We start from the raw sequence: 57,671 nt of genomic DNA, 5'->3' as shown, positions 1-57,671 counted from the left end.
ATTTGATATCACCATTAGCAGCTAATAGAGAAAAGGAAATTTGGAACATAAAGAGAAGCGCGCACAAAAATTTAGCTACAAAACAGAAAATACTAAATACTGCGGGACTGTTTAACACGTTGTTTCTCCAAAATATGATTAAAAAAAGTTGTCGTCTCAAATTCGACTTCCAAATCGCACGCTGTTTAACAATTAGTTTACTTCACTCTTAGTTGATTGCATTCCATGAGGGGTTAGCAATGTTGCTATACCCTGAACTATCAATGCTCATACCGTTCATTAAATAAATATAGCTTTGGCCGCTTTGTCCTTGGCGCCAGAACAGGTCGGCCTTTCCATCGCCATTGAGATCGGAGATATCAGCGATTTGCCAGTGAGTATTGGCCACGCTATTTATCATCGCGCTGGTTTGGATCTGCCCGCCATTCATCAAGTACGCCCAGTTACGACCGTCTCGCTGATTACGCCAGATAATATCGTCGCTGCCATCACCGTTTAGGTCACCGGCTCCGGCGATAGTCCAATCGCTGCTGGCCACTTTATTGAGTACATATCGATTGGCAATGGTGGTGCCGTTCATTAACCAGATGTAATTATCACCGCGGGTTTTATGACGCCAAATCACATCGACTTTGTCATCACCGTTAACATCACCACTGGCGACAATCTCCCAGTTCAAGTCGCTAACTTTCAAATTGGCTTGAGACACTCTTGCGCTCATGCCATCCATTAAGTACATCCAGGTATCACCGCGCACCGCATGACGCCACAAAATGTCGTCTTTACCGTCACCGTCAAAGTCAGCCACTTCTGCCACTTTCCAGTTGCTGTCCACTACATAGTTGAGTTGGCCATGTTGTTTAATATTAAAGCCGTCCATTAAATAGATGTAGTTTCGGCCGGTATTGCCGTTGCGCCATAAGATGTCAGATTTACCGTCACCGTCGAAATCGCCACGACCAACAATTTGCCAAGCTTGGTCGGCAATCACATTGATACCGGCACTACGAACAATGGAACGGCCATTCATGGTCCACAGCCAGTTCTGGCCGGTAGATGAATTACGCCACAGAATGTCGGCATTGCCGTCACCGTTGGTGTCATGCTTGACGTTTACACTATCAATTGTTGAACGATTTGGATCCAGTGGATACGCATCATCGCCATCTAAAACACCGTCATTATCTGTATCTTTGAGCAGTGGGTTAGTACTAAATTGCACTTCTTCAAAATCGGTTAAACCATCGTTGTCAGAGTCAGAGTGATAACGGTCCGTACCATGAATTATCTCTTGTTCATCAATTAATCCATCACCATCAAAATCCCCGTCAATCGAGACCGCTATAACCTCGGTCGGTTCACTGCAGATATTTTGCTTGCAAGCGCGAGCATAAATAAACAGCCCCTCACTCTCAACATTAGGGATGATTTCGTCAGATTCGTTACTTTGTTTCCACATCGTCATATTATTGCGGTTTGAACCGGTAAAAATCTGAATCGATTCGGCGTCAACCAGTTGCCAAGTCAGGTTAATAGCGCGACTTTGTTCTAATACATTTGCCTTAAAACTTGCAATTCCTAAGTAAAACGCTGCGTTCGCTTGGCCGCTCACAGTTGGCGAGCACCGATCTTCATGACAGGTTTTACCCAATAATATATATTTGCCATTTTGCTCAATCTGTATATTTGTTGTTTGATGATTTACGTTTATCAACGAATCTGACCAGACAAGTTCCAACGTATTATTGCGACCAACTCGGTAAAGACTAGCCTTAACCGCAGGACCATTTGGATAAGCCGCATTTCTGTAAAAGACAGCTGACAAACTGGCTTCACTGCCGTATGAATCTAGGCGCGCGGTATCCAATGGGTGAGGTCTATCGGTATTAAACGGAGTACCTGTGATCCTGAGATTAGCAACGCCCGCGTCAAAGGCGTGAGAGCTGAACGTAAAGCCGGAAAAATCAGGATTAATGGTTAGAATGGAAGATACGTTTTCTGGTTCTAACGTCATTCCTTGAATTCTGACAGTTAACAAATCATTTTGATCAATTTCTCCGCTAACGTTCATCCAACGAGAATCAATATCTTCGATATTTATTTTAGTGAACTTTGTTAAATCTGCACCTACCACAACGTACACACTATTTGGGTCGATAAAAAGCGGCTGACCAGAGCAATTGGCCCCACCTTTATAGACACGAACTAAGTCAGTGTTAAATTTTGAAAATTCACCATAACTAACATATTGCTCAAATTTGATACCACTAGAAATAATTTTTCCACAGAAGAAGGGATCGTAGTTTTGTAGAAAAAAGTCAAAGCTAAATGTTACTCCATTGGCGATATGCACATTTTGTAATGTCGAAATCGTATTACCACTAATTTTAATTCCAGCCTGTCCATCAGCCACTAAATACTCACTATTGTCAAAAATGAGTTGGCTTATCGCTTGATCAATCACTTGTGTATTTTTTGCGGCGATTATTGCTGAAAGTGGTTGTGAAAAATCACTACAAATTTGGTTGTAACAGTTCCGCCCCCAAAAATAGCCTGTTTTAGGTTTATATTCGTTACCAATGACTTGAGATATAACGTGCAAAGCGTTTGTAGGTTGTGGACCTGAATAAGTTTGCAGCGGCATTTTTTCGCCATGCAACGACTCAGACCAATAAACTTCTCTGTCAGCACTACCAAATGTGCGATCCCATTCTACGGCTACACTATTAAAACTATTAAAATTTAAAAGTGTAAGCTGCGGCGCAGTGCGCGGCATTTCTTCAGGGATAAATAACCTTCCTAGTTTGTAAGCTGGATTTATCCTACATTCAGAACCAAAACAGAACTCTACCCAAAAGTAATAGTCTTTTTCTAACTCTGCGTCGTTGAATATCGTGCTGCCATATCCAGAAAACTGTTCATCTGTGTTAAATAAGCGTTTTTCACCGTCGATGGAATCAGAAACATAAAGATTTACCCGTGATATATTGTCAGCCTCAAAGTTGTAGGATTCTAACTGATAAGTAATATAGATTGCTTCTTCGAATGACTTAGATACTTCTGAGATAACAACCGGAAAAAACCTTCCTATTGGTTTAGTAGTATAGTGCGCTGAATCACTTTGATTTGAGCAGCCAATTAAATTACACGCTGTTAAATTATACTCATAACTTATACCTGGATTTACGTCATCATCTATGAATTCGTTGGTGTAAATCTTGGTGACACTCTCATAACCAGAAAAACCACCGCTTTTGCGCCACAGTTTGTAATAAGATGCATCACTTACGCGAGCAAAGGATATTTTTAATGCATTACTATGCAACTGGCTAATAGTGGGTTTTTCAATATTCACACTTGGAATACGTTCAAACGAAGATGTGCTGGTTAATATTGCATCACTGAAGTCACTGCATGCGTAATTGGTGCAAATACGTGCTTTAACATATTTGGTCTGGCCTTTATTTAAGCCATAAATGTAATTTGAAAAATCTGCGCTGTTATTGTCTGGTATTTTTACATATTCACCATTTAATGAATTCGCTACGTAAAACTCCGCTCCAGTTAAATTTGGTAAAGGATCAACATAAACGTATATCTGTTTGTCAAATCGATTAAGGTGGGTTTTAACGATTGGCGCATCAGGTTTAATTACTATTCCAATGTCATAATCAATACGACCTTTGGCAACATTGGATTGCAGCCCGGTTTTTTGATCGATTATAGGTTTAAGAAAATAATAATAGTCAGATCCCGGTGCAGCCGTGTAATCAACGAAGCGCGACGCATCTCCAGCAACTTTAGCTATCGGAATAAAAGCATAATCAAATAAAGAGTTGCCTTGTTTACGATACACTTCGATTTGGTCGGCATTGTTGATAGCGGTCCAATTGAGTTCTATTTTATCTCGATATACCTCAAAGGATGCGCTGAAATCGCTTATCGTTGAAACTTGCGAAGCATAACTCTCAATTCCACTAAATATGACATCATAAGAGCGTGTACAAAAATCATTTACACATCCCTCGATTTGATAGTAATAAACACGATCTGGCATGATATTGCTATCGACATAAGTGTACTGCGCACCAATCCCAATATCTTTAGTATCAATCAAGGATTCTTGACCAAACATCGCATCCCTGCGGTATAATTTTATCGATTCAAATTTGTCTAATCGATTTTCACCCACGCTCACTAAAGCAAAGTTAGCAAAGCCTTTGACTTTAACTTCTGGCGCTCCTTCGTTATAGCGATTGAGTGCGCGGATGGGATCTATGGCCAAAAACTTCCCTGTGTCACACACTTTCTTTTCATTACAGGCGGAAACCTTGACAACCAAACCACTTTTTTCGTTGTCAGATAAATTAAAAACGTAGGAATTAGACTGTGTTTCAGCGAATTTACTATATACAAAGGTATCAGGTGACTGCTTAAATAAACCAAAGGTTGTTAACGCATTAGGTTTATCCCAAACAAGTTTAACTTCACCCAATGTTTCATCAATGAAATAACGTAAATTACTAACTAAGCCCTCTTCTTTTGCAGATATCGATAAAGCAGTGCTCTCACCGCATTTACCTTTAAAACAAGCAGACGCTAATAATTGTGCTTCAAAACCGGTTGGGATGTGGATCTCTAAACTGGTTTCAGCAGTAGAATAGTGTTCATTGTTGTTGCCAGCTTTGACGAACAATTGATATTCATCAACGCCTTCAATTGCGTTCCATGACGCTCTATGGCCTGTTGGAATTAAATCTGAATCTGCGACGGATAATCCGGTTAATATAGGAGGGTTGGCTAATGCGACATTGTTAATGCTGGTTGCTTCCGAGCAATTGGATTCACTAACACAAGCAGCCACCATATAAGTAAACATATTACCCGCATGAAAATCATTTTCATCAATAGGCACTTCTCCCCTATCGACAATATTTGGTTGGTTTACATTGCCTACTTTATAAACCATATCGGGGGTTGCTTGATTAACGCGAAAAACAGAATAGCGAGGTGCATCACCTGACCAAGTTAACTCAACTCTGTCGAACAAACCTGTGGATGCAACAATGTCAGCGGGTTTTTGTGGAGTCTCTGTTGTGGTATTTAGTGTTGGTTGTGCCGCAGAGTTAAAGCAAAATAAACTGACAACTAATAAAAAAATCCATTTTTGCATCTTCAAAGTCATTCCCTAAAGGCTAGTGCCTGTACAAATAAAAAATTCCTCGAAGATACTATTCAATATTAAACTGAAATGCTATCACTTTTATTAGATTCCAATTGCTGTTTAGCAAACGATGCACTCTATGCGAATGCATCGCCATGCTATGGGCTTTAATTTGCATTAGATTACTGGATCACCTGCCACACCGGATTAACAGTGGTGCTATACCCTGGACTATCAATACTCATACCGTTCATTAAATAGATATAGCTTTGGCCGCTTTGTGCTTGTCGCCAGAACAGATCGGCCTTTCCATCGCCATTGAGATCGGAAATATCAGCGATTTGCCAGTTAGTATTGGCCACGCTATTTATCATCGCGCTGGTTTGGATCTGCCCGCCATTCATCAAGTACGCCCAGTTACGACCGTCTCGCTGATTACGCCAAATAATATCGTCAGTGCCATCACCGTTTAAGTCACCGGCGCCGGCGATAGTCCAATCACTGCTGGCTACTTTATTGAGTACATATCGATTTGTGATAGTTGTGCCGTTCATTAACCAGATGTAATTATCGCCGCGGGTTTTATGACGCCAAATCACATCAGCTTTGTCATCACCGTTAACATCACCACTGGCGACAATCTCCCAGTTTAAATCTGCCACTTTTAAGTTGGCTTGAGACACTCGCGCACTCATGCCATCCATTAAGTACATCCAGGTATCGCCGCTCACAGCATGGCGCCACAAAATGTCGTCTTTGCCGTCATCGTCAAAGTCAGCCACTTCTGCCACTTTCCAGTTGCTGTCCACTACATAGTTGAGTTGGCCATGTTGTTTAATATTAAAGCCGTCCATTAAATAGATGTAGTTTCGGCCGGTATTGCCGTTGCGCCACAAAATATCCGATTTACCGTCACCGTCGAAATCGCCACGACCCACAATTTGCCAAGCTTGGTCGGCAATCACATTGATACCGGCACTGCGAACAATGGAACGGCCATTCATAGTCCAAAGCCAGTTTTGCCCTGTTGAGGTGTTACGCCACAAGATGTCGGCATTGTCGTCACCGTTGGTGTCATGCTTGACGTTAAAACTATCAAATGTTGAACGATTTGGATCAAGCGGATACGCATCATCACCATCTAACACGCCGTCATTATCATCGTCGGTATCGGCATTATTGCCTATTCGATCAGAATCGGTATCCACACTCTCGGCAGGATCAAGCGGAAAGGCATCTTCACTATTGCTAACACCATCTTGATCGATATCATTTGAGCGCTCTTTGAGACTATCTAATAAACGAGCGTCAGATAATTTCGCTTTGCCTTGCGTTGCTTCCCAGAAGTTGTTTAGTCGTAAGTAATCGTCGTTTCCTTGACGTGTAAAGTTGTTGACCAAATGAGTATGGTTATGCCATTCCTCATCGGTTAGCACCTCTTTAGAAACCACCACAAAGAGTGCATTCAACGAGCGCTGGGTTGATCCTGATTGTGGGTTACGTTGACCATTACTTGCGACAATTTGATCCATCGTAACTGTATTGAATGAATCAAGCTCAAAAATACCATTTATTTGTGTTGCTATCGGCATCTGCGCCGGCTCCAATATATCGGGTACTTCGTTTTGCGAATTGAATCCCATTAAATACAGCTCTAATGGGCTATAGGGTATGGAGTTATCTCCAGGGCCTTGGCCAGAAAAGCCAACAAGTCCTTCTCGAGCGTCAGTAAGCCAATATTCATTGGCCTGAGGTAGTGAATGAGCGATATAAAAATCACTCCACCCACCTAACTGCCCGCCCGAACTTACATAACCCCAGTGATAGCGCTGACTATCCTCCCATCCAAGCCAATCTCGTTGGCGCATTGACTCTAATGGACTTGATAAATAATTACCCCATCGATGTCCCATTTCATGTAAAGATGGCCCAAAGATAAGGTCATCTTTAGTACTGAGCACAACAATACTTTCCAATTTACCTGCACTGCCATATTCTGCGGAGAAATCAAACACACCTTGACCAATACCGGTTACGTCATTTTGTACTGGCGTATGATAGCCATAAGGTGCAGGCCAGCCGATATATTCGTCTTCATTGAATATCAGGAACACAAACTCATAGTCGTCTTCTACTTGTGAATAGATCGCCTGAGTCAGTCGCTTTAATGCTTGTTTTTGCTCGAAAGAGCCTGAGCCAGCTAGCACCAGATCATAATCAGTTTCTCGCTGTGGAATCAAATTCACCAATGCTAACTGCTCATTGATGTAAAGCTTATCGTTGTTGTCTAATGTTGTCAGGTTAGTATCAGCAAAACTACGTTGCTGGTAGCCAGCATTATTTACCCCATCAACTTCAAAGGTCATTTGGTAAATTTTACCGCCGGATTGTTGTTCGAATGTTTTGGCATCCGTTATCAAATAAAGGGTATCTTTATCGCCTGCCAGTGCAAAGTGATGAAGGCTATCTGCAACGACATCCATTCTTGGTCCCTGATACCATTCACGGGTTTGCGTGTCATATACATAGGATTGCCAAGTTTCTGGGATCCAATTGGGGTGTCCTAGATTTCCTGCAAATATTAAAAGATGACCAACACTTGTCATTTGCGCATTATAAAACGCACTGGGCAGTAAAATTTCTCCCCAAGTTTTGGTTGTTAAATCGTAGGTATTTATGCTTTCGCTGGGCGTAGGCATGTCTATTCTTTGGCTAAAATAGACTGTACTGCCAATTCTTTGTGCATCAGAAAGAGATGGAAGATCAGGCGTTTCCCCGGCAACTGACCAAGTGTCCGATGCAATATCGTAAACTTGAATCTCTGTGCGCCAAGTGGCTTGCTCCTGAAGATTTGTAAATACGAAACCATCGTCATCGATACCAAAGATCGCTTTGTTCTCAGTATCGAAACCAAAGCCACCGAACACATACATTTTGCCATTGAATTCAACACTTTGGGCATGTGTGCGCGCTAAAGGGGCCGCTGTCAATCGTATAGTAGATTTGGTGACAGGATCGAACTCGATTAAATCATTTGCGGCAAAATTGATGTTATTTGAGCTACCACCATAGGAAAGTAGTCGACCTTGATAACTCACAATTGCATTGCCCTTAAAAGCAATATTTTTGCCTTGGGTGGGCGTTTCCTCAAATCCATCAGTACTAAAGCTTAGTACTGAATCACTAACAGAGCTGCCTCTATCAAACAGGTTACCCATGAACCAATGTAATCCGTTTTCGGTGATCATCGGCGCGGCTAGATTTGGCTCATACCAACCGCTAAATCTGGCAATACCGTCGTGCTCGGACAATAACTGCCATTGATTAATGCGGATTGGGCTGGCGTTTGCGGGCTCTAGATCCTCGCCATCATTAAAACCGTCTCCGTCAGTGTCTGGATTGGTAGGATCAGACCCTGCATTAAATTCATCTAAATTACTTAAGCCGTCATTATCTGAATCTAAACTCGCGTCACCGGCATCAAATGCGGATAAACCATAGGTATCCTCAAACGTATCCGGCATGCCATCGTTATCATCATCCGGATCTGCGTCATTGGCGATACCATCACTATCATTGTCATTATTAACACCCACTAACAAAATATAATGGTTTGGTTTATCAAACGATAAGGCAGAAATTACCGGTTCGAATTGATTAGTTAATTGAAAGCTCTCTGCAGCAATAGTGATTTGATTGCTCGCTTGAGTAAAATCAAACTCGTGATAAAAGCTACCGTCTTCATCAACTGATATTACAGTATCATTTAGAAAGACTCTACTGACAGGCAGGTCTGTATCAGTATTGTAAACCCGCCCTTGGATAGTAAAAACAGGCAGATAGGTTGCAGATATGGTAGTTGTTCGGCTTATTTCACCGGCACGAGCGGTAATTAACAGGTTAACCGACTGGCCATAGATGCTTTCTATAACTGGTGCAGTGAAAGTCACTTTATTATTGATTGTGTGACCTGAATATACAGGGACGGCGATTCCATTCTGTGCTCGCATCACCACATCAACATTTTCTAGGCCATAGTTAACACCTGCTTTGGTAACTTGATTGAGTGCAAAATCTAACGAAAAGGATTTTGAGGCCCGCATGGTAGTAGGCGAATTATTCAATGTGATTTCACTAAATATTACTTCGTCGGTATCGTTCGATTGGTAATTAAATAAACGACCATTTACCGTTATAGAATACTCATCGGCATAACCAATGTTGTCGCCACCGTAAGCCGTTATATGATAATTATCAGTTAAAGATTCACTGGGGAAGAAACATACCGTTTCAAATGCAGTGTCTGAACTGTGTTGCTTAAAGTAACCTTTATCTGCTTGCCACCAATAATAAGGGCTCACACGAACATCTGCAGCAAAGGTAGCGGCTGCAGTTAATTTTACAACGGTTGTGCTGACACCACATTCAGCTAATGCAGTAGCGCCACTAATGACGCTCTGCTCTATGTTAGTGATATCGATGCCGTCCAAATCAGACTCATAATATTCGGGCAAATAGGACTCACCAATTCGCTTTTGTAAATGCATAGCGCCATCAACACTATCGCGATCATAAAAGCCAATGCCCCCGTGCAAATAATTACCATCAAATGCGTGTTTTGCACGATTTAATATTAGCAAAGATTCTCTAATAGTGAGAGCTTGCGCTGGATGCAAGAAGTTGTCATTACCCACCACAAGACCATGTTTTACCGCAGTATTAAAGTAGGGTTTTGCCCAGCTTGCCCATACTGATTCAGTGTTAAAATCTGAAAAGTCCTGAATATAAGCAGTACCCTCGACAATTGGCAGATTTAACCCTTTGATAACCATTGAGATAAACTCTTGTCTTGATACCTTATCAAAAGGCCTGAAATTACTGTTTTCTTTAGTAATTACGGTTTGAGTACGGATCCCGTGGTAATAGGCTAATCGCAATAAAGAAGGCAGATACCATTCATCATTGGGTACATCAGCGAATGTATTAACAAGAGTTGAGGTGTCAATTTTAAAATCGACGACTGTATTAGATAAAAAAACATCTAATGCCGCAGTTGCTTCAGCACGAGATAAACCCGTATCTATATTGGCGGCACTAACAATGTTACTGAATAAAGGTTGATTAGCCGATATAAACGATATTAACGACTCAAGTCCTTCTTCATTTTCTGATTGCGTAATCGTTACGTGCCAATTGCTTGAACCGCTAATAATTTCCCCGCCAACCTGAGTTTTCAAATACACTCGTTGTGAGCCAGCCACTTCGGCGATACAACTAAAAATTGCTCGATTTGAACTAATTGAATTGACACTGCACAAACCTTGTGTACCTTCAATATTTGCCACCATGCTATCGGGTAAGTTAGTTCCATTGACGGTTAGTATGAACGCTTGGTTTATGACGGCACTTGCAGGGCTGAAAGAACTAACAAAAGCGCCTTCTTCACTATCGGTTATGATTATCTCCCAACTGCTCGAACCGCTGATAATGTCTCCGCCAGCTTGGGTTTTCACATAAACACGTTGCGAGCCTGCAACTTCAGCAACACAATTAAAAGACGTTTGACTTGAGCTGGTTGAATTTATGCTACATAAACTTTGTGACCCTTCGATATTTGCCACTATTGTGCCAGGTAAATTATTACCGTTAACCGTCAATGTGAACGACTGATTTTTGATTGCGTTTGCCGGACTAAATGAATTTACACTGGGGCCGACTTCGCCTTCGGTTATGGTCATTTCCCAAAGACTTGTGCCACTTATAATGTCCCCGCCAGCTTGGGTTTTGACATAAACACGCTGTGAGCCCGCAACTTCGGCGACACAATTAAAGGTAGCGCGACTAGAACTGGTTGAGTTGACACTGCATAGGCTTTGCGAGCCCTCTATGTTAGCAACAATGGAGTTCGGTAAGTTGTTACCGTTAACCGTTAGGGTAAATGTTTGGTTTTGGGTTGCACTGACTGGACTATAGGAGTTTGCACTTGGCACTGTATCGTTGATAACCATCTGCCAATTGTCTGAGCCACTGATAATGTCTCCGCCTGCTCGGGTTTTGACATAAACACGCTGGGAGCCTGCGACTTCGGCGACACAATTAAAGGTAGCGCGACTAGAACTGGTTGAGTTGACACTACATAAACTTTGAGACCCCTCAATATTGGCTGCAATGCTGCTGGGTAAATTATTGCCATTAACAGTTAAGGTGAACGCTTGGTTTTTGTTTGCGCTCACTGGACTATAGGAATTTGCACTTGGAACAGTATCATTGATGACCATCTGCCAACTGTGTGAACCACTAATGATCTCTCCGCCTGCTCGGGTTTTCACATAAACCCGTTGAGAGCCTGCGACTTCGGCTACACAATTAAAGGTAGCGCGACTTGCGCTAGTTGAGTTAACACTACATAAACTTTGCGATCCCTCAATATTGGCCGCAATGCTGTTGGGTAAATTACTGCCATTGACCGTTAGGGTGAACGCTTGGTTTTTATTCGCACTGACTGGACTGTATGAGTTAGCGCTAGGAGCGTTATCATTAATGACCATCTGCCAATTGTGTGAGCCAGTGATAATGTCTCCGCCGGCTCGGGTTTTCACATAAACCCGTTGTGAGCCAGCAACCTCAGCAACACAATAAAAAGTGGCTCGGTTTGAACTCGTTGAAATGGTATTACATAAACTTTGCGAGCCCTCTATATTGGCCACAATGCTATTGGGTAGATTGCTACCGTTTACGGTTAAGGTGAACCCTTGTTCTAGGTTTGCGCTAACGGGACTGTATGAATTGGCTTGCGGATTTAACTGTCTAACGTCAATCGTTTCATTGATAGAAAATGCAAAGTTTTGCGTGCCACTCTCATTTACGGTTTGCAATAACACATAAAAACTCCCTTGCTCGGCAGTAAATGAAACATTGCGGCTAGAGCGACCAATTAAATCGCTGCTAGTTGCAACGATATTCGACACATCGAAGTTTGATTTATATACCGAGAAGTGAGTTGTATAGTTCCATCTGCTGCCATTGGCGGTTGTCACTGTTACAATGACGTTACTACCCGACATACTCGCGGTAGCGTATATGGTGCCATCATCCGAATAAATCCGACCGCCGTTCACCTGAACTTTGTCACTATACAACCTGACATTGGCGTTAGTGACTTCATACTCCGCGGCAAAAACTGACAGTGAACAAACAATTAACAGTAAAGAGAAGGCGAATTTCATGTTTAACATCCTGTTTCTCATTTTTCAGTCCACCAAATAGGATACGAATTATTTTTTACAAAAATAGTCCTGGTCAGCCACACCATCGCGTTTGCGTCTAATACAAAACTATCCAATTGGTTGACATTTAAGTCCCGAGAGACAATTTTGTACCTTCTTAATTTGAGATAATGTTGAATATCGGTATAACCAATGAAATTATCATCAACCTGAAGTGAAAGAAGTTTAATGATTTCTCGCTTGGGTATCGTTTTTTCCCAATTAGCTTGAAAAGTCTCATCGTCTTCAACGCATATCTCAAAGTCTGGGATTTCTTCCCTTTGCATAAAGTTACAAGCTGCAGACATAGTCTCTATAAAGCGACCTTTATATGGGTAGAATGCTCGAATATACGGAAATAGGAATTCTTTATACGTCGTTAGCTGAATATTCACGTCGCTTTCAACAACACCCGATTTACTTAAGTATTGAAGATAGGGCGTGTAATAGTTAACTCTAGACTTCTCAATCTCTTCCCCGCTATTAACGACAAGACCGAAGTGAGAATAGGAAAAATGAAGATACAAAGAACGAGCTATTTCCATTTGCTCCATACGTAAATGTAAATATTCTTCACCTAATGAAGCTCGCGACATAGATGTACGATATATATTGGTTTTATCACCAAAGACCTTAATCGCTTCAAATGAAATATCTGCTAAGTCATGGGCAACGGATGTTCCCGTTATCCCTGTTACATTAGCAATGCTTTGCAGTAAATCAGCCATGGTAACCAATAACTGACTTTCTAAGAATGACAATGAATTTTGGATTGGATATTTTAAATAATCATCTTGCGGATAATAACTTTCAATGACGTTCAAAGAATCGATCATTTTCGAATAATTAATGATTTTTTGAACATCATTAATAATATGAGCAAGTTTGCTTGCATTTGAGCGTTTCATTACTGCTAATTCAGTTTCAAATAGCAGCATCGCTCTTTCTTTACTCTCTTGACTCATGTAATTTTCATTTGTGGCTTCCATAAAATCTAAAGCCAGTGGAACTAATTTAATATAACTCCCAACATGTTGAAGTTGTTCAATGGTTTCTTTAATTGATTTCACAGCTTTGGCATATTTTGCCGCTCTGAGAAAAGTGGCTTCAGACACTTTCCATGCCAATGGCACTGTAGATTTAACTTGAAATGCACTGGCTATAAAGTGCTCACCAAGCTCCGCGAATTGATAAGACGCAGAATGAAATGGATCTTTGTACTCTTCCTCAAACTCTGCAGCTTGATCGTTAAATATATCTACTTGCCGTTGCCAAATATCCCAGCTTTCAACCGAATTTTGTAATAACAAGCTATCGTCAATTTTGTTTAATGTTACCCGACCAAACTTTTCGTACTCAGATTCTAAAGTTGAAAACTTTATAAGCGTTAATAAGGTTTCTGAAAGTGTAAATTTGTTAACTCCCTTACCATAAGTCACTCCTTTCAATTCACTTAAAGCCGCGCTTAAATTTGGCTTATTTTCCAAAATCAAATCATCTAAGAACGTCCTTATCTGCCCAGCCTTGCGCTGCCGCTTTAGTTCCTCAAAGTATGAATTGAACTGCAAGAACGACGAGTTAATATTGCATAACCTGCTATCAATTTCGATACACAAATAGGATTGATTTGTGGCGATTTTTTTCTTTGCTGTATCGGTCAAATTTGCATTGACTGACCAACTAAGGAAAGAAATTAGTAGAAGGCAATGCAACTGTAGTCGCTTTATTAGTGAAATTTTGATGACAAGTGAATTCATGAACAATCCATATTACGTCTGGTTAATACAATGATTAACAATGATGGAACACAAGTTCAATTGAGCTGGAAATGGAGAGTGATATTAGCTTCCCTGCCTAACTGACGAACTAACATTTAGGACTCGAAGTTAGCAGTAATACGAGTATTTATCAATGTTTTGCGGTTTTTGATGGCACTTAGAAACTTCCCCGACTTAGATTGCTAATTCACTTTAGAGGTCAGTTTCGATTAAATCAGGGCCTAAGCCTCTGTTTAGAATAACGACAAAGTGCTAATTCTGTACTTTCCAGTTGGGATTTACCGTAGTGCTATACCCTGAACTACCAATACTAAAGCCATCCATTAGATATATATAGCTCTGAGCGGTTTGCCCTTGACGCCAAAATAGATCCACATCACCATCACCATCTAAATCACTGATGTCGGCTATTTGCCAATTGAGGTTGGAAACTGTGTTAATGAGCGAGCTGGATTGAATTTGACCACCATTCATAAAGTAGGCCCAGTTACGCCCATCGTTTTGATTGCGCCAGATAATATCGTCGGTGCCGTCACCGTTTAAGTCACCGGCTCCGGCGATTGTCCAATCACTGCTAGCCACGCGATTAAGCACATAACGATTGGCAATAGTCGTGCCGTTCATCAACCAGATGTAGTTATCGCCGCTGGTTTTATGACGCCAAACCACATCGGCTTTGTCATCACCGTTAACATCACCACTGGCGACAATCTCCCAGTTCAAATCGGCGACGCGTAAGTTGGCTTGAGATACTTTGACACTCATACCATCCATCAAGTACATCCAGGTATCACCGCGCACACCATGACGCCAAAAAATGTCGTCTTTGCCGTCACCGTCAAAATCAGCAACTTGTTTAACTCGCCAGTTACTGTCCACCACGTAATTCAGTTGGCCTTGTTGCTTAATGCTAAAACCGTCCATCAAATAAATGTAGTTGCGGCCGGTATTGCTGTTGCGCCATAAGATGTCAGATTTACCGTCACCGTCGAAATCGCCACGACCAACAATTTGCCACGCTTGATCGGCAATCACATTGATACCGGCACTGCGAACAATGGAACGGCCATTCATGGTCCACAGCCAGTTTCGGCCATCATCAGCATTGCGCCACAGTATGTCGGCATTGCCGTCACCGTTGGTGTCGTTCTGCACTGTGAAAGTCATGTCTCCAGAACGTGTAGGATCAAGTGGATACATATCAGCCACGTCGAGTATTCCGTCATCATCATCATCATTATCAGCATTGTTGCCGATGCCATCGCCGTCTGTATCAACTGATTCAGTCACATCTAAAGGAAAAGCATCTTCAGAATCTAAGACTTCATCACCGTCATCATCAATATCAAATATATTAAACTGGCGATCATTGTCAGTATCCAAATAATCACTATTGCCACTTGATTGCCAATTGCTCTCATTCCAGTTTGCTTCTCCCCAGAATAATTCTGAAGCCAAAGCGGATGATACAATCCCAATAAGCAGCAATGGGGCATAAATTTTATAAAAATTCATAATATTTCCAACACACTGTTTTTATAAAAGGTCTTATTCGGTTATAGACCAGGGCCTATTTTTTATATTCTCATTAGTTAATATAGAAACTAAGCAATCGATATGATTTCAATTTAACGAATCATTCAACGTATTCTAAATAACTCACTCATCATTATTAAAAGCCAGGTTATTTGTGTTTTTTTGAGAATCGTAAATAAAGGCTAATTGGGCCAGCTTTTTCTCCATAAGCTCCAATCCACTAACTAATTCTTGCGTTTTAGCCATTTCTTGTTGGAGAAGATTGTTTTGCGCTAATAATTCTGCCATTTGTTGTTTCATAACTCTGTTCTCAGCAACAACATCGTGTAACTCTTGCTGTTGTTTAACAAAGACTTTGGCAGATTCAGCAGGTCGTAACCCTACCGCTAAATTAATGGGACTAATTCCGGCTATATTGTTGCTTTCAGACCAAGCAACTCCAATAACCAATGGCAGATCAGTTATCGTAATTAATTCAGGGTTAACGGCGCGGCCAAGGCCATCGCCTTTTCCACTTGGTAGGATAAAATCACCTTTTTGCACGTAGCCGCGCACAAAAGCTGGTGTTTGCCCCATGAACGCTATCTTGTTATATCGGTCTCGAACGTCTTCATCTGGCATATTACCTAAAACAATAGGTTTCAAAGAAACTACCATTAGATGATCTGCGCCTTCTGTTTTTTTAGAAATTTTACCAGCGAATACACCGACTACTTCACCCGGACTCAGTTGCTCTTCTGGATCAATACGCTCCATCCATTCTGCGTAATCACCCGCTCCTGATTCGTAACTCACACCGGAGCCTGTAGCGACTAACATAGCCTGAGAAACCAATGCTTCAATTGGATTTGCAAGCTGTCTAAACACTTGCCCGGCCATTGGGCCGGCTTGCTCGACAAGCCGTTCGCCTAGTGAATTACCATTATTTCCCCCGTTGATATCAAAAAACTCAATAGGAGCTTTTTCGAAGCTAATTCCGCCAGGGTTAAGCTTAAAATCGTTAATAAAATTTTGAGGATCTAATGAGCCTAAATGAAGAGTCGGTAATGCGCCTTTTGAAAAGTTAATTAGATCTGGGAAATTTTGCAAAGATCCTGCATTAAATGTCGGTAAGGTTCCTCTATAAAGTTTTATCCAATTATTAATTGCACTATTTGAACCCAAGGTGCCAATATTAAAATTTGGTAAGCTACCTTGATCCAATTGGAAACCTAGGAAAGGAACATCAAGATCTCCCCAATCTATACTTAAATCTGGAAAGCCAAAATCAATCTCAAACAACCCTAAATCAATACAAACCTGAGTGGGATCAGAGCCTTCGTTGCCTTCACAGTTGCCATTTAAATGCCCTGATGAAAAGTTAAAACTGGGGGCGTCAAAACCATCGTGACGCAAACTGGGCGGGCGTCCACCAGTTAAGGTTGGCTGATTAAATGAGCCGAAGCTGAGCGAAGGCAAGCTACCATTAGTAAACCTAGGAGGCACGAAATTCCTAATCGTGAGACTAGGCAAATTTCCACCGCTTATATAAGGTTCCGAAAAATTACTTAAATCCAAATATGGCGGAGTAAATTTAATCCATTCTTCAGGATCATTAAATTTAATACCAACCCACTCATTTATTGGGAATTCTGTAGCTAGATCTGCCGCTTTTTGCAGATATGCCCCAAGATCCCAGACGGACTCTCCTTCAATACGCCCAACAATTATGTTAACTCCGTCTCTATTTGCACGGTAAAAAGTAGCAAAGTGGTCATTACGATTTATCGTATTTAAAACGTAGTCGTTTACATCTGGATCGTCAGTTAAATCATCTTGGCCATCACTATGAAGTATGACGGCTACCCCACCTGTGTTGACTCGGATAGAGTCATTCTCGTTAGTGGTTGAACGAGTGTTCTCAAATATCGCAACATGATGCTCAGGCAAATAGGGGTCTGCTTCATCACCATTCGCTGAATCTGCTATATTTGGTCCCTTTACATCAGCAGAAATTCGAAATGGTATTTGAAGGTTACCATTGTTTTGTTGAATCAATTCGTTGATGCTGTTTTGTAAAACAAAGAAGTTCTCATTGACTTCTGCGGCTATTGAAGGAGTTCCGGGGCTAAAAATGTGCGGAACCGTAACTGTTTCGGCTTGCACAAATGTTGGTATAAAAGTTAATAAAATGGTTGATGAGAGCAATGTAACTCGGCTATTTTTCATTTCGAGAAATCCTTATGACTGCCGTCAAGCTAACTTTATTATTAGTCCATTGAGGAAATTCACGTGCAGAGAAGGATGATGTACCGGTGATTGCTAAATGACACTAAATATGGATTATTTTTAATAGTTTAAGTGAGCACTGACTCTCTCCCAATCACTATCTATATTCCAGTTTTACAAGCTATTTAGGAAACTAACAGTTCATTCCTTTTCTACTGCTCAACATTTCACTATTTACTGATTTTAAAAGAAACAACTCACTCTTTATCCGCTTAATAGTCAATTTAATGTATTTATGATTTTCACTCTTAAATTGAAATTTAAAGTTAGACCACATCCATAATTTGGTCAAATTTAATACTAAAAAATAGATGCATTAACAATGACCTGGTTTTTTCAGTGTATTTAACACGCAAGATTGATGAGCAAGAAAATTTTATGAAATAAAATGTTTAAAAATTAGCCTAGTGACTAGCACTAAGTTAATTTAGTTTAATAGCAGTAAACTAATTAAAGGCCAATTGTGCTCACAGCTTCGGCATAGCCCTAGCTAACAATTAGCCAGCGCTAAGCGAATTGCAGATACCTAATGACACAAGGGTGATAAATAATTTCACATCTAACCAACTACCAGCCACACTGGGTTTACTGAGGTGTGAATTGCAATCAATTTTCACGACACCTCTTAGTAAGAAAAACTAAACTTGAAAACATTATGGAGTTTAAGAGGCGAAAATTATAACGGTGTGACATGTGTAATTCCTTTTACAACTTGATAAAGCGTTTTGTATTTTGAAGTAGAAAAAAAGTTAGCTTTTACCTTTTCCTGCCCTTAAAACATTAATGTTTTATATAGGATACTCTAAGACATTTAAAATTGCAGGTTGCTTTTAAATATCATCAATCATTTTTAAAGTAATTGGATCTAAAAGATTTGTCACGCAATTTAATTAAAAACTTGTTGAATTCTGCACTAGTAATTTTGTCAGTTGGCATCACGGTTAAAGCTCATCAACGGTATTGATTAAACGCCTATTAATAGCTAGAAAAACCTAAAGTAGCGGCTGCCACCACTCGGCATTTTCGAGATACCAATTAATTGTTTTATCAATTCCTGTTTCGAATGACTCTTGCGGTTTATACGCTAGCGCCTGCACAGTTTTTGTCGCATCAATTGCATAGCGGCGGTCGTGTCCTGCTCGATCGGTGACATGGGTAATAAGTTCAACTGACTTTCCTTGTTGAGCTTTGTCAGCGTTGGGATACTTTTTTATAAGTTCGCTGTTGTCTCTAAATGCCTGATCCATTTTTGCACAGATCAGCTTAACAATATCGATATTGGCCCATTCATTGTGTCCGCCAATGTTGTAATTTTCGCCCACTTCACCTTTATTCAATACCAACTCTATACCTCTGGCATGATCTTCAACGTATAGCCAATCACGAATTTGCATTCCGTCACCATATATTGGCAGCGGCTTATCGTTGAGAATATTGGTGATGATTAGCGGGATAAGTTTTTCAGGGAAATGATAAGGGCCATAATTATTCGAGCAATTACTGGTGGTTACCTCTAATCCATAAGTATGGTGATAGGCCCTGACTAGATGATCACTGGCAGCTTTACTTGCTGAGTAAGGCGAGTTGGGCGCATAAGGTGTATTTTCAGTAAATGCGGGATCGGTGGGTGCTAAAGTACCGTAAACCTCATCGGTACTGACATGGTGAAAACGATGTTCTAAGGGCACTTGTCCCTGAGCACGGGGTTGGTCAATCCAGCATTTTTTTGCCGCTTTTAATAGGCTATAAGTGCCAATAATATTGGTTTCAATAAAGGTATCCGGCCCAGTGATTGAGCGATCAACATGAGATTCAGCGGCAAAATGCACAATAGTGTTTATCTCATGTTCGGTCAGTAGCCTCTCAACGAGTGCAGTATTGCAAATATCACCCTGTACAAATGTAAAATTTGGCTTTGATTCTACTGATACCAAACTCTGACGATTTCCTGCATAGGTGAGCGCATCGAGAACAACAACGTTATCGAGCGGATGGTTTTCAAGCCAATATAAAACGAAGTTAGCACCGATAAAACCGGCACCACCAGTGACCAATAAAGAAGTTGGCTTAGTCATTAGTGGTTACTCCTATTTCGCGTTGCTGTGCTAGTTGTTGTATCACGTGTTCAAGTTCCACTTGCCAATGATTGCGTGTTAACCCTGTGAATGCCCTGTTCAGGGTTGATATATCTAACACACTGTACTTGGGGCGCTTGGCAGGTGTTGGATAAGCTGAGGTTGGAATAGGCTTTACGGGTATCTTTGACCTTAACAGCCCATATTGGTATCCGAAGTCCTGAATTGCCAAAGCAAAGTCATACCAAGTACAGCTTCCTTCATCAGTAAAATGATGTACGCCTGTGATCTGTTGTTCACTTGCCAATAAGCACGCATTGGCCAAAGCCATTGCCGATGTTGGAGAGCCTGTTTGATCTGCGACCACTGCCAACTCAGTTTTTTCCACCATTAACTTGAGCATGGTTTTGACAAAGTTATTGCCTGTTGCTGAGTACACCCAGCTGGTGCGGATGATACAACTTTTCTCGGGAATACGTTGTCGAATGACGTTTTCTCCAGCAGCTTTGCTGGCACCATAAGTACCCTTAGGCTCATGGGGATCATTGACTAGATAAGGTGAGTTTTTATCGCCGGAAAAAACGTAATCAGTGGATACGTGAACCAAATGTAGCCGTCTACTTGCAGCATAGCTCGCTAAGTTGGCCACCGCGGTTTTATTCAGCGAAAAAGCTTGTTCTGGCTCACTTTCAGCTTTATCAACCGCTGTGTAGGCTGCTGCATTAATGATCCCTTTTATATTGAAGGTATCTAGTACTGCCGTTAAATTGTTTTCATCAATGACATCGATATCATTGCGGCCTAAACAGATTACCTTTGGGTTGAGTCGTTTTAGGGCTTGTGCCAGTTGGCCGTTCTTTCCAATAACAATAATATTCATTTATCGAAGTACAACTAGGTAAAGCTTGGGGCCGAAGAAAAAGACACCCCAAGTTGGTCTTTTTCAGACAGTATTGGTTGTTGATTAGATAGCAAAGGCCAATCAATATTTAATGCAGGATCATCAAAGCGGACCGATACTTCTGACTCAGGATGGTAATAATCGGTACAACGATAGCAAAACTCGGCATAGTCAGAAGTAACATAAAAGCCATGGGCAAAGCCCGCAGGTACCCATAACTGCCGTTTATTTTCCGCGGACAAGGTAACTCCAAACCATTTCCCAAACGTGGCGGATGACTTGCGCATATCGACGGCTACATCATAAACCTCGCCTAATGTCACGCGCACCAATTTCCCTTGGGTCTGGACTAATTGATAATGTAATCCGCGCAAAATACCTTGTTTGGACTTACTGTGGTTGTCTTGCACAAAATCTTCATTGGCAACGTTCTGTTTAAACCAGTCGTCTCTATAAGTTTCCATAAAGAACCCACGCTCATCACCAAAAACGAGCGGTTCAATTATTTTCAAGTCGGGAATCGAAGTACTGACTACTTTCACAGTTAAGATTTCACTTTTTCTTTTAATATTTTATACAGATACATGCCATAACCGCTTTTTATCAATGGCCTAGCCAAATCTTCGAGTTGTTGGGCGTCAATGAAGCCTTTTCGATACGCTATTTCTTCAGGGCAACAGATCTTCAACCCCTGCCTTTTTTCAATCGCGGCAATGAAATTAGATGCATCTAACAAGCTATCAATAGTCCCTGTATCTAACCATGCTGACCCACGTCCCATTAACTCGACACTTAACTTCCCTTGCTGAAGATAAAGGTTGTTGAGATCGGTAATTTCAAGCTCACCTCGTTTGGATGGTTTTACTTGTTTTGCCATCTCGACAACGTGATTATCGTAAAAATACAAACCCGTGATGGCATACTGCGACTTAGGCTGGTCAGGTTTTTCTTCAATAGAAAGCGCGTTCCATTGGTCATCAAAATCAACCACACCGTAACGCTGAGGATCAGTAACATGGTAACCAAATACCGTCGCGCCTTGTTCATTTTGTGCTGCACTGTTTAGCGCTCGCTGTAAGTCATGCCCATAAAATATATTGTCGCCTAAAATCAACGCACAGGGATCATTCCCTATAAACTCTTCGGCCAACAAAAAGGCTTGCGCGAGACCATCTGGGGTTGGTTGCTCGACATAACTGAAACTGACTCCCCATGCCTCTCCAGTTCCTAATAGGGCTCGAAAACGCGGTAACTCTCTAGGCGTCGAGATAATCAGGATATCCTTTATCCCCGCCAACATAAGTGTGGCAACTGGATAGTAAATCATCGGCTTATCATAAACCGGCATTAACTGCTTACTGATGACTGAGGTAAGAGGATGGAGACGAGTTCCTTCCCCTCCAGCTAATACGATACCTTTTCGTCGCAATGTCATATTCCTGAGTTTCGTTATCTGAGTTCATTGACAGTGGCGGAGATAATCCGACCAATGACAAATAACATGAGTAATACGGCCAAAAATAACGCTAAATTATAAAACACTTCAGGATATTTTGCGTCCTCTGGTAAGGTCGGTGATTCAATGATGACCAAGTATTTTAATTGCCGATAAGCTTCTATGCGAGATTTTTCCAAAGAAACTTGTGAAGATGCATAGGCTTTGAGTGCCAGTTCCATGTCAATTTTGAGGTCACTAAACTTGGCTAATAGCTCGCCCACCGAGCTCCCATCATTGGAAACATCACCTTTACCACTGCTTAACCTTGCTCGCTGGGCGGCTAATTCGCCTTCCAAACTATTCAATTGCGCACGTAAGCGCATTACTTGGGGGGCTTTTTCACTCATTCCAGTTAGCAAAGCGGCAAGTTGGGCTTGGGTACTGGCAATTTCACCTTCAAGTTGATAGGTAATTTGTTGAAACGCCATTCCTTCTGCTTCGGGATCTAACAAATCATGTTTGCGCTGAAAAGTTAGCAATTGAGACTTGGCTGATTGTAATCGCTTTTCTACCATTTGATGTTCGTTTAACACAAACGCCATCTGTTCTTTTGCTAGCGCATGACCTATTTCATTGATATACCATTCAGCTCTTTCAACAATAGTACGCGCTAACTTCTGAGAAAAATCTGGCTCAAAACCTTGCACTGAAATCGTAATCAAACTAGAAGTTTCGTCGATCTCGATATTGATTATTTTGCCAAAGTATTCATGTAAATCTTCTTTACTAGCATCATCACTTAAGCGACTAAAAAAATCCCATTGCGTATCACTATAATGATCCCTCAAATTAAGGGTCGATTGTAAATACTCAATCATGTCAGCAGACAAAATAAAAGCTTTCACAAGCTCATTGTCATTAGACATAGGGGCCCCACCAAACCCAGACAGCAACGCCATTGCAGGGTCCAATGTACTCATACCATCTGGTTGCTTAATGATCAGCTGTGTTCTGCTTTCATATCGATCGCTTGCCCACATTATTTGATACACAGCGAAAACGAAAAACGGAATTAATACAAAAATAGATAATGGCGTAGCAATGCTCTTCCAATTTGCGGTTTTAGCTTTTAACTTTAATTTTTCTACCGCGATATGAGCACCTGCTTTGACTTTATCAGCGGCCGAGCCATCTGTTGAGGAGGATGCCATAAGATGCGGAAAATCTCGTAACATCAAACTTTTCAAGTAGTTGAGTTGTTTTTTAGATTTTGTGCCGGGTTGAATGTTTTTCAATCGCTGCATCAAACGATAAGCCAGTGGCACATCGGTTTTAGTTAGTTCGTCAACTTTTTCACTTATCAGCTCAGGATTTGTCCACTGTTGCTCAGTAAATTCCTTACGCAAATTTAAGAATCGTTGCTCTACGTCATTTATAGTCTGCTCAGTCATTATTATAAAGCTCGATATGCTTCGATCCCTTGCTCGAGATCATTGTAAAAAGTTAAGTTGCCATTATCTAACACGATAGTGCTATCGCAAAACTGTCTGATTTCGTCCATTTCATGGCTCACCATAATTACATTTGCATCCTCACTGCGTTCCAATAATGCTTCTTTTGCTTTACGCCGGAAATTCGCATCTCCCACGGATGTCACTTCATCAATTAAATACACATCAAAATCGATGGCAATGGAACAAGCAAAGGCCAGACGAGGTCTCATGCCACTGGAATAAAATCGTACGGGCAAATCATATTTATTACCTAATTCAGCGAACTCTTGAACGCGTTTTTCATAAGCGTCTAAATCGGCAATACCGTTAATTTTCCCTATGAATCGCGTATTTTCTCGTCCCGTCATATGCGGATGAATACCGGTCATTAATGCCACCGGCCAAGACAAATTAAGGTCAGTGACGATATTACCTTTGTTAGGAAATTCACTTCCTGCAAGCAATCTAAACAGGGTTGATTTACCTGCGCCATTAGAGCCCAATATTCCAATATTATGATTGGATGGGATCTCGAAAGTAATATCCTTAAATACATACTGATTACCCAGTTTCGACGGATAATACTTTGTCAGGTTTTCTAACTTTATCATCGGCTAATAGCCTGACGCCAATTGGTGTAGTATATCGACAAAGCTAAAAAAGTTGTGACCAATACGGTTAACGATAAAAATGTAAGGCTTACACCATCCGTGCCATAGGCATGGTAGGCTGCATAACGCGTCAATTCAATGGCATGCAGTATTGGGTTCCAGTTAAGGTACGCCCAATATTCTCTTGGGAAATCTTGCAAAGAAAAAAAGGTCGCTGAAATAAAAAACAAAGGGCGCGTAAATAAATTCATCAATTTATTTACTTCTGGTACATACAAGATCAGGATCCCAAACATCAGTCCCATCATCACTGAAAACCACCATAGCAAGAAAATGCAAAACATCATCAACAATGGATTATCGATGTTAATTTCTATTCCTAAGAAATACATCACGATAAATATACCGATAATCACAAATATTTTTACCAGTACTTCAAACATAGCCGCGGCAATCACTGCACTGATGGGTTGTACTTGGCGAAATGCAAAAAGCGCTTTGTTCTTTTTTATCGACCCTGAACATGTCGTAAACGTGTTCAGAAAGGTTTGAATGAATATCAGTCCATAAGCCATAAAAACAAAAGTAGGGACGCCATGGGTATCGCCCCCATCCATCCGACCTCGGATAAAAGACAACACGAAAATAAAGGCGATTGGGTTTACCAAAGCCCAGCTTAAACCTAATTTATCACTGAACCCAGTACGGATCTCACGAGCAAAAAGCGCGAATATTACATCGCGCCAAATTTCCCATTTATTCCGTTTGATTACTGTTGTCATGAATTGAGTTTATCGGTTATCTAACAGCGACATTGGCAGCAATGGCGACTTGATAAATAATCTGAGTCACATCTTTAATGGCCTGCATAAACTTAGTGTCAACTTTTGGTAAGACCAATATTTGATCGCCAGCAACTAAGGTTTTGCCTTGTTTTTCATGATACCAATGGCCGCCACCTGACTCCATAAACGAAGTGAGTCCGTTGGCATGTACCACCGCAATGCGGTCATCGTCGGCGCGCTCGCTAAAGCCCCCGGCCCAAGCGATATAATCATCGATAGTTGCATTTGGGTTATACACAATGGCCTGCGGCATGAGCACTTCGCCAGATACTTGGATCAAATCGGTCTGCGCGGGAATGACAATCTCATCCCCTTGCTCTAAACGGATATTAGCAACTTTGCCATTTTCAGAAACAATCACTTTGCCTAGCGGTTCTATTTGCCGTGCTCTTGCCACAAACTGTGAAACCAGTTGCGCTTCTTGCGCTCGAATTCTGGCTTCACCGTCACTGCTTGCAGGCGCTGTGAAAATACTGCGCTCTAATCGGTTTAATGATTCGTTTATCAGCTCTTTTTGCTGTTCGGCCACACTCTTGCGCTTAATATAAATGGCACCGTAGTTAGCCTGTTCAGGATTTATTTCAACGTGATTAAGCAAGTCAAGCAATCGTGCATCTTTCTCAACGGTGTAAAATGAGGGGCCTAAGTAACTACCGGAGATTTGTACGCTTATCACTTGCGGTCGAATATCATCATTAAACAGTACAATATCGCCGTCTGACATGCCAAATTCATCGAATTCTTTAATCGGTAAGTAAACTGAAATGGGGCCTTCTGGTCGACTGCCCGTAACCGCGACATGACTGGTTTTGGCTAGCGGCCTAGCATATTGCATCAGCGATTCGCCTGAGCGTGAATTATCCGTTAGTTCAAATCTAAATGGGTAGCGAGCCGCTCCCTCTACGGTGACCATAGCACCTTGTTCGCCAACCAATATTACATCTTCATCTTTGAATGAAAAGGCCGGTAACTGACCTTCTTTTAGAAAGTTATACAGATCGTATTGTAAGACCCGTTTTCCTTGTCTCATTACTTGAATACTTCTATAGCTGCCTCGGTGTGGGTCGATACCTCCCGCCCTTTTCAAATAGAACAACACTGAATCTGAGGCTAAGCCTGCGTATTGTCCTGGCCTAACAACAGGTCCTGCGACAAACACACTCACTGGTGTTGCTGTCAGCAAATTAACGTAAACACTGACATTATTGGTATAGATAGATTTTATGCTTTGGGTAACCACACTATTAACGCGATTAGCAGGGACATCTTTGACTTTAACCGGACCAATGTCGGGTATGAAGATATTACCTTGATTATCCACGGTCAGCACTTGCGCTTGATTCACCGCCCCCCACATTTGTACCGAGATTTTATCCCCAGGGGCAACTAAATAGCTGCTGTTTAATCCGTCACTGCGTTCAGACTCGTATCCACCTTCGAACAAATTAGCGCCATAAGGTGGCGGCAGACCTTCTTCGCCTGCAGGCATCGGACCTGAGCGCGTCGGAATATTAATGGGTTTATTTCTACCGGTGCTGTTACCACCGGATTGAATGTATTGAGAAAGATCAACTCGCTCACTTTGTCCGGCTTGTTGAGCCTGTTGAAGTTGCTCTTCGGTCAAGGTTTGTTGCGCCAACGCAGTACCTGAAAACCATAATGTTGCTAGCAGACAGCCAATTATTCGTAAGTTACAAGTCATTATTTCGCTTCCAACTCCTGACTTTCCGAGTATTGTGCAATGACGTTATTCACTGCAAACCAATTACTCTGTGAGCGTTTACAATAAATTCGTTCTTGATTTGAATGATCCACTAAGTTCCGGCATAACAGTCCTGAGGCGGCAAAAAAGGTTCGACCAAATTGGATCTGTTTTCCACCAACAACGCGCGTAGCACCTGCAGGCACATCAGTTAACGCCGATGCTAGGGGCGACTCAACTTGCTCAGCGGGGTCGACATATTCGTGTTCAACCAACGGTCGCTGGGCGGTAGGTTGCTCGATAGTAGAGCAGCCTTGCAACATACATATGCCGCAAAGTGTAAGTACAATTTTTTTCATGTATTTTGGGAGACCACTAAATAAGTAAACAGATACTAACGCCTTAACAGCGTTTTGCAAAGAATCGCAGGCATAAACCGAATAACACAATGCCGAGTTGGCTAGGCATTTTTATTGCGATTTCTGATAAACCGTAAAATATTCCAGATATTTTGAATCACCCAGCTGTAGGCAATAAGCGACACGATAAAGCTCCAAAACATGACATATTCTGGCACCGCATAAATTTCACCTAGAATACCAATAGTCGCATAACCACATCCCATTAATAGAATAGCGGCAAGCGAGCGTCTTGAGGAAAGCCCAGCTCGCATGAATATGTTGTGTAAGTGTTGACGATCTGGTCTAAGCACAGACTGCCCTTTCTTAGCACGTCTATACATAATGGCGGCCATATCCATAAGAGGCAGACCAATGATCCAAACTGCAGTAATGGGGCGCATTGCCGCTTCAGCACCTTGGGTGAAGTCGACCATCAACCAAACGATAGTAAGGCCAACAAACATGCTGCCACTGTCGCCCATAAAAATTTTGTTGCCCTTGAATCCCTTCCAACTTAGATTAAAAGCAAGAAAAGGCACAATCGCAGCGATGACCATCATCGGCGCCATGACCGCTTGGCCGTTTCCAGACATCAGTAATAAGAAAACCACTGCGAGCAATACGATTAGGCTCATTCCACCAGCAAGGCCATCAATACCATCAATCATATTAAATGCATTGATCACACCCACTACGCAAACGAGGGTGAAGAAATAACCAAAGAGACCGAAATCGGTATTACCAAAGCCAAAAACGTTACCTAAAGAGGTAATGTAGTTTTGCGCTGCCCACGCCATGATGGCGGCGACACCGAATTGACACATCAATCGACCTTTAGCGCTCAAGTCGAATTTGTCATCCAGCATGCCGAGTAAAATTATAAAAAATGAAGCTGTAAAAAATAAAGAACCGTTTTTGAACCACACATCAGTGAGCACACTGGTGATCAGCACTGCACCAAAAATGGCCACGCCACCAGTTAATGGAACCATGCCATTGTGCTGCTTGCGAGCAGAAGGATGATCAACCAATCCCAATTGATGGGCAAAAGGTGTCATAACAACAAGAAGTATAACCGCAACAAAAAATGCAGTAAAAAGTGGAATAAATTCCAAGTGGGCAAACATAAATTACAAGATCCCTTGTCAGTTCATTGCGTTAGTGAAAGCAATAATCAAGCCTCAATACAACACTGTACTTACCGGTCAGAGCAAAATACATCCAGCTAGCTCCGCTATCCATTTGTTTTTTAAACAGAAAGAAGCTCAGTTCCATTAGTTCCTGCTTAAGTTATTTTGGTGCCGTACAGTTTCACGGGCGCATCATAGCAGATTTGGCAGCATGAAAACCAGCATATTAGTGTTAAAAAATTTAACCGAAATGTTACAGATTGGCACATCAAACACCGGTTATCCTGTTTATTCGTCTTTTAATGTAGCTTTTTCTGTACACCCTATCTTTAGACAAGACTTTTTGGTGACTACATAATGTTACTTTACAAAGCGTGAGATTATTTTAACGCCAAACATAGGGTTCTGCACCAAAACAAGGCAAATTTTGTTTAATAATCAATGCTATATTGTGAACTTTAATTGACGTTGAATGAATGAAGTTCAGTTAATCCACCTAGTTTTATTGTTTTGTTTGCTCAGCTTTAGTATAAACGTGCCTGCTCTGGGCACTATTATGAGCTAATGAGCCAAGATAATTATTATAAAAACAGTGTTATGGCGAACAATAACAATATCGTTCGTTTAAATTTCACACCTAAAGGCAGCAATAATGAATTCGAAAACACCTGATTTTTTAGGTCACCCTGGTGGCCTGCAAACGCTATTTTTTACCGAGATGTGGGAACGCATGAGTTACTACGGCATGCGTGCTTTGCTCGTGTTATTTATGACGGCAAGTATACAAGAGCAAGGTTTAGGTATTACCGTGGCCTCTGCAACCGCAATTTATGGTCTGTACACCGGTTTTGTCTATTTTATGGGTTTACCGGGCGGTTGGATTGCTGACCGTTTAATCGGTGGTCAAAAAGCGGTGTGGTATGGCGGTTTAACTATCATGACTGGCCACATTGTGCTGGCCATCCCAAGTAACTATACCTTCTTTGTAGGCCTTATCTTGGTTGTGCTGGGTACCGGGTTACTTAAACCCAACATCGGCGCTATGGTTGGACAACTATATAGCGCGCAAGATTCTCGTCGTGACGCGGGCTACACGCTTTATTATATGGGTATTAACATCGGCTCGGTCATTGGCTATGGCGTATGTGGTTATCTACAAGTCGAAAAAGGCTATCATTGGGCATTCGGTGCAGCGGCTGTCGGTATGGCGATTGGTCTAATTCAATATCGCGCTACCTTGCACAAACTAGAAGGCGCTGGTGAAAAACCTATTTTAGAGATGTCACCAAAGGCGCAAAAAACAAGTTGGGCAGTTATCGGTGCGTTCTTAGTTGGACTTATCGCTGTCGCGTTTTTAATGATATCTGGAAGACTGACGTTTAATCCTGTCACTGCAGCACAATATACAGCGTTGTTAATTACAGCGGTATTTTTGGCTTACTACGCTAGCGTGTTCCTTTTCGGTGATCTTTCTGGCGATGAAAAACGCAGTTTAGGTGCGTTGTTTTTAGTCTGCATAGCTTCAATCTGCTTTTGGGCCGGGTTTGAACAAGCCGGGTCTTCATTGAACCTATTTGGTCGAGATTACACAGACAGACTAGTGGGTACCTTTGAAATCCCCACAGCGTGGTTCCAATCTGCCAACTCAATTTTCATCATTTTATTATCGCCTTTCTTTGCTGCTTTATGGGTAAACCTAGGTAAACGAATGATCACGCCTTCATATGGCATCAAGTGTGCAGCCGGTCTCGTCATTATGGCGACAGGCTTTATCGTGATGTTTTTTGCAGCGCAATTAGCGGCTAGTGGCTTAAAAGTAGCTCCTTATTGGTTGGTGGCCACTTACTTCCTACATACAGTGGGGGAGTTATGTCTAAGCCCAGTGGCACTGAGTGCAGTGAGCAAATTGTCACCTAAACGTTTTGCCGGTCAAATGATGGGCGTATTCGTGTTGACCTATTCAATCGGAAACGTGGTCGCAGGCTTATTAGCCGGTAATTTCGATCCAGAGAATGTTGATCAAATGCCAAACTTGTATTTGCAAATCGCATTTTTCAGTATTGCTATCGGTATTGTCATTGCGCTATTTACGCTTAAAACAAGAAAATGGGAAAAGCTGGCAAACAACTTTACTGACGAAGTACCGCCAGCTAAAGACGTTGATGCAAAACCTCAACCTATGAATTAATAGTTTAAAAAGCGCTATTAATTTTTAAACAACACTTTAGAATAACGCCTCAGGTCAAACTAATTGATTTGAGGCGTTTTTGTTTGTGTTGGTTGGTTTTCTAAACACTGATTTTATAGTTTAAATTGAAGGTAATAATTTGAAGTTTTATTTTTCAACCCGCCAGATACCGCAGCTCAAAGGGCTGAGTATGGGCGAAAGAATGGAAAAATTGCGCGCGGCCGAAAACAAACTGACGCCGCCAGAAAAGATGATCCTGAATATTTTCAAACTGCTGATCATGGTACCGGTATTCGTGTTTATTTTACGCGCTTCGCAAGACTGGCTGGCATTGGTATGGGCCGGATTATTTATTCTAGCTTACCCGTTTTTTTTAAAACCCTTGCAATACAGTCTTAGCGCAAAATATTTAAAAGACCCTACCCCTTCACAAGGAGACGAATAATATGTCGACCATTTTGGTAACAGGCGGAGCCGGTTACATCGGCAGCCATACGGTGTTGCAATTATTAGAACAAGGCCACACGGTAATTGTTCTCGACAATTTCTGTAATTCTTCAGCGGAGTCTGTAAGACGGGTTGAGGAGCTGACCGATAAACAAGTCATTTTGGTTGAGGGTGACATCCAAGACGGTGCCCTGCTTGATAAACTATTTGCTAATCACAAGGTCGAATCGGTGATCCACTTTGCTGGATTAAAGGCCGTGGGCGAGTCCGTAGAAAAGCCGTTGGCTTACTATCGCAATAACGTGTATGGCACCTTGGTGCTTTGCGAATCGATGGCGCGCTTTGGTGTGAAAAATTTAGTCTTTAGCTCCTCGGCTACAGTCTATGGTGATCCAACAACCTTGCCTTTGCATGAGAGCCTGCCCACCGGACAGCCAACCAATCCTTACGGTCAGTCTAAGTTAATGGTCGAGTTGGTGTTAAAAGATCTACACAATTCAGATAACAGTTGGAATATTGCATTGCTGCGTTATTTCAATCCTGCTGGGGCGCATCCCTCGGGCAGGATTGGTGAAGATCCCAATGGTATTCCCAATAATCTGATGCCCTTTATTACCCAAGTGGCAACAGGCAAAAGAGAGCAGCTATCGGTATTTGGAGATGATTACGATACCCCTGATGGCACCGGTGTTCGAGACTATATTCACGTCGAAGATCTGGCTCAAGGACATTTGAAAGCACTTGATAAGCTTAAGCAAAATGTGGGGCTGGTGACCTATAATTTAGGCACTGGCCAAGGCTATAGCGTGCTGGATATGGTGAAAGAGTTTGAAAAGCAAAGTGGCCGCCCGATCCCGTATCAAATTGTGCCCAGACGAAGTGGCGATGTTGCAGCTTGTTACGCTGATCCAAAACTGGCCAAAGAAGAATTAGATTGGACGGCAGAAAAAGGCTTGGCCGAGATGTGCCGCGATTCATGGAATTGGCAATCGAAAAACCCGGATGGTTACGGGCAGTAGTGTTGGCATATCGTGTCATCCCGGTAGTCGATAAAAAATCGTCATCCCGGCAACGCTCTTAAGGCCGGGATCTTCTTGACTCCTGTTTGTATTGACTACGGAAGACTGTTCACGAGATCCCCGACCAAGAGACCTCGGGGATGACAGTGGTAGAGAGCACCTCGGGGATGACAGTGACATCGTCATCCCGGCAATGCTTTCCAACATTGTCATCCCGGCAACGCTCTTAAGGCCGGGATCTTCCTGAATCCTGTTTGTATTGACTGCGGAAGATTGTTCACGAGATCCCCGACCAAGAGACCTCGGGGATGACAGTAGTAGAGAACACCTCGGGGATGACACAGACCTTGTCATCCCGGCAACGCTTTCCAACATCGTCATCCCGGCAACGCTCTTAAGGCCGGGATCTTCTTGACTCCTGTTTGTATTGACTGCGGAAGACTGTTCACCAGATCCCCGACCAAAAGCACCTCGGGGATGACAGTGGTAGAGAGACCTCGGGGATGACAGTGGTAGAGAGCACCTCGGGGATGACTAAGGTTTTTTGAAACAAAAACGCCAGCTTGATGCTGGCGCTTTCAATTCATAATGTTAAGCGCTTAAACTGTTACGTTTGCTGCTTGAGGACCTTTTTGTCCTTGCTCGATGTCGAATGACACTTGTTGGCCTTCGTTCAAGCTTTTGTATCCATCAGACTGAATTGCACGGAAGTGAACGAATACGTCAGAGCCGCCATTATCTGGAGTGATAAATCCAAAACCTTTGTCTGCATTGAACCATTTAACAGTTCCCGTTGATTTAGACATAATATTTTCCTAATTTTCGTTAATAAATAGCGCATGTACGCTGGTTTAGCTGTGTAGAACGATATACATGGGATGTTACTAACAGAAAATGTCCAAAACGAACTAGCTCTTGCGAAACGCCGGCAGATGTATAGATATTTCAAAGTAAAATGTAAATCACGTTTGTATTACACGCTAATTATTAGATTAGCAGATAATTTTCACTAGTATAGAAAATTTCTTATGTTTTTCATCTAATTGGGAATATATGCACGAGCTTGCAAGCACGCCTTGATACAAGCGAAACCTTACGATGAAAATACGTTTAACGAGAAATATTGCGCTAAAAATACAACTCCAGATTGGTTGATGGCACTTGTCATTTGCGCCTGAAAAAGGTTACTTTAATCCACTAAGTTAAACGATTTAGAAAGTGTATCATCAGCGTGAAGTAATTATGCATGACACATTCTATGGTGCGATAATACACAGCACATAACGGCAGTTTTTGCAGGCATTAGGTTCAAACTGAATGACCGCGCAAACAACGTGATAAATACTAACAATCAGTTCGTTGGGGAATACCTTGGGTCGAGTTCAACTAGGAAGAGATAAAATGAGTTTGGGTAATTTTAAAAAATGGCTATTAATTGCAGCATCGATTATTACGGCTGTGTTGCTAAGCAGTTGCAGCAACACGACTAAACCAAAAAATACAGCTGGCTCAGCAAAATATTCTTTCAATTTTCAAGCCATCCAAAATGATTTTGCCGCGCATTGGGTGAGACCGGATCTGTTGCTTGTCGATAAGCCGCTTAATTCTGCGGTTTTAGCTCTGTCGAATAACGGCAATATCCGTGCTCAAGATGGGATTAGCGCGGTATATAGCTTAACGCCAACCGACAACCCAAATTGGTTAACGTCATTACATCCGCATCTCAAAACCTTCTACGCCTACTCAGTTGATTTATCGGTTGAGCAAGTCAAACAAGCGCTGAAACAACAACTTGCGGTAATTGACCAAGATGAATTGGGCAACACCACACGCTTATCCTTTGTACAGATCCCGTTAGTGTTGGATTATTTGTACACCTTGGGCAATGACGATGCGGACGAATTTGATAGTTACGGCGCGCGCATTGACAACGACGTCACTCGTTTTGCTATCTGGGCACCTACCGCTAAAGAGGTGCAAGTGAGGTTGTACGACAGCAATCAACTGCCATTGGAACAAGGCACAATTCAATTAACCGAAGATCCGATGACCGGGATCTGGAGCGGTATCTCACAACATGCCCCTCAGGGAACCTATTATCTATACCAAATCCAGTTGTACCACCCGAGTACCCAGCGCATTGAAACACTGCGCAGTACCGACCCTTATTCGTTGAGCTTGGCAACCAATAGCCAATTTTCCCAAGTGGTGGATCTCAAAAGCAGTTCCACCCAGCCTCAAGGTTGGCAATATCAGCAAATTCCAGAAGTGAACTCGCCGGAAGAATTGGTTATCTATGAAACTCACGTACGCGATTTTAGTGCATCCGATAGCAGCTTATCCGATCCTCAACTGGCGGGGAAATATGCCGCATTTAGCCAGGCGCACAGCAACAGTGTTAATCATTTGAAAGCGCTGCGCGAAGCCGGTCTCAATACCATTCATCTGTTACCAGTCTATGATATCACCACAGTGAATGAGCAGCCCGCACAAGTCATCTCCTTAAACGATGACTTAGCCAAAGTATGTGATCTCATTACCGATATCTCACTTTGTACCAGCGACATGGATAAAAACACGACCTTAAAGTCGTTGTTACAAAGCTTTGATCCTTTATCAGCCGATGCCCAGAGCCTAATCGAAAAAATTCGGACATTTGATGCCTTCAACTGGGGCTACGATCCTTATCATTACACAGTTCCTGAAGGTAGCTATGCGTTAAACCCAGACGGGATAAGTCGAATAATTGAATTTCGCCAAATGGTCCAACGCCTGCACCAACTGGGTTTTCGCGTGATCATGGACGTAGTTTACAACCATACCTTTGCCGCCGGTGTCGGTCCTAAGTCGGTATTGGATAAAGTTGTTCCCAATTACTATCATCGTCTCAACCCCATCAGCGGAACAGTAGAACAGTCAACCTGCTGTGACAATACCGCCACAGAGCACCGTATGATGGCCAAGTTGATGATCGACTCTCTCAAGGTCTGGGCTGAAGATTACAAAATCGATGGCTTTCGTTTTGATCTCATGGGCCATCAGCCCAAGTCTTTGATGTTAGAGGCTCGACAAGCGGTTCGCCAAATCGACCCCGACACTTATTTCTACGGAGAAGGCTGGAACTTTGGTGAAGTGGCAAATAATGCGCGTTTTGTGCAGGCCACACAAAACGAGCTGGCAGGTTCGGAAATTGGAACTTTCACCGATCGTCTTCGTGATGCCGTTCGAGGCGGCTCATCCTTTGTTTCCAAAGAGCAGATCCGTCAAGGACAGGGATTAGGTAATGGCCTTATCAGCCTGCCCAACGAGCTACAAACAGCACAAAATCAAGCGCAAATGATGACCGAATATAAGCTGTCGTTAGATCAAGCCAGAATAGGCTTGGCGGGAAATCTCGCTATCTTTCCGATTGAGAACGCACAAGGACAGCGCGTGTTCGGTCGAGATATCGATTACGGCGGGGCTGCAACTGGCTATGCACTTGATCCTGCAGATGTGATCAATTACGTGTCCAAACACGATAACCAAACCCTGTGGGACAACAATCAATACCGCATTGCCAGTGAAGTATCTACCGCTGACAGAGTCAGAATGCAGATATTGTCTTTGGCCTACCCACTAATGGCACAGGGCATCCCCTTTATTCATATGGGCAGTGAATTACTGCGCTCAAAATCCTTTTTACGCGACAGTTATGATTATGGCGATTGGTTCAACAAAGTGGACTATGCCAAACAAACCAACAATTACAATGTGGGTTTGCCCCCCGCCGGTAAAGACGAGGCGAATTGGGACATTATCAAGCGCATCATCAGCCAAAACCAAGGACGAGATATCGTCAGTCCGGCGGATATTGAAACGGCCTCACAGGTATTTATGGATTTCTTGCGCATTCGCACCTCTACGCCGTTATTTAGTTTACGGGATGCCGATCAGATTATTCGTCGCGTAGAATTTCACAATACCGGTCCAGATCAACAATTGGGTTTAATCGTGATGAGCATTGATGATCCCTACTCTCGTGATCTGGACTCGAATATTGAAAAGCTCATGGTCATATTTAACCACACTGGCAGTACCCAACAGTTTTCGTATTTAGGTGCTGAGCGCTATAAACTGCATCCTGTGCAGCAAGCTGGGTTTGATCCGGTGATTAAGTCGGCCACCACCAGCGTCGATGGTTTTAGTGTGCCAGCTCTTAGCGTTGCCGTATTTGTTAGATAAAGAACTAAAAACAGCTTAAGGAAATAAGCCAAGATGATAATTCAATTAACTGCGATACAAGCTAGAGTGATAGGAGTATTGATGGAAAAGGAAGTGACGACACCTGATCAATATCCGCTGTCATTGAATGCCTTAACCTTAGGCTGCAATCAAAAGAGTAATCGTGATCCGGTCATGGCGCTTGATGAAAGTGAAGTGCAAAATGCATTAGACGAATTAAAAGAGCTCAAACAGGTAAGCGAACAAAGTGGGTTTGGCAGTCGCGTGGTCAAATATAAACACCGATTCTGCAATACTGAGTTCGGCGACTTGAAGCTCACTCGTCAACAATTTGCTGTGGTCTGTGTGTTGTTATTACGCGGCGCGCAGACACCTGGCGAGCTCAGAACCCGAACCAATCGATTGGCGCAGTTCTCTGGCGTCGATGAAGTTGAACAAGTGCTGGATCATTTGCACCAACACAATGGCGAGCAGATCGTCGTTAAGTTACCCAGAGAGCCTGGCAAACGCGAATCTCGCTATATGCATTTGTTCTGCGGCGAGCCCGACCTTAACGCAATGAGCCAATCAACCAGCTCGGGGGCCACACCTGCTAATGACACCTTGCTAGAACGGGTATCATCACTTGAAGCGGAAGTAGCAGACTTAAAACAACAACTTGCGGCGTTAAAAGAAGCCCTTGGGGTGGAGTAACCTCAGCACAAAGCTACCCTAATGCGTATGTTAAACGTCGTCATCAGCCGTATAATCTTGATCAATTTTGTTCGACTTGGCAAACGACTCACGACCGGTGATGCGTTTGACATAGGCCAACAGCTCAGGGGTTTCATCCACCAGTTTAAATTGCATGATCCAGCCTAACGAACTGCCCCACAGAATATCGGCAGCGGTAAACTTATCGCCTGCAATATAGTCATGTTTTTTCAGCTGGCCTAACACTGTATTGAGCATGGTATCGAAATCGCCGTAAGGACAGGCGGTTTTTGAGCTATGCAAAACCTGACTGGATTTATCAATGATCGCCGGTTCAAAACAACTACCGTAAAATACCATCCAACGTAAATATTCTCCTCGTCTAGGATCATCCAATGCTGGCGCTAACCCTTTATCCTGATACAAATCCGCTAAATATAAGTAAATGGCAACTTGTTCAGTCACCACGGCATCACCGTGTTTGATCGCCGGTACTTTGCCCATGGGGTTAATGGCCAGATATTCGGCACTTTTGTGATCGTTAGTGGCAAACCGCAACAAATGGATGTCATAGTCTACATCCAACTCTTGTAACAAGGTCAGCACTCCGGTGGAGCGAGTATTAGGGGCATGATATAAAGTGATTTTTGTCGAAGAATTCATTGGCTAACTTCCTGGTTATTGGCTGACGTCGTGCGCAAAAACAAGACCGCGGCATCTAACATTTCGGCGTGTTTAGGATTGGCTTTAGGTACAGCACACGATTCGGAAGCATCTACCATAGACGCATCAAAGGCCATGTGGGTAATTTGTGCATCGTTAACAACTAAATCGGCATGGCAAACATCAAATTCTTTAGCGATGAAGAAGGTAACGCTGTCGCCTTTATTCGCTGCCAATAGTTGTTTTACACCGCGAATAGGGGTTGTCACGTCAGCTTCGGAATGAGCTGAAAAAATCGCTAGATCCGGTGTCTTGCCCTGCTCGATCTTTTTCCTCACATCAAAAATGATGTCGGTAAGCATAAAGGCGCCGTGCTTTGCCACACTGGGATACTTGTAAGGGTTAGGTCCTTGAGTCTCATAAGTCCAATCCAAAATATTAGCAAGCAGTTTAATGCCCCAGTAACCGGCCATATTTTCCACCGACTCGTCCAGTGCTAAGGCCCCAGAAAATAACAGCAGACCTTTAACTTTATCCTGATTATCCAAGGCATATTGTGTGGCCAAGGCACCACCGGTGGAAAAACCGCCTAAGTAAATATTGGGACTGAGTGTATGCGCAAAATCCATCACTTCTTTTACATGTTTGGTCCAGCGTTTGGCCAAATCGCCGTCTTCCATATCATCATCGGCATCAAGTTTACCGTGACCCGGCAACAATGCGACTATCACTGTGTAGCCTAAGTTGTGAAACGCTGGGGCAATCGAGCTTAAAAAATACGGAGAGTCACTCAACCCATGAAACAGCACTACTGTGGTGTCTGTCGGTTGGTTATGGTGATAAACATAGGGGGCATTGCCATCATTTTTGAGTGCTGATGAGCACACTCGATATACTGAGTCTTGCACCTTACTACAGGGTTTCGTGCTGCCTAATTCGTTTTTATAAAACCCATCAAATGGGCTTAACCAAGGCACTTCTTGCGCGTCCACCATGAAGGTGATGCTTGCACCAAATAGCAACAAGCTGAAAATTTTTTTCATTTTGACATTCCCTTTTATAATTCTGAAATAACTATAAACAGCCCGGCTAGGGTTGGCTATCATTTTCGTGAATTAACCACAGGAATAGTGACTCGCCAACAAACAGTGGTGAGCAAGATGGCAGTCGAGTAAGTTGGCATTGGCTAAAAGGCGTGAAAATAATAAAAAGGGTAGCGAATGGCTACCCTTTACATATGTAATAAATTGTTGAGTCAATGCACTGGTTGTGGCCAATGCACAGGCTCCTTCCTGAGCGCAGTCTAAGCGCTCAAGTGTGCTTCTAGTTCCACGCTGCCACCGATATGTTTACCACCGATAAACACTTGCGGAACCGTGTCACGCCCACTAATTGCCTTTAAAGACGTCAGTGAGGCACTAGTGCCCAATACGATTTCTTCGAAGCTGTACCCTTTGTCAGTAAGTAGCGCTTTGGCTTTTACGCAAAATGGGCAGCCCGGCTTGGTAAATAACGAAACGGCTGAAGGCTTGCTTGCACCCGGCGCAACATAATCAAGCATAGTGTCTGCATCAGACACTTCAAACGGGTCGCCTGGTAGATCTGGCTCGATGAACATTTTGTCAACCACGCCATCTTTAACCAGCATTGAATAGCGCCAGCTACGTTTACCAAAACCTAAGTCTTTTTTATCAACCAACAAGCCCATGCCATCGGTGAATTCACCATTACCATCGGGGATCAAAGTCACATTGTCACTTTCTTGATCCGCCGCCCACGCATTCATTACAAAGGTATCGTTTACCGACATACACACGATATCGTCTACACCATTAGCCTTAAAGGTTGCGGCAAGTTCATTGTAGCGTGGCAAGTGCGTAGAAGAGCAGGTAGGTGTAAATGCACCCGGCAGCGAAAACACCACGACGGTTTTGCCAGCAAATAGCTCATCACTGGTGACATTAACCCATTCGTCGTTTTGACGAGTTCTAAAGGTTACCGATGGTACTTTTTGGCCTTCTTTGTTTTCGAAGTTAGGATTTGTTTGTGTCATTAATTATTGCTCCATTTTGTAAGTGCAAAGATAAAGTATGGAACAAGTGTAGTAGTAGATGGCTTTGACTTAAAATGATTAATTTCAATCGCATTAATCTAGTTTATAGATTAGCTTGAGAAAGCGCTCACACTCAGGGCACTTAAAGGCACAGAGGTCAACCAGAGCAGTGATTACAGTGATGTTTATCTTTGCTTGAACATCTTGCACTTTTGCCCCTTTGATGACAATTATTGCCACAACAGGCTATTTGCCTATACAAGCTTAAGAATAACTTTGAAATGACTAGCACAAAGGCATTAGATTGAAACGAAGTAACCTAAAACAACTTTTGGGTTAAATTTTAGTGATTTCAATAGATTAAATCAATCTTAGAGCAGTTTGTTAACCTCAACTGAAAATTAATTACAGTTTCCCCTTGCAATTTTTGCTCAGACTGGCAAATTCACGCTAAGGAGAGGGATAAACATCATAATAATATGCTGTTTAGCGAAATGTTTTTACATAAGTCGCCTATTAACCTTTCTTTTTATTCACCCTGCTCAACAGGGATACCTGTAACACTCACAATCCGGAATAAGAGAGATAACCCAATATGTGTGGAATATTCGGCATTCTGGACATCAAATCAGATGTTTCAGAACTTAGGACGCAAGCGTTAGAGCTTTCCAAATTATTACGCCATCGTGGCCCAGACTGGTCAGGCATTTGGAACAATAATAGCGCTATATTAAGTCACGAACGCCTTGCGATCGTCGACGTTGATAATGGTGCGCAACCTTTGATCAGCCGTGATAATAATCAGGTGTTAGCAGTAAATGGTGAAATTTATAATCATAAAGCGCTGGAACAGGGGCTGGCTCAGCCGTACGATTTTAAAACCAAGTCAGATTGCGAAGTAATACTGCCTCTTTATCAACAAAAGGGCGTGGACTTTATCGACGATCTGCAAGGGATGTTTGCCTTTGTTTTGTATGACGAAACCCTCGACGCTTACTTGATCGCACGTGACCACATGGGGATCATTCCACTGTATACCGGCTTTGACGAGCACGGTAACTTCTTTGTTGCCTCTGAGATGAAAGCCTTGGTGCCGGTGTGTAAAACGGTACAAGAATTTCCACCGGGACATTACCTGTGGAGCAAAACCGGTGAGTTGAAAAAGTATTATCAGCGCGATTGGATGTCCTATGATGCGGTCAAAGACAACACCACCGATCTAAACGATTTGAAAAAAGCCTTAGAAAAGTCGGTCAAGTCGCACCTGATGTCAGATGTGCCTTATGCGGTATTGCTCTCTGGTGGTTTGGATTCATCCTTGGTGTCGGCCATTGCAGCGAAGTATGTTGCCAAGCGCATCGAAGATGAAGATAAGTCAGAGGCATGGTGGCCGCGACTGCACTCCTTTGCCGTTGGCCTAGAGGGCGCACCAGATTTGCTCGCGGCGAAAAAAGTCGCCGACATGATTGGCACTGTACACCATGAGATCCATTTCACTATCCAAGAAGGCATCGATGCCATTCGTGATGTGATTTACTATTTGGAAACCTACGACACCACCACCATACGTGCGGCCACGCCCATGTATTTGATGAGTCGAAAAATCAAAGCCATGGGCATTAAAATGGTGCTATCGGGCGAGGGTGCTGACGAGATATTTGGTGGTTATTTGTATTTCCATAAAGCCCCTAATGCCAAAGAATTCCACGAAGAAACGGTGCGTAAGCTTGAACGCCTGCACATGTTTGATTGTGCCCGCGCGAACAAATCTACCTCCGCATGGGGTGTTGAAGCCCGCGTGCCGTTTTTGGATAAAGAATTTATCGATGTGGCCATGCGTTTAAATCCACAAGATAAAATGTGTGTCGATGGCAAAATGGAAAAATGGATCTTACGTAAAGCGTTCGATAACAACGAATATTTGCCCGCTGAAGTGTTGTGGCGTCAAAAAGAACAATTTGGCGACGGTGTCGGCTATTCGTGGATTGATTCCATTAAAGAGCATGTGGATACACAAATCACTGACCAACAGTTAGCGACGGCGGAGTTCCGTTTTCCAATCAACACACCGGACACCAAAGAAGGCTATTTCTATCGCACTATCTTTGAGAGCTACTTCCCACAAGAAAGCGCAGCTCACTGTGTACCAGGCGGTAAATCGATTGCGTGTAGCACGGTGGAAGCCTTGGAATGGGATGCCAGCTTCAAGACGATGGCCGATCCTTCAGGACGCTCTATGGTAGGGGTTCACGGCAAATAACAATTGCCAAGGGTAAACTAAAAATAGCCTACAAATTTAATAAGGGCGGACTAACAGTCCGCCCTTTTTTTATTTCTGGTGATCAATCTAATGTAGACTCATAAGTAGCAACTCAGTACCACAATTCTTTTCTGCCCACTGGGGTTGAGGTTGGCAACAATGGATTATCGATTTCAAAGAAGAATCGTGTATCCATGTCGGCGCGCTTTAGCGAGGTGTCAAATTGTTGATTAAACAACTCGTCAAACTGTCCGTTGGCAATGGCTTTTTCCATTCCCACTTCGAGTAAACGTGCCAAGGTTTTATTATTCTTATTCACAAAAAAATACATGGCCGCGGGGTATCGAACGCCCAATGAAGGCTCGACGCGGATCGATTCGTGCAAATCTTCGCTATCAAATTCGGCCCACACTTCGATCAAGGAGCGAGGCAAAAAATCCCCTTGTTTTTGGGCGAGCATGGTAAACAAGCCGGTATAGGATTTTGAGGTATTTACGTCAAAACCATTGGATTGCAAAATGCGCGTATCGGGCCAATCATAACCTTGAATAGGTTTAAGCTTGAGTAACGCTTGCAGGGTATCGATGGCTTTAAATTCTTTGAGGCGATCTTGTCTCACCATAAACACACGCCAACCGATAAGGCCTTTATAGATGGGGATACGAATGGGTAATAATCGCGACTCACGATCGGTGTCGGTCATACTCCACACCACATTGACGTTGCGGTTTTCTGCCAGTTGTTTTAATGCTTTTTCTTGCAAAAGAGGCTTGTCAGTGGGGATAAGACGATAATTAACCCCCGTTTGATCAAGCGCCAACGCAAGTAGATCCACTGGATATGCAGTGCGCTGATCATTTTCAGTTAAGGGTCTTGGATAGGTAATAGACCAAGTGGCGGCCAAACTATTGGCACTCACCACAAGACACAACGCGCTTAGCATAAACCGTAACATGGGTTACTCCTGAGCCTGTTTCATCAGCTCGGTGATAATTTTTTGCTCATCATCAACCACTAACACCAGCACCTTAACGCTGTCATCATTCTCAATCTGCAGCGTATAGGAACAAATACAGCTGAACAATTTAGCATCATTAGTATCAAAAAATTCCCAACGCACTGACACGAATAACACGGTATCAGACAAACGCATAGACTGGGTCACTGTGGGTTGATGTTTAACCACGCCACCGCCACCTAAACCGGCAATCAAATTGGAATTGACCTCGACAACCTCTTTGTGAGAATGGCAAATACGTTTGGTTTCATCGGACACAAAAATCATTGGTCTGACTGACAGATCAGACAAGGCTTCCGCGTCGCCGTTGTCCAATGCAGTAGCGTATTTTGAAAAGAACAATTCCATTCTGTCGGACATGTCAGGCTCCTTTATTCGATACCGATAAACTTATGGGTTTGCAACGACAAACGCCAGTTTTTTGCAATACAGGTTTTTACTGCCAGCTCTGTAGCCCTTTTCTGCTGGCTGATGGGCTGTAAATATACTAAAGGCGGCGGTGTCTGTTTTGCCCACTTTAACAAAGTTTCCAGCTCCTCGATATGTTTGTCCATTGCCACCGGATGTTTAATTTCATTGGCGCGTAAAATAGCGTCTTCACGCACTTGGTAACCGCCTTTCATATCGACTTTTGGCGATACCGTGACCCAGGTCGACTCGGACACCAAGATCTCAAAAGTGCCGCTGGTTTCCACTGAAATAGCATAACCGTGTTGCTCAAGTGCTGCACAAAGTGGGCGTAAATCGTACATGCATGGTTCACCGCCTGTTAAGATAACATTTTTGGCGGTATAACCTTCCCGTTCAAACAACGATAACAATGCCTGAATAGAGCTTTCAAACCAGTTGTCCGACTCATTTTTTTGCGCCATGACCTCTTGGGCTGAGCGTTTTAATTGTTCGTCTAAGGTCCAAGTGTGTTTAGTGTCACACCAAGCGCAGCCCACAGGGCAGCCTTGCAGGCGTACAAAAATGGAAGGCACACCGGTTAACGCCCCCTCCCCTTGGATCGATTCGAACACTTCATTTATTTTATAACTGTTTTGACTTGGCAACGATAATTCCTAAATTCACTTCAATTCATAGCAAACTCTGGCCCTTTTGTGTCTCGGGCGGCATAATCTACCTATTAAACTCATCTTAAACACAGCAACAGGCATTTTAAGCCCATTGTTAGAGTGTATCAGTTCCCAGATTATAGAGAAGCAGATTCAATGTCTCAAAAGGTAGTGGTTATTTTTTCCGGCGGTATGGACTCCTTTACCGTGCTAAACAAAGTGGTGCGCCAGGGATACGAGGTATTTGCGCTGTCATTTGACTACGGACAACGCCATAACAAAGAACTGAGCTATGCTGCCACTGCGTGTCGTAATTTAGGCGTGCATCACAAAATAGTCGACATTTCCGCAATCAATCAATTAATTGGTGGCTCATCGCTGACGTCTGATATTGCGGTGCCGGAAGGCCATTACGAACAAGAAAGTATGAAGCAAACCGTGGTGCCCAATCGCAATATGATTTTATTATCGATGGCGGTGGGCTATGCCGTATCCCTTGAAGCGAACAAGGTATTCTACGGTGCACATTCTGGTGACCATGCTATCTATCCAGATTGCCGGCCTGAGTTTGTTCACAAGATGAATGATGTGTGCGCCATTGCAAATTATGAAGCCGTCGAAATAGCCTGCCCCTATCTGGACGTGAGTAAAATCGATATCTTAGCCGATGGGTTAAAAATGGGCTTGGACTACAGTCAAACTTGGACTTGTTACAATGGTCGAGAAAAGGCTTGTGGTAAATGCGGAGCCTGCCAAGAACGCTTAGAAGCCTTCGCGAAAAACCAGCAGACTGACCCACTTGAATACGAATAAATAACGTTAAAGGCCGCCCGTGAAACAAAAAATCGTTCTAGCTACTGGTAACAAAGGTAAAGTAAAGGAGTTCGCTCGCTTATTTCAAGACTTCCCGTTTGAAGTGGTGCCGCAAAGTGAATTCAATGTCGATGATGCCGATGAAACCGGCACTACCTTTGTCGAAAATGCCATTATCAAGGCGCGGCACGCCGCCAAGGTCACTGGCTTGCCGGCCATTGCCGATGACTCTGGTTTAGCCGTCGATGCGCTTAACGGCGCTCCTGGGGTGTACTCATCACGCTATGCGGGTCCAGATGCGACCGATGAGCAGAACGTCGATAAACTGCTTGCCGCGTTAGCCGATACCCCTGATGAGAAACTACAAGCGCGTTTTTTATGTGTGATTGTGTACATGCAATCGGCCGAAGATCCCACACCGATCATTTGCCAAGGCGAGTGGCATGGTCATATTAGCCGAATAAGACGGGGCGAAGGAGGATTTGGTTATGATCCGGTGTTTTGGGTTTCGTCACAACACCTCACCTCTGCCCAACTTATGCCTGAAGTGAAAAATCGTTTAAGCCATCGCGGCAAAGCGCTAAAAATCTTATTTGAAAAGCTCAGTAAAAAATTGGAATTCCAAGTTTGACTCCCCCCCCCTTATCTTTGTATGTGCATATTCCGTGGTGTGTGCAAAAGTGTCCTTACTGTGATTTCAATTCCCACGGATTGAAAGACGTCATCCCCGAAGACGAATATATCAGTCATGTGTTAGCCGACCTTGAAATTGATGCTGACAAAGTGCGGGATCGCACCGTCAACACCATTTTTATCGGTGGTGGTACGCCCAGTTTGCTCAGTGCGCAAGCGATGCAGCGCTTACTGGTAGGGATCAAACAAAGAGTGAATGTAAGCGCGACGGCAGAGATCACCATGGAAGCCAATCCTGGTACCGCTGAGAGCCAAAAATTCATCGACTTTAGTCAGGCCGGTGTGAACCGCATGTCGATTGGCGTGCAGAGTTTTCAGCAAACTAAACTGCAAGCCTTGGGCCGCATTCATGATGGCGCTCAAGCCCTAAATGCAGCTGAATACGCCAAGCAAGCCAAGCTCAAGAGTTTTAATTTGGATCTGATGCATGGACTTCCAGAGCAAAGCTTGACCGACGCACTATCCGATTTACAAACCGCAATTGAGCAGCAACCTCCGCATCTATCCTGGTATCAACTCACCATCGAGCCCAACACCCAGTTTCATTCTAAACCACCTAGCTTACCGGATGATGACATTTTATGGGACATTCAAGAGCGTGGACAGGCATTGCTTGCCAAAGGCGGCTACCAACAATATGAAATCAGTGCCTATAATTTAGCCGGCCACCAATGTCAGCATAACCTCAACTATTGGCGCTTCGGTGACTACTTAGGCATTGGCTGCGGAGCCCATGGCAAAATCACCGATGTGAACAATCAACAGATTATCCGTACTGAAAAGGTCAAGCATCCTCGTGGCTACATGGATCTCACCAAAGACTATACCCACAAGCAGTGGCAGGTGGAGGAACAAGATTTACCCTTCGAATTTTTTATGAATCGGCTCAGACTGATGGAGCCTTGTCCAAAGTCAGATTATGAGTTGTTGACGGGCTACTCCTTACCACAGGCTACCCTGAGTAACTTAGAACGCGCAATCCAATTAGGCCTACTGTCTGATTCTGCCACTGATTGGCAGCTCACTGCCCACGGGCAACGGTATCTAAATAGCTTGCTGGAAACCTTGGTGTGAGAACAGCCTTAAGTGTTTGAGAACTCCCTTAAGGGTGCATATAGGAAGTTTGAGTTTCTGAGGTGATGATCACATTGTAAGGCTTAAGCTGTGGAACTGCTTCACGTAAACGTTCTTCGATCGTATCGAGTTGATGCATTTTATTGCAAAACCAATGGGCTTTTTTACGCAACACATCCGCTTTAGAGCCTACTTGGCGTTCAATTTCCTGCCCCATAAGTTCGAGTCGTTGTGACAAGTCATCGATTTTTTGTTCAGTTTCTTCACTACCGCCATCGGTTAATCCGCCGATAGCCGATAACACGCCGCCCACAGAGGTAGTGATCGCTTGCTCAATTTGCTCTTCGATTTCTCGGTCGACCAAATCGTTAACGTTTTCCAAACGTCCCGGGCCAATATAAAAATGCTCGGTGGCGTGGATAAAGCGTTCGCGGATGCGGCGTTGCACCCTTTGTAGCGATGACTGCAGCTTTTCATAGCTTTTATGATCGGTGCCAACCAACCCTTGGTAAACATGTTCGACCGTTTCTACTGCCAGCTCTACGCCCTCGGTAGCCAAAATGATCATTTTAGGGACCACATAATGAATACCGCTGGAAATGCGCTCTAAATCGTGTTGTTGCTCAGGCTCAAGCTCTACTACGTTGCCCAATACGATTAACTGACTGGTGCCGTTAATCTGATATATGGTACGGCTTTCATCGATAATACGAATTTGCTTATCGTTGACCACCAAGCCATATTTCAAATCCACATCACACTTTAAGTCCGCAATCACACGATGCGAAGCCAGCAAGCATATTATTAACAACAAAAACCGCATGTATCTCTACCAAAGCCTATTTGTGGTTATTCTGGACGTAAATGGGCAAGATGAAAAGTCTCGACGAGACAGGGCTGATAAATTACACGTTAATCGACAGTACGCACTAGACGCGCAAACACAAACAAGTTTTTTTGCTTGATTGAATTGCTGCTGTTGAAAAATGCAACCACCCAAGCTCGTTGAGGATCGCTCAAGGAGGGCGTCGAGGTCCAATAATCATCAGCAGCTGTGTTGGGAAACATAGTGGTGTTGATTGCTGGTCGCACGCACTTTCGCTCAGTCAAACTCGCCAGCTCTTTCACATTCGGTAATCGCCATCCGTCCAAACTGGCGATCTCGAAGCCATGGGCCGTTTGCAGTGCTTCTTGCCAATTGAGCTGGGCCGCATCGCCAACGCAATTACCATTGGACCACGTCTGGCCGATACTGCATTGCATCCACATTAACCCCGTTGTCTCATGAGTTACGGTACCATCACCATTATCGATAAAGCGAATGTCCGGCGTGGTATCGACAATCTCTGATACACAATTTTGCGCATTGACGTTCAAGGTTGCGGCCAATAACGTCATACCTAGCCATTGAATGTGTTTCATATTAACGTCCCCCTCTGACTAAACGCACTTTATTTAAGGTCGCTTTATTTAAGAAGTTGTCATTACCCGTCTCAAAGTCAATTGCCCACGCAGTGCGCGCACCGCCGCCCGATACGCCATCGGCACTGGGTAAACTTGTCCAATACCACAAAGGTGAGGTTTGCAAATCGTTGGTGTTAGGGAAATAGTCTAAATCGATTTTTGTTCCGGTAACATTACCAAAATGCACCAGTGACAGAAGCTCATTGTGAGTCGGCAACCGCCAGTCGAAGAAATTGCATAGGCCTTCTTCATTCACCGCCTCTACAAAGGATAAGGTATCGCATTGACTATTGGCACAGGTAACGCCTGCCGAGCCAGTAACGCCGGGGAAACCGCCGGTATTAGTGGCTTGCAGCCATGAATAACGATGCTGTTGAGAGTGTAAACCGGTGTCAGTGGTTTTCACTTCCCACACCAGTCCAGTATTGTTGTCACGCACACAAGACCAATTGGTTTGCTCATCGTCTTGTTCATCGCCAAACGCATCCAATCGGGTAAAATCAAAACCTTGCTCACCCCGTCCAGCTTTTTCTAACTGATTATTCTCGTTAACAATGTCGCGTCCTCGTTGACCGTCTTGGCCTGGGAAATCAGCTTGATGCTGGGTGCCATTTTCTGTCAATGATGCTTGAAGCATAACCCCCGTGTCGTTGACTGAACTTAATGGCAATGGCTTGATGCGGACACTGATACTGTCATCAACCACATTGCCAAAACTATCTGTCACCGACAAGGTAAAGGTAACGGATTGGGTCTGGGTCACACTAGGGGCAATAGCAAAGGTCTTTTCTGCGCTGCGATTGTTAATGAAGGGGACTAATTCAGAATCGTTTAACCAATTAAACTCTAACGGCAACCCAGCGGGGATACTGGTACTGGCATTGCCTGTAAGAATAATGGTTTCGCCAGAATACACTTGGTGATCCACGCCGGCATTCACTAACGGTTGTGTTTGGCTGGCACTGAGCACACCCAAGGTGATCATGGCCGTATCTTGAGCTCCTTCTTGGTCGGTGACGGTTAATTCAAAGGTCAAGTCACTGGCATCGTCTAAAATGGGAGTGATAAACGCAAGACTGTCACCGTCTAAACTGACGCTGCCTAATACATCGGTTCCGGCAGTTTGTTGCCATCTCCATGCCGCTATCGGGTTAAGAGTGTCCGGTGGATCAATATCGTTACTAGCACTGGCGCTGAGGATCACTTCGACGCCAGCGGGATAACGAGCCTGAGGGGCAAGCACTGGCTGGGTCACAGTGATCAGTGCATTGGGCGACTCATTGACCGGTTGCACCGTAATTTGAACGGTGTCATTACCTTGATTGCCGTTACCATCGGTGACCACTAAACTTAAGGTATAGGAGAGCACTGTGGTGGTGCTAGGCGCGACAAAAGTTGCGGCGGGTGCATTAGGATCAGCATGGATGATCGTTAGACTTGGCGACGCACTCCAGGAATAGGTGAGCGTGTCGGTGGTGCCAACTGCCGAGGCATTGAGTACCACTCTACTTTGTTCGTTGACGGTTTGATTGGCCCCAGCATTAACTAAAACCAGCGGATCTGGCTGGTCAGTGTCACTGTCGAGCGAACCTCCCGAACAGCCAAACAACCAAAGTGACATTGCACACAACAGCAATGTGCGGAAAAGGTGAAACGGTAAAACAACGGCCATGGCTAATTTCATAGAAAATGTCAGGTATCAGTCTTCAGTTAGGAGTAAGGTTATTATTACTCAGGAATTATTGTGCTTATCCAGCAATTAATGTACCACAACAATCGCCTGACCGACTTAATGTGAAACTCTTCCGTTTAATGAGTAGTTTGATCTTGTGATGTGACTAAGAGGTTAACCCTTTTTCTTCATATTCAGTGACTCTCACTTGTAAGGCTTCCAGCTGCTTTTTATGCGCTGCTACGTCAGTTACGTCATAGATCATCATGCAGATATTATTGACCTGACCAGTGGCACTGGCCAAAGGAGATAGGGTGATATTTTGATACATATAGTCTTCGCTGCCGGTGATGGGGCGATAGTTCGGGAATTTGAATAAATAAGGACGTTGCTCCCATGTCATAAAAGCCCGAGTACGTAACTGAAAGACCGGTTGGGCTTTGCGTTTAAACCAAGACTCAATGATATGAGGGTACAATTCAAACAGGGTTTTATTCTGAGCCTGACTAGGAAGTAAACCGCTATGGCTCTCCATAAAGCCATTCCAGACTTTCACTTGGTAGCTTTTGTTGAGAACAACGATCCCCACATCGACCGTTTGCACCATGTCCATCATCCAATGGAATTCCGCCATATCATCATTGTCTGTCATGGCTAGTCCTCCAACAAATGTGACAGTTTATAGTTCATAACTTTCATTGACTCTTCGGTAAACAGTAACACCAAATCACAATTCACATTATAGCCTTCTAAACCGTAACTAAGTTCAATTGCCAGTGTGCGACGCCACTTGGCCTTATTACGTAGGATCAAGTCAGCGATACTTTGATGTTGCCCTAACACAACGGGGTGGCCTTGGCTGAAATTAAGATCAAGTTGATTAGCCAGACCACTTAAACAAGTACCAATTAGAATATTGGCCGCATCCATCAACATTTCTAACTGGACTTGATCGTCCACTTCTTCGTTGATATCGAGGATTTTAGCGACATCACCAAAACTCGAATCACTTAGAATAAACAACGCCTCACCCGATACGCCGGCACCAAGAAAACCCTGACAGATCCCTGACACTGTGTCTTTGTCTTCTATATCCTGCAGCATCATATGCAGTTCAGATACTTCGATTAAGTTCACGTTAGGGATGGGTAGTTTCACGAAAACGTTGAGTATGCGCGCGAGGTGATCCCCTGCCTGTCCCATCGCAATATTGGTTATCTCTTGGTAACAATCACGAATGTCTGCAGGTAACGCGGAGGCATCAATTTCTTCTTCTTTGTTTTCTTCGCCAATTAAATGATGCTTAACCAAGACTTCCAGAATTTGCTCTGGGCTGACCGGTTTTTCAATAAACTCCAAGGCCCCAAGGGCTTTTACCCGTTCGTGCGCTGTAGGCTGAATATCTCCAGAGATGACCACAACTTTAGACTGTAACTTTTTTTGTTGAATGGCTTTTAGCGTTTCATAACCATCCATCACCGGCATGTTCAGGTCGAGGAACATCAATTGCCCTTTGCCTTCTTCGATCGCGGCGACTGCCTCTTGACCATGTTTGGCAAAATGCACAGCAACGTCCCAGTCTTGCGGAAGGCATTTGGACACTTGTTTTCGGGCGACCATGGAGTCATCGCAAATCAAAACAGAAAACATAAAAGCTTAACTACTCATTTGGGGAATGTAATTCACAAAGTGACCATCATTCTAGAAAGTTGAGACCGGGTAAATAATTACCGTACAAATTTTAGAAAATTCATTTAGTTGTGCATTAAGGAATAGCAGTTCTTACACAGAATACCAAGTTAAAAGCGACGATAATTGATATATTTTTTACGCAATAGAGGAATGAAAAAGCCCCCGAAAGTGAACAAATAAACGCCCTAGCGGGCACACAGTTAAGAAACTGCGGTTGTAGCGGAATAATTGACTGTAATGCAAGATGGTCTTACAGCAAGGGTTAACAAAAACGTTTTCAGCAATAAAAAAAGAGGCTGTGCCTTGCGACATGCAGCCTCGTTTAATCCAGGAAACAATACACATCTAAATAATATGTATTCATCGGGTCACTACTCCGACGTTTAAAAGTGTAGTACTGACAGTTTTATTTCACAGGCCATTGTGACTAACGCACAGCTTGCTGGGATAAATGCACCTGATAGATGGATAAACCTAATTATCACTGATCAGCTGAAAAACGTGCGCAGTGCTAACTTTTGGTTAGCGTTTAGCTAACATACGGTTTGCATTAATATTAGATTTTCTTGCTAAATATCCTGCGGTTTTTTGTGCATTATTGAGCATTGCAAATTCCATTGCCGATTTACCGTTACATTTAAGTCCAGCCGCAATTTGCTTGTAGCCAAGACGACTTTGCTTGACCGTACGATGCAGTTTTACACGACTGTCGCTTTTTAGCGCATGGCATATTTTAATCAGCTTTGCTTCTGTTGATTTATCAATTGCTGCGATCGCGTTTGAACTAGTGAGGATCGCCAACACAATGCCAATCACGGCAGTTGCTTTGACAAGCGTGTTGCTTACGAAACTAACATTACTATTTTTCATGATATTTCCACCTTTGATCGTTACTGTTTTTGTTCAAACAGCGGTTGGTTTGAACATGTCAGAACAATAGGCAAGAACATGAATTTAGGGCAGTTGGATCCGATGAAATACCGCATTGTGAGGCCAAGCGATAAGTGGCGTAAATACTGAGATAATTGGTCTTCAGCAGAGGTGATTTAACGTATATTGGTAATGACTGGTTACAAGCTGCAAGAGCACGCGACATTAGATACGGAACATAAAGTAGGTGCTGGAAGGGGTAAAATGATAGCGAGGCGATTGCCTCGCATTTATACGCAGAATTAAAACGCGTTGTCTTGGTGAACTTTAATAAACAGTGGCGTGCCTAACTTACTGTAATCCACTTTGTACTCTTTACCGTTAAGCGTTTGAACAAATAATAAGGTTTTTTCGTCACCGAAAACATCGATTGAAGTAAGGTCAACTAACTCCATGTCCATCATTTTGGCATCACGCTTGTTTTCTGGAACTTTACCCGTGTATTCCTTTAATGCTTTGTGTGTTACTAACACCGGCGGGTAATCTTCACCGTTTAACACAAGCAAGTCATATTTCCTGATTTTATGTATGATGGTGTTGCGTCCACTCACCAAGAATGGTTTTTCGGTCATTTCAATCTCCGCTTTGGCTTGATGCCCTTTGTTTTTTTAAGAATTATTGGCGTTGCAATGAAGATAACAAAGTTTTTTCGACCTTGCACCCCTATTTTATTGACTTTCAAGCATATTTAGACCTTCTGGTTATATTTGTTAATAGTTTTATGAACTAATTGAACCCAAAGTACTACAAGAGCTTTGCAACTTTTTATTAGCGTCAATTACCAACTGACTTTACTCGCCCCCTATTTGCTTCAAACAGTTGCTATGGCATAATCGTCCGCTAACTCTCGTCTCACCTACTCGTTCGGTGACGACCTCTTAAAAACAGGCCGCCTTACAACGGAATGTTTGATGTATCACACAGGAAGTTTTTATGAAAAAACGTTATCTACTCTTAACCTTGTTGGTTGCCGCTATCTTACTTGTCCCCAAACTTGTTTCCACCAAGGTTACTGATGCAGTAAATAATGTTACTAGCGAGCTAAGTGCGATCGATGGTTACAATGTGGAAGTGGTTGAATTTAATGAAGGCTGGTTTAACTCTGATGGGGTCATCAAGGTTACCCTAGACTTGGCTAAACTTGCTCCGGACAACGATTTCGATGCAGACAAGCAGATGCCGCAAATTCTACTTAAGTTGACATCGACTCACGGCCCGGTCTTTTTTGGTCCAGCCGCTGGAATTGGCATGGCGAACTGGCGCCTAGTGTATGACGGTAGTAACCTAAGAGATGTTCTGAGCTTTGACAAAAACCAACCTTTCTATGAATTTTCTTCGACTTACGGATTTTTCGGCGGTGGCACCCTAGAAGATAAGATACCCGCCTTTACCGCGACGTCACCTGAAAGTGACGGCGTCCTAAACTTTGCCGGCTTTAGCGGCGAAGGCAGTTATAGCAACGACAATTTCAACTATCAAGGCATGCTTGAATCTCTAAATGCCAGCGGTGAGTCGGGCGAATTGAACGTTGAAAATATGTCGCTAGCCGTGCAATCCGATAGCAACTTTATGCAAGCCCTTGAAGGCACGTTAAAAGACTCAGAAGTTGAATTTAGGATTGCCAGTACGCAGTTTATTGAAACAGACAACACCACCCCTGCATTTATGCTGCAGGATTTAGCACTGATTATTTCCTCAGACGTAAACGATGAAGAAACATTGTTAGACATGACGCAGCGTTTTTCAGTGGCAAAATTAAAAGCACAGGATTATGTAATCAGTGACTTTAGCTTCAATTACGAATTTAACCACTTAAGTGTGCCCTTCTTCCAAGCATATCAAGAACTTGCCAAAACAATGCAATTCGCCAGTGAAGATGAAGTACAAATGCAAACCATGATGTTTTTCCAAGAAAATGCAGTCACTTTGCTAAAAGCGGGTCCACAGCTGAAGATCACCGATTTTTCTGGAACCCTGCCGCAAGGTCAAATCAGCATCACTAGTGATCTGCAATTGGTCGGTATTGAAGCACTACCAGCCGAGTTGACCGACCCACAATTTTGGGTTGCCCACATTGCCGCACAACTTGATTTGAATGCCGATAAAGATGTCGCCACCTTGATTGCAAACGGATACATGAAAAATCAACTTGCTAACAATCCACAAACAGCAGGGATGTCTCCAGAAGAGCTTGAACAAATTGCCGTGCAGCAATCACCCATGATAGTTGACTCTCTAATGCAACAAGGCTTGTTGATTGAAAAAGAAGGCAAGCTGTCGCTTAGCTTCTCGCTTAAAGACAGCCAAGCAACGCTAAATGGCAATCCCATGCCATTACCTTTCTAATTCGTCGAGACACAGATTAGATTATCCGAATGAAGCAGCGCCCTAGGCGCTGCTTTTTTCATTGTTTTATCGCTTCTCGTGCAATTTTTCATCAATCAATACGTTCCACACCACAAACTGATGACAACACACTCAAAACTGCTTATACTGCGCACCGTTTTGAAGTTCTGTCTTCAAGCGTTCTCTAAATGGCCCGATAGCTCAGTTGGTTAGAGCATCCGACTCATAATCGGCAGGTCCCCTGTTCAAGTCAGGGTCGGGCCACCATTTTTCCCATACAAATCATCTAGTTACTCCAGACCCACCGATTTATAGATTTTGGGTCTAGGCGTTTCTGGGTCTCACCCACTTTTGTTTGAAAAACACCCTGTGCGGCTATTTTGCGCCCAGCGACCCGCTGCGGGATTTTCGAACCGGCCCATGATCGACGTATTCGGCCAGCGAAATTTTGGCGGACGGTGCAACTGTGGGGATCTGGTGGTCGAGTTTTTGCTGGGTTTGGGACAACGGCACACCTGCCGGTGATGGGGGCGGTCGGAGGGGTTTCATTTTGAAAGGGGTGGCGGAATTCTGAAAATCTGGAATTCTGGAATGGTCCGGTATGGGCTGTGAGTTCAACTGGAAAACCAAAAAAAGTCGTTCCGCATCGCTTAAAGCTCTGATTAAAGGTTAAATCGCTCAACTTCCGCTATGTGCTTTTGGTTTCGTTCAGATAAAGCAGTCGCGTTGAAGTTAACTGTAACCTTTTAATTAGCATACATCGATATTCTGCGTAATGAGCAGCTACTTTTGAATGATACCATTAGAATCCAACGAAAATTTGTGTCATAGACCCTGTGAGCGAATAAATTGACTTGGACATGCGGTAACTTACCGAAACGGTTTTCAAGACAATGTGTTTCACTTAAATTCAATTTCTATTAATATAAACCTGCACCACACGCCTGTTAGCAAGCTCTACAAAACAAGACTTGTTATATATATATCAGGCTTATTGTTTATTTTACTTTTTATATTTTAAAAAATCACTTGCTAAACTTGCAGCTGATTGGAAATTTTAAAGGAGCAAGGCGAGTCAATTACTCACGACTCATTTATAGAAGAGAGTCGAGGCATTTGAATGCCTAGTTGACCAGATCACTGACTAAGGATTAAACAATGTTAGTAAACGATAATTTAGATGTAGACACCTTGGGATATCGCCTCAGTCCCATGCTCTGTCGTGGCTCTGTAAACAATCTCAACGAGTTAGGGATAGTCAACCACTTTGCGAAGCTATATTATCTGGTCGAGAGGAAGTCGAATACTGTTCGTGCCTTAAGTGAATAGTTACGCATTACTCGAAGGAGATACGCTTAATGTTAGCGTATGTACTTAACAAAAAGGGTGAACCATTAATGCCATGTAAGCCAGGTCGGGCGCGTAAATTGCTTGATGCAGGTAAAGCAAAGGTTATTAATAGAATACCTTTCACAATAAAATTATTGCATGGCTCCAGCGGTCACAAGCAGGTTGTTGTGGCTGGCATGGATACAGGCAGTAAGGTAATTGGCTGTGCTGCTATTGCCAATGGGGATGTCGTTTATCAGAGCGAAGTCGCTTTGCGTACCGACGTCTCTAAAAAAATGCAACAACGTAAGATGTACCGCAGAACGCGTAGAGGAAGGAAGTGTCGTTACCGCAAACCCCGTTTTCTTAATCGTGCGGTTATGAGAAAAGAAGGTTGTTTAGCACCAAGTGTGAATAGTAAATTCCAATCTCACTTACGAGAAAAACGCCAAGTGGAGAGTATTTTACCTATTACACAATGGAAAGTGGAAACAGCCAGCTTCGATATTCACAGAATAACCAATCCTGAGGTTGAGAGCATCGGATATAAAAACGGTCCACAAAAAGAGTTTTATAATCTCAAAGCCTTTATCTTACATAGAGATAAATACACTTGCCGAAGTGGTCGTAAGATAAAGCATGCCAATAATCTGCACGTACACCATATAGTTTATCGGTCGCAGGGTGGAACGAATACGCCTAACAACTTGATAACCCTATGTAAGCTTTGCCATGATGATTTGCATAAAGGTAAGTTTGAAATAAAAACAAATAAATCAAAAACAAAACATGCTACTGAGATAGGTATTATTAAAGCGCAACTAAAAAAACAGTGGCACTTTGCAGAGACCTTCGGTTACGAGACTAAATTTAAACGAGAGCAAATCCTAAATCTCCCTAAGTCACATGCTTATGATGCTGTTGCTATTTGTTGTAACGATGGTGATATAGTTTCTTCTTATAATCATATTTTTTACAAAAAGCACGTTGCTAAAGGAGATTATCAACAAACCAAAGGTAGACGTTCAGAAAAAAGAATACCGACGGGTAAACTATTTGGACTTCGAAAATACGATTTAATATCCACTCCACATGGAGAGGGTTTCGTTAAAGGTAAACGCGCGACAGGTTATTTTGCAGTAGAAGACATTTTTGGACAAAAAATACACGCAAGTTTTAACATCAAAAAAAATACAGTACGGCTTAAAGCAAGAACTACCACTTTAATTCAACGAGAGCAGGTGTTTAATTATCCGCCCAATCATTTACAAGGTCGCGGAGCAGTATCTTTGCCTAATATTGAGCCTGTAACTAATTTTGTGTAACTGCCTATCACAACATACTCTAGTAAGAGTTAAGGATAGGCAGATGCAAATGAACAAAAAAGAATTAGAAGCTTTCGCCAAGGAAGCGGCCAAAGGCATTAAA

General features: G+C 43.0%; 42 protein-coding genes and 1 tRNA gene (1 of these 43 running past the window's edge). 13 read left to right on the top strand and 30 right to left on the bottom strand.

From position 1 onward, the window contains the following. From ABD036_RS10100 to wecA, 16 genes are all read right to left on the bottom strand, one after another. A protein-coding gene (locus ABD036_RS10100) for an FG-GAP-like repeat-containing protein (protein WP_343859422.1) crosses the window boundary here: on the bottom strand, positions 1-118 show its start. The gene continues 4,580 nt to the left of window position 1, outside the view; the window shows 118 of its 4,698 coding nt (coding positions 1-118); the start codon lies at positions 116-118; the stop codon falls past the left edge of the window. 90 nt (positions 119-208) lie between these two features. Next, positions 209-5,173, bottom strand: a complete 4,965-nt coding sequence (locus ABD036_RS10095; RefSeq protein ID WP_343859420.1) for an FG-GAP-like repeat-containing protein — start codon at positions 5,171-5,173, stop codon at positions 209-211. Between the two features lie 173 nt (positions 5,174-5,346). Next, positions 5,347-12,390 (bottom strand): FG-GAP-like repeat-containing protein, encoded by a 7,044-nt coding sequence (locus ABD036_RS10090; RefSeq protein ID WP_343859418.1) that lies wholly within the window; start codon positions 12,388-12,390, stop codon positions 5,347-5,349. Positions 12,391-12,407: 17 nt separating this feature from the next. Further along, the gene (locus ABD036_RS10085; RefSeq protein WP_343859416.1) at positions 12,408-14,186 is read right to left on the bottom strand and encodes a hypothetical protein; all 1,779 of its coding nucleotides are present in this window, start codon (positions 14,184-14,186) and stop codon (positions 12,408-12,410) included. Between the two features lie 273 nt (positions 14,187-14,459). After that, positions 14,460-15,722 carry an FG-GAP repeat domain-containing protein gene (locus tag ABD036_RS10080; protein WP_343859413.1) on the bottom strand — a complete coding sequence of 421 codons (1,263 nt, stop codon included), beginning with the start codon at positions 15,720-15,722 and terminating at the stop codon, positions 14,460-14,462. 144 nt (positions 15,723-15,866) lie between these two features. Further along, positions 15,867-17,951 (bottom strand): cell division protein ZapB, encoded by a 2,085-nt coding sequence (locus tag ABD036_RS10075; protein ID WP_343859411.1) that lies wholly within the window; start codon positions 17,949-17,951, stop codon positions 15,867-15,869. A 1,052-nt stretch (positions 17,952-19,003) separates the two neighbouring features. Beyond that, positions 19,004-20,086: a dTDP-glucose 4,6-dehydratase gene (gene rfbB, locus ABD036_RS10070; RefSeq protein WP_343859409.1), complete on the bottom strand. Its 1,083-nt coding sequence runs from the start codon at positions 20,084-20,086 to the stop codon at positions 19,004-19,006. Then, a complete protein-coding gene (rfbD, locus tag ABD036_RS10065) occupies positions 20,079-20,966 on the bottom strand; it encodes a dTDP-4-dehydrorhamnose reductase (RefSeq protein WP_343859407.1) in 888 nt (295 codons plus the stop codon). The genes rfbB and rfbD overlap by 8 nt, the downstream gene beginning before the upstream one ends. A gap of 14 nt (positions 20,967-20,980) precedes the next feature. Beyond that, on the bottom strand, positions 20,981-21,529 hold the full coding sequence (gene rfbC, locus ABD036_RS10060) for a dTDP-4-dehydrorhamnose 3,5-epimerase (protein ID WP_343859404.1): 549 nt from the start codon (positions 21,527-21,529) through the stop codon (positions 20,981-20,983). Positions 21,530-21,531: 2 nt separating this feature from the next. Then, positions 21,532-22,422 (bottom strand): glucose-1-phosphate thymidylyltransferase RfbA, encoded by an 891-nt coding sequence (gene rfbA / locus ABD036_RS10055; RefSeq protein ID WP_343859401.1) that lies wholly within the window; start codon positions 22,420-22,422, stop codon positions 21,532-21,534. 14 nt (positions 22,423-22,436) lie between these two features. Next, positions 22,437-23,876 carry a KpsE/RkpR family capsule polysaccharide export protein gene (locus ABD036_RS10050; protein ID WP_343859398.1) on the bottom strand — a complete coding sequence of 480 codons (1,440 nt, stop codon included), beginning with the start codon at positions 23,874-23,876 and terminating at the stop codon, positions 22,437-22,439. A gap of 2 nt (positions 23,877-23,878) precedes the next feature. After that, positions 23,879-24,529, bottom strand: a complete 651-nt coding sequence (locus tag ABD036_RS10045; protein WP_343859396.1) for an ABC transporter ATP-binding protein — start codon at positions 24,527-24,529, stop codon at positions 23,879-23,881. Then, on the bottom strand, positions 24,526-25,311 hold the full coding sequence (locus tag ABD036_RS10040) for an ABC transporter permease (protein WP_343859394.1): 786 nt from the start codon (positions 25,309-25,311) through the stop codon (positions 24,526-24,528). Before ABD036_RS10040 ends, ABD036_RS10045 begins: the two co-directional genes overlap by 4 nt. A gap of 16 nt (positions 25,312-25,327) precedes the next feature. Further along, on the bottom strand, positions 25,328-27,076 hold the full coding sequence (locus ABD036_RS10035; RefSeq protein ID WP_343859392.1) for a polysaccharide biosynthesis/export family protein: 1,749 nt from the start codon (positions 27,074-27,076) through the stop codon (positions 25,328-25,330). Further along, positions 27,076-27,435, bottom strand: coding sequence for a hypothetical protein (locus tag ABD036_RS10030; RefSeq protein ID WP_343859390.1), 360 nt, complete (start codon positions 27,433-27,435; stop codon positions 27,076-27,078). Before ABD036_RS10030 ends, ABD036_RS10035 begins: the two co-directional genes overlap by 1 nt. A gap of 101 nt (positions 27,436-27,536) precedes the next feature. Continuing rightward, on the bottom strand, positions 27,537-28,604 hold the full coding sequence (gene wecA, locus ABD036_RS10025) for a UDP-N-acetylglucosamine--undecaprenyl-phosphate N-acetylglucosaminephosphotransferase (protein ID WP_343859388.1): 1,068 nt from the start codon (positions 28,602-28,604) through the stop codon (positions 27,537-27,539). A 655-nt stretch (positions 28,605-29,259) separates the two neighbouring features. On the opposite strand from wecA, the gene ABD036_RS10020 reads away from it, so the two are divergent. The 3 genes from ABD036_RS10020 to galE all read left to right on the top strand — a co-directional run bounded on the left by ABD036_RS10020 (position 29,260) and on the right by galE (position 32,261). Next, entirely contained in the window at positions 29,260-30,795 is a 1,536-nt protein-coding gene (locus ABD036_RS10020) for a peptide MFS transporter (protein ID WP_343859386.1), read from the top strand. A gap of 139 nt (positions 30,796-30,934) precedes the next feature. Beyond that, on the top strand, positions 30,935-31,240 hold the full coding sequence (locus ABD036_RS10015; protein WP_343859384.1) for a DUF6170 family protein: 306 nt from the start codon (positions 30,935-30,937) through the stop codon (positions 31,238-31,240). 1 nt (position 31,241) lies between these two features. Next, positions 31,242-32,261, top strand: coding sequence for a UDP-glucose 4-epimerase GalE (galE, locus tag ABD036_RS10010; protein ID WP_343859381.1), 1,020 nt, complete (start codon positions 31,242-31,244; stop codon positions 32,259-32,261). A 599-nt stretch (positions 32,262-32,860) separates the two neighbouring features. Here galE and cspE read toward each other — a convergent pair. Beyond that, entirely contained in the window at positions 32,861-33,067 is a 207-nt protein-coding gene (gene cspE, locus ABD036_RS10005) for a transcription antiterminator/RNA stability regulator CspE (RefSeq protein ID WP_343859378.1), read from the bottom strand. Positions 33,068-33,662: 595 nt separating this feature from the next. On the opposite strand from cspE, the gene pulA reads away from it, so the two are divergent. Further along, on the top strand, positions 33,663-36,485 hold the full coding sequence (gene pulA, locus ABD036_RS10000; protein WP_343859374.1) for a pullulanase-type alpha-1,6-glucosidase: 2,823 nt from the start codon (positions 33,663-33,665) through the stop codon (positions 36,483-36,485). Between the two features lie 33 nt (positions 36,486-36,518). Then, positions 36,519-37,178, top strand: coding sequence for a YceH family protein (locus ABD036_RS09995; protein ID WP_343859371.1), 660 nt, complete (start codon positions 36,519-36,521; stop codon positions 37,176-37,178). A gap of 30 nt (positions 37,179-37,208) precedes the next feature. Here ABD036_RS09995 and ABD036_RS09990 read toward each other — a convergent pair whose 3' ends face one another. The 3 genes from ABD036_RS09990 to ABD036_RS09980 form a co-directional block, all read right to left on the bottom strand. Further along, on the bottom strand, positions 37,209-37,841 hold the full coding sequence (locus ABD036_RS09990; RefSeq protein WP_343859368.1) for a glutathione S-transferase family protein: 633 nt from the start codon (positions 37,839-37,841) through the stop codon (positions 37,209-37,211). Further along, a complete protein-coding gene (locus ABD036_RS09985; RefSeq protein WP_343859366.1) occupies positions 37,838-38,884 on the bottom strand; it encodes an alpha/beta hydrolase in 1,047 nt (348 codons plus the stop codon). The genes ABD036_RS09990 and ABD036_RS09985 overlap by 4 nt, the downstream gene beginning before the upstream one ends. A 260-nt stretch (positions 38,885-39,144) precedes the next feature. Next, entirely contained in the window at positions 39,145-39,894 is a 750-nt protein-coding gene (locus ABD036_RS09980; protein ID WP_343859364.1) for a glutathione peroxidase, read from the bottom strand. Between the two features lie 595 nt (positions 39,895-40,489). Between ABD036_RS09980 and asnB the strand changes: the two genes are divergently transcribed. Beyond that, on the top strand, positions 40,490-42,154 hold the full coding sequence (gene asnB / locus ABD036_RS09975; protein ID WP_343859362.1) for an asparagine synthase B: 1,665 nt from the start codon (positions 40,490-40,492) through the stop codon (positions 42,152-42,154). A gap of 112 nt (positions 42,155-42,266) precedes the next feature. Here asnB and ABD036_RS09970 read toward each other — a convergent pair whose 3' ends face one another. From ABD036_RS09970 to queE, 3 genes are read right to left on the bottom strand one after another with little or no spacing between them, the layout of a single operon-like run. Beyond that, positions 42,267-43,109 (bottom strand): amino acid ABC transporter substrate-binding protein, encoded by an 843-nt coding sequence (locus tag ABD036_RS09970; RefSeq protein WP_343859359.1) that lies wholly within the window; start codon positions 43,107-43,109, stop codon positions 42,267-42,269. Positions 43,110-43,112: 3 nt separating this feature from the next. Then, positions 43,113-43,532 carry a hypothetical protein gene (locus ABD036_RS09965; RefSeq protein ID WP_343859356.1) on the bottom strand — a complete coding sequence of 140 codons (420 nt, stop codon included), beginning with the start codon at positions 43,530-43,532 and terminating at the stop codon, positions 43,113-43,115. Positions 43,533-43,543: 11 nt separating this feature from the next. Continuing rightward, the gene (gene queE, locus ABD036_RS09960; RefSeq protein ID WP_343859353.1) at positions 43,544-44,227 is read right to left on the bottom strand and encodes a 7-carboxy-7-deazaguanine synthase QueE; all 684 of its coding nucleotides are present in this window, start codon (positions 44,225-44,227) and stop codon (positions 43,544-43,546) included. 159 nt (positions 44,228-44,386) lie between these two features. Here queE and queC point away from each other — a divergent pair, with 159 nt between their 5' ends. Genes queC through hemW form a run of 3 tightly spaced genes read left to right on the top strand, consistent with a single transcriptional unit; the run spans position 44,387 to position 46,810 of the window. Next, on the top strand, positions 44,387-45,043 hold the full coding sequence (gene queC / locus ABD036_RS09955; protein WP_343859350.1) for a 7-cyano-7-deazaguanine synthase QueC: 657 nt from the start codon (positions 44,387-44,389) through the stop codon (positions 45,041-45,043). Positions 45,044-45,062: 19 nt separating this feature from the next. Then, positions 45,063-45,674 (top strand): XTP/dITP diphosphatase, encoded by a 612-nt coding sequence (locus ABD036_RS09950; RefSeq protein WP_343859347.1) that lies wholly within the window; start codon positions 45,063-45,065, stop codon positions 45,672-45,674. Then, entirely contained in the window at positions 45,671-46,810 is a 1,140-nt protein-coding gene (hemW, locus tag ABD036_RS09945; RefSeq protein ID WP_343859344.1) for a radical SAM family heme chaperone HemW, read from the top strand. The genes ABD036_RS09950 and hemW overlap by 4 nt, the downstream gene beginning before the upstream one ends. Positions 46,811-46,838: 28 nt before the next feature. Here hemW and ABD036_RS09940 read toward each other — a convergent pair whose 3' ends face one another. The 7 genes from ABD036_RS09940 to ABD036_RS09910 all read right to left on the bottom strand — a co-directional run bounded on the left by ABD036_RS09940 (position 46,839) and on the right by ABD036_RS09910 (position 53,140). Next, entirely contained in the window at positions 46,839-47,633 is a 795-nt protein-coding gene (locus ABD036_RS09940; RefSeq protein WP_425542566.1) for a YggN family protein, read from the bottom strand. An 89-nt stretch (positions 47,634-47,722) separates the two neighbouring features. Beyond that, a complete protein-coding gene (locus ABD036_RS09935; protein ID WP_343859339.1) occupies positions 47,723-48,232 on the bottom strand; it encodes an Lcl C-terminal domain-containing protein in 510 nt (169 codons plus the stop codon). A gap of 1 nt (position 48,233) precedes the next feature. Next, on the bottom strand, positions 48,234-49,958 hold the full coding sequence (locus ABD036_RS09930; RefSeq protein ID WP_343859336.1) for an Lcl C-terminal domain-containing protein: 1,725 nt from the start codon (positions 49,956-49,958) through the stop codon (positions 48,234-48,236). 154 nt (positions 49,959-50,112) lie between these two features. Continuing rightward, a complete protein-coding gene (locus tag ABD036_RS09925) occupies positions 50,113-50,598 on the bottom strand; it encodes a PAS domain-containing protein (protein ID WP_343859333.1) in 486 nt (161 codons plus the stop codon). Positions 50,599-50,600: 2 nt separating this feature from the next. Then, entirely contained in the window at positions 50,601-51,596 is a 996-nt protein-coding gene (locus ABD036_RS09920; protein WP_343859330.1) for a response regulator, read from the bottom strand. Positions 51,597-52,160: 564 nt separating this feature from the next. Next, a complete protein-coding gene (locus tag ABD036_RS09915; protein WP_343859327.1) occupies positions 52,161-52,508 on the bottom strand; it encodes a DUF3718 domain-containing protein in 348 nt (115 codons plus the stop codon). Between the two features lie 302 nt (positions 52,509-52,810). Then, a complete protein-coding gene (locus ABD036_RS09910; protein WP_343859324.1) occupies positions 52,811-53,140 on the bottom strand; it encodes a hypothetical protein in 330 nt (109 codons plus the stop codon). Between the two features lie 361 nt (positions 53,141-53,501). Between ABD036_RS09910 and ABD036_RS09905 the strand changes: the two genes are divergently transcribed. The 4 genes from ABD036_RS09905 (at position 53,502) to iscB (ending at position 57,568) form a co-directional block, all read left to right on the top strand. After that, positions 53,502-54,914: a YdgA family protein gene (locus ABD036_RS09905; RefSeq protein WP_343859321.1), complete on the top strand. Its 1,413-nt coding sequence runs from the start codon at positions 53,502-53,504 to the stop codon at positions 54,912-54,914. Between the two features lie 190 nt (positions 54,915-55,104). Continuing rightward, positions 55,105-55,181, top strand: a tRNA-Ile gene (locus ABD036_RS09900). Positions 55,182-56,072: 891 nt separating this feature from the next. Then, the gene (locus tag ABD036_RS09895; protein ID WP_343859318.1) at positions 56,073-56,243 is read left to right on the top strand and encodes a hypothetical protein; all 171 of its coding nucleotides are present in this window, start codon (positions 56,073-56,075) and stop codon (positions 56,241-56,243) included. Positions 56,244-56,272: 29 nt separating this feature from the next. Beyond that, positions 56,273-57,568 (top strand): RNA-guided endonuclease IscB, encoded by a 1,296-nt coding sequence (gene iscB / locus ABD036_RS09890; protein ID WP_343859315.1) that lies wholly within the window; start codon positions 56,273-56,275, stop codon positions 57,566-57,568. The last annotated feature ends 103 nt before the right edge of the window (positions 57,569-57,671 follow it).

Source organism: Aliiglaciecola litoralis (assembly GCF_039523355.1).
Taxonomy (GTDB): Bacteria; Pseudomonadota; Gammaproteobacteria; order Enterobacterales; family Alteromonadaceae; genus Aliiglaciecola; species Aliiglaciecola litoralis.
The sequence above is the reverse complement of the archived record's forward strand: the minus strand, read 5'-3'. Positions and strand labels throughout refer to the sequence as shown.

What these genes read in the sequence shown, in the direction of transcription:
- ABD036_RS10040 (WP_343859394.1), bottom strand. Translation starts at nt 25,311, where the DNA reads ATGACAACAGTAATCAAACGGAATAAATGGGAAATTTGGCGCGATGTA.
- rfbB (WP_343859409.1), bottom strand. Translation starts at nt 20,086, where the DNA reads ATGACTAAGCCAACTTCTTTATTGGTCACTGGTGGTGCCGGTTTTATC.
- pulA (WP_343859374.1), top strand. Translation starts at nt 33,663, where the DNA reads ATGAGTTTGGGTAATTTTAAAAAATGGCTATTAATTGCAGCATCGATT.
- ABD036_RS09990 (WP_343859368.1), bottom strand. Translation starts at nt 37,841, where the DNA reads ATGAATTCTTCGACAAAAATCACTTTATATCATGCCCCTAATACTCGC.
- ABD036_RS09935 (WP_343859339.1), bottom strand. Translation starts at nt 48,232, where the DNA reads ATGAAACACATTCAATGGCTAGGTATGACGTTATTGGCCGCAACCTTG.
- ABD036_RS10045 (WP_343859396.1), bottom strand. Translation starts at nt 24,529, where the DNA reads ATGATAAAGTTAGAAAACCTGACAAAGTATTATCCGTCGAAACTGGGT.
- rfbA (WP_343859401.1), bottom strand. Translation starts at nt 22,422, where the DNA reads ATGACATTGCGACGAAAAGGTATCGTATTAGCTGGAGGGGAAGGAACT.
- ABD036_RS10075 (WP_343859411.1), bottom strand. Translation starts at nt 17,951, where the DNA reads ATGAAAAATAGCCGAGTTACATTGCTCTCATCAACCATTTTATTAACT.
- ABD036_RS10035 (WP_343859392.1), bottom strand. Translation starts at nt 27,076, where the DNA reads ATGACTTGTAACTTACGAATAATTGGCTGTCTGCTAGCAACATTATGG.
- ABD036_RS10085 (WP_343859416.1), bottom strand. Translation starts at nt 14,186, where the DNA reads ATGAATTCACTTGTCATCAAAATTTCACTAATAAAGCGACTACAGTTG.
- queC (WP_343859350.1), top strand. Translation starts at nt 44,387, where the DNA reads ATGTCTCAAAAGGTAGTGGTTATTTTTTCCGGCGGTATGGACTCCTTT.
- ABD036_RS10080 (WP_343859413.1), bottom strand. Translation starts at nt 15,722, where the DNA reads ATGAATTTTTATAAAATTTATGCCCCATTGCTGCTTATTGGGATTGTA.
- cspE (WP_343859378.1), bottom strand. Translation starts at nt 33,067, where the DNA reads ATGTCTAAATCAACGGGAACTGTTAAATGGTTCAATGCAGACAAAGGT.
- ABD036_RS09980 (WP_343859364.1), bottom strand. Translation starts at nt 39,894, where the DNA reads ATGACACAAACAAATCCTAACTTCGAAAACAAAGAAGGCCAAAAAGTA.
- ABD036_RS10095 (WP_343859420.1), bottom strand. Translation starts at nt 5,173, where the DNA reads ATGCAAAAATGGATTTTTTTATTAGTTGTCAGTTTATTTTGCTTTAAC.
- asnB (WP_343859362.1), top strand. Translation starts at nt 40,490, where the DNA reads ATGTGTGGAATATTCGGCATTCTGGACATCAAATCAGATGTTTCAGAA.
- rfbD (WP_343859407.1), bottom strand. Translation starts at nt 20,966, where the DNA reads ATGAATATTATTGTTATTGGAAAGAACGGCCAACTGGCACAAGCCCTA.
- ABD036_RS10090 (WP_343859418.1), bottom strand. Translation starts at nt 12,390, where the DNA reads ATGAAATTCGCCTTCTCTTTACTGTTAATTGTTTGTTCACTGTCAGTT.
- ABD036_RS09970 (WP_343859359.1), bottom strand. Translation starts at nt 43,109, where the DNA reads ATGTTACGGTTTATGCTAAGCGCGTTGTGTCTTGTGGTGAGTGCCAAT.
- ABD036_RS09965 (WP_343859356.1), bottom strand. Translation starts at nt 43,532, where the DNA reads ATGTCCGACAGAATGGAATTGTTCTTTTCAAAATACGCTACTGCATTG.
- ABD036_RS09895 (WP_343859318.1), top strand. Translation starts at nt 56,073, where the DNA reads ATGTTAGTAAACGATAATTTAGATGTAGACACCTTGGGATATCGCCTC.
- ABD036_RS09925 (WP_343859333.1), bottom strand. Translation starts at nt 50,598, where the DNA reads ATGACAGACAATGATGATATGGCGGAATTCCATTGGATGATGGACATG.
- galE (WP_343859381.1), top strand. Translation starts at nt 31,242, where the DNA reads ATGTCGACCATTTTGGTAACAGGCGGAGCCGGTTACATCGGCAGCCAT.
- iscB (WP_343859315.1), top strand. Translation starts at nt 56,273, where the DNA reads ATGTTAGCGTATGTACTTAACAAAAAGGGTGAACCATTAATGCCATGT.
- ABD036_RS09915 (WP_343859327.1), bottom strand. Translation starts at nt 52,508, where the DNA reads ATGAAAAATAGTAATGTTAGTTTCGTAAGCAACACGCTTGTCAAAGCA.
- ABD036_RS09930 (WP_343859336.1), bottom strand. Translation starts at nt 49,958, where the DNA reads ATGAAATTAGCCATGGCCGTTGTTTTACCGTTTCACCTTTTCCGCACA.
- ABD036_RS10030 (WP_343859390.1), bottom strand. Translation starts at nt 27,435, where the DNA reads ATGAAAAAAATTGTACTTACACTTTGCGGCATATGTATGTTGCAAGGC.
- ABD036_RS09910 (WP_343859324.1), bottom strand. Translation starts at nt 53,140, where the DNA reads ATGACCGAAAAACCATTCTTGGTGAGTGGACGCAACACCATCATACAT.
- ABD036_RS09940 (WP_425542566.1), bottom strand. Translation starts at nt 47,633, where the DNA reads ATGCGGTTTTTGTTGTTAATAATATGCTTGCTGGCTTCGCATCGTGTG.
- wecA (WP_343859388.1), bottom strand. Translation starts at nt 28,604, where the DNA reads ATGTTTGCCCACTTGGAATTTATTCCACTTTTTACTGCATTTTTTGTT.
- ABD036_RS09905 (WP_343859321.1), top strand. Translation starts at nt 53,502, where the DNA reads ATGAAAAAACGTTATCTACTCTTAACCTTGTTGGTTGCCGCTATCTTA.
- ABD036_RS09995 (WP_343859371.1), top strand. Translation starts at nt 36,519, where the DNA reads ATGATAATTCAATTAACTGCGATACAAGCTAGAGTGATAGGAGTATTG.
- ABD036_RS10050 (WP_343859398.1), bottom strand. Translation starts at nt 23,876, where the DNA reads ATGACTGAGCAGACTATAAATGACGTAGAGCAACGATTCTTAAATTTG.
- ABD036_RS09920 (WP_343859330.1), bottom strand. Translation starts at nt 51,596, where the DNA reads ATGTTTTCTGTTTTGATTTGCGATGACTCCATGGTCGCCCGAAAACAA.
- ABD036_RS10020 (WP_343859386.1), top strand. Translation starts at nt 29,260, where the DNA reads ATGAATTCGAAAACACCTGATTTTTTAGGTCACCCTGGTGGCCTGCAA.
- ABD036_RS09985 (WP_343859366.1), bottom strand. Translation starts at nt 38,884, where the DNA reads ATGAAAAAAATTTTCAGCTTGTTGCTATTTGGTGCAAGCATCACCTTC.